Raw genomic sequence first — 56,340 nt, forward strand, 5'->3', positions numbered from 1 at the left:
CGCGTCCTGTGCGGCTCCCGAACCGGGTCCGGTCTGCTGGACGACGACGGCACGTCGGTGCGTCGGTGCGTCGGATTGCGGCCCGGCCGGGGCCCTCCGTCCTGCGCGGTCACCCGTCACCGTCATCGGGGACGGCTCACGTCAGGCGCTTGACCGCCGCGTCGATCCGTTCGTCGGTGGCCGTCAGCGCCACGCGTACGTGCCGGTCGCCCGCCGCGCCGTAGAAGTCGCCGGGCGCGACCAGGATGCCCAGACCGGCGAGGTGCGCCACGGTGTCCCAGCAGGGCTCGTCGCGCGTCGACCACAGGTAGAGGCTCGCCTCGCTGTGGTCGACGCGGAAGCCGCCCGCCTCCAGCGCCGCGCGCAGGGCGGTGCGCCGGGCCGCGTACCGCTCCCGCTGCTCGTGTACGTGCGTGTCGTCGCCGAGCGCGGCGACCGTGGCCGCCTGCACCGGCGCGGGCACCATCATCCCGCCGTGCTTGCGGATCTTCAGCAGCTCGCCCAGGACGGCCGCGTCGCCCGCGAGGAAGGCCGCGCGGTAGCCGGCCAGGTTGGAGCGCTTGGAGAGCGAGTGGACGGCGACGAGGCCCTCGTACGTACCGCCGCAGACGTCCGGGTGCAGGACGGAGACCGGCTCGGTCTCCCAGCCCAGCTCCAGGTAGCACTCGTCGCTGAACAGCAGCACGCCGTGCTCGCGCGCCCAGGCGACGATCCGGGTCAGCTCGTCCTTGGAGAGCACGCGCCCGGTGGGGTTGGACGGCGAGTTCAGCCAGAGGAGCTTCAGCCCGGCCGGGTCCAGCGCCGTGGGGTCCTCGTACGGCACGGGCTCGGCGCCGCAGAGCCGCGCGCCCACCTCGTACGTGGGGTACGCGAGCAGCGGGTACGCGACCCGGTCGCCGGCGCCCAGCCCGAGCTGCGTCGGCAGCCAGGCCACCAGTTCCTTGGAGCCGACCACCGGCAGCACGTTCGTGTGGCCCACCCCGCGCGCGCCGAGCCGCCGCTCCACCCAGCCGGTCAGCGCGTCCCGCAGCTCGGCCGTGCCCCACACCGTCGGGTATCCGGGGGAGTTCGCGGCGTCTATCAGGGCTTGCCGGACCAGCGCGGGAACCGGGTCGACGGGCGTGCCGACGGACAGGTCCACGATCCCGTCCGGATGGGCCGCCGCCGTCGCCTTGTAGGGCTCCAGCTTGTCCCAGGGAAAGACGGGAAGGCGCGAAGAGACTGCGGACACGTGGTCACTCACTCTTTCTCGGGTGCCAAACGCCCCGGTCCCGCACGGCGGGCAGCCGTACGGGACCGGGGAGCACGCTGTCAGCCGTTCTGGGGCGGCAGCGCGGCGATGAAGGGGTGGTCGCGCTCGATCAGGCCGAGCTTGGAAGCACCGCCGGGCGAACCGAGCTCGTCGAAGAACTCGACATTCGCCTTGTAGTAGTCCTTCCACTCATCCGGGGTGTCGTCCTCGTAGAAGATGGCCTCGACCGGGCAGACCGGTTCACAGGCTCCACAGTCGACGCATTCGTCCGGGTGGATGTACAAGGACCGGGAGCCCTCGTAGATGCAGTCGACCGGGCACTCCTCGATGCACGCCTTGTCCTTGACGTCGACACAAGGCTGCGCGATGACGTAGGTCACGCTGTCGTTCCTCCTCGATAGGGCGCGGCGGGCCGATCTGCGGCTCCGTCCACGGGCGCGCGGGAGCGCGGCGTCGTCGATGCCCGCATCTAGTATCTCCGTTCTTGAGCACGAACCGAACAGGAGGGGCGGACAGAGCTGTGGAATTCACTGCGGGCGGACGGCTTGAGGTCCGGGTGACCCCTTCTGACGTGGGAAAACGTGTATCGGTCAGACAACTGACTGAAGGCGGTAAGGGCCCGGAGAAGTTCACCGACACGGTGGGCGTTCTCACATCCTGGGACGGCGGTGTGCTGCTCATCACACGACGGACCGGCGAGACCGTGCGCGTCCCGGAATCCGCGCTGGTCGCGGGCAAGGTCGTACCGGCCGCCCCGGCACGCCGCCGGGGCCCCGCGGCGTCCTTCGAGGAGCTGGCACGGGTCTGCGCGCGCTCCTGGCGGCCGGTGGAGAGCGAGCCGCTGGGTGACTGGCTGCTGCGGGCCTCGTCCGGCTTCACGCGGCGGGCCAATTCCGTGCTGCCCCTCGGTGACCCGGGTATGCCGCTCGACGAGGCGTTGGCGCGGGTACGCCACTGGTACGCGGAGCGGGGGCTCCCCGCGTACATCCAGGCCGCGACCGGCGCCGAGGGCACGCAGGAGGTGCTCTGCGCGGAGCTGGAGCGGCGTGGCTGGCGCTCGGAGGTGACGGCGGAGGTACGGGTGGGCGCGCTCGCCGCGCTGGCCGACCGGGACGTCGGCCTCCCCACCGATGCGGGCCTCTCCACCGATGCGGGCCTCTCCGCCGTACGCCTCGACCGCGCCGTCGACGCGGCGTGGCTGCGGCGCTACCAGCGTTCCGCCGGGGAGCCGGGACCCGAGGTCCGCCAGGTCCTCGGCGGCGGTCAGGAGCCGGGCGGCGGCCCCTCGGTGTGGTTCGCGTCCGTTCCCGAGGAAGGCGCCTCCGCGGCGGACGGTCCCGAGGAGGGCTCCGCCGAGGGGGGCGGGGTGCCCGCGGCGATCGGCCGGTGTGCGGTCGACGGGCGGTGGGCCGGGTTCATGGCGGTGGAGGTCGGTCCCGAGTACCGCAGGCGCGGCCTGGCCACGGCCGTGATGACCGCGCTCGCCCGGCGCGCGCTGGAGGAGGGGGCGTCCGCCGCCTGGCTCCAGGTCGAGGCGGACAACGACGCCGCGCGCGCCCTGTACGACGGCATGGGTTTCGCCGTCCATCACCGCTACCACCACTTCCGATCACCCTGAGCGGGGATACGTCGCACATGCATCCGGAATCCACCGAACGGCGTCGGCGGTTCGCCGAGGAGGCCCGCGCGGACCGGCCCGATCTGGCGACGCTCTGTCTGCTCATCGGCGCGGAGGGCGAACCGGCCCTCACCGGGCCGGATCTCGACGCGGCCCAGGCCGAGCTCGACCGGCTCGCCGGGCTGCTGCCCTTCGGCGTCGGCGGGGCGCCCGCGTGGGCGGCGGCGCTCGCGGAGCTGCTCGGCGCGCGCTGCGGCTTCCACGGCTCCCTGGCCGACTACCAGCGGCTGGAGTCCTCCCTGCTGCCCGCGGTGCTGCGGCGGCGGCGCGGGCTGCCGATCCTGCTGTCGGTGGTCTGGATCGAGGTCGCCCGCCGGGCCGGGGCACCGGTGTACGGGGTGGCGCTGCCCGGCCACTTCGTGGTCGGTTTCGGTGACCCGGCCGAGCGGATCCTGGCCGATCCGTTCGCCGCGGGCCGCCTGCTGTCGGGTGACGACGCGGATCTGCTGGTCACGAGTGCGACGGGCGCGCCGCCCGACCCGGCCGCGTACCGCCCCGCCGACCCGCTCGACATCGTCCAGCGCGTCCTGAACAACATCCGCGCCTGGGCGGCGACCCGCCCCGAACGCACCGATGTCGCCCTCTGGGCCGTCGAACTCTCCCTCCTGCTCCCGGCCCACCCGGCGCGGCTGCGCTACGACCGGGCCCAGTTGCTGGTCCGGCGCGGGGAGTTCCTGAGCGGGGCGGCGGAGATGGAGGAGTACGCGCGGGTGGTGGCGGCGGTGGAGCCCGCGACGGCGGAGGCCATCCGGGGAAAGGCCCGCGCGGCGCGGGCCATGCTGAACTGACCGCCCCCACCACCACGACGCCCCCGGTGGCCGCGTGTCCGTAACGGCCGCGCGGCCACCGGGGGCCGAGCGCTCAGCGCCGTACGACCACGCGCCCGCCGGGGGCGGAGGGGTCAGCTCGGGTTGAGGTCGATCGTCTGCGTACGCTCCGCCGGGGTCTTGCCGCGCAGCGCCGTCTGCATCACCCGCGCCACGTCCGCCGCGGAGACGGGGTACTGCTTGCCGTCGCCCTTGGTGATCGTGATGCCGTCGAAGACGCCGTCGAGGAGCTGGTCGATGGCATCCCGGTCGTAGACCTCGACGAGCTTTCCGTCGACCGCCTTCATCGAGAGGATCTTCGGCAGCGACTTGGCGGGGCCGAACTGGATCTGCTTGCCGCCCGCCTGGATGGTGACCAGGTCGGACATGGCGGGCTCGGCGAACTCCTTCATCGCCCGGTCCAGCTCCGCCTGGTCGACGGTCGGCTCGCGGGTGACGACGGGCAGCTCGATGCTGTTCGCCTTGCCCGTCTGGACCTGGGCCCGGTAGGCGTCGCGGGTCGAGATGATCGAGTGGTTGACGTCGAGCGCCTTGCCGGCCTTGCCCGGTACGGCGACGGCCTTGCCCGGCTCGAACTTGATCGTGCCCTCCGAGGCCGAGCCGGAGGCGCCCGCCAGATCGGTCAGCGCGACGCTCAGCTTCTCCTCGTCGACGGGGATCACCGGCTCGGCGACGCGTGCGCCGCCGAAGAGCGAACCGATCACCGAGACGGGGTTGTAGTCGCTGCCCGCCGCGTTGCGCACCGTCGCCTGGCTGTCCAGGCTGAGGCCCGCCTTGTCGGGGGCGAGCTCCTCCGTCGTACCGCCGATGCTGAGCCGCAGCGGGGCGGAGGCGCGCTTGCCGAGGGCGTCGTCGAGCTTGTTGACCGCCTGGTCGCGGGTGCCGCCGCCGATGTCGACGCCGAGGACCGTGGTGCCCTTGGGGACATCGGAGTGGTTCATCAGCAGTCCGGCGCCGTAGAGACCGCCGGCCACCACCACGACGGCGACCCCGAGGAGCGCCACCTTGGAGCGGCCCTTCTTGGCGGGCGCGGCCGCTGCCTTCGGCGGCGGGGCGCCCTGCCCGGTGGTACGCGCGGCGGCCTGGCCCGCGGGCGGGGTGCCGGGCCCGGCACCGACCGGGCCGGGGAAGTCGGGCGCCGAGAAGTCGTGGTCCCGGCCGAACGCGCCGCCCCCGTCGCCGCCCGGGCCGCCGGGGCCCGCGTCGGTGCGCGGAGCGCCGCCCTGCGGTCCCGATCCGGGGAACGGTGAGCGGTGCTCCGGCGGCACCACCGGGATGCCGCTGGTGAGCGTGTCGCCCGAGACATGTCCGGCGGCGCCGGGCTCCGGGGCGGGCTGCTGCGGGGTGAGCACGGCGGTGTCGTCGGAGAGCCGGGGGGCGGCGATCCGGCCCGCCCCGGGCGGGGTGGACAGGGACGCCGGCGGGGTGCCGAGCGCCGTGCTGCCGGGGACCGGCCCCGTCGTCGGACCGGTGGGCCCTGCCGGACCGGAGGCCGCGCCCGGAGGACGCGTACCGAACGGCGGGGTGGTGGGACCGCCGCCCTTCGCGAGCCCTTCGGCGGCGAGATCGCTGAGCGAGGAGCCGCCCGCGCCGGGCAGCCGGTGGGACCCGGTGGAGTAGTCGGTGCCGTTGGAGTAGTCCGAGCCGTACGGCGACTCGGAGCGGCGCTCGCCGCCCGGGTCCGTCGGGAGCGGCGGGGCCGCCGCCGTCGCCGACGCCGCGCCCGCCACGGCCGCGGCGCCCGCGCTCATGCCCGCCGCCGTACCGGCGCCCGCCTTGCGCGGTGCGAACCAGTCGCTGGTCGGCTTGGAGCGGTCGTCGCCGCCCTCGCCGCCCTCGCCGCTCTTGTCGGCCTGGCCGCCCCTGGCCGCGGAGCGCTGCTCCCCGACGAGGTCGATCGGCCGCGTTTCGGACATGTCCGGGGCCGCCGTGACCTTCGGGGTGCCGCCGGTGCGCTCGCGGACCGGGACGCCCCGCCCCTCGGTGCTGTCGACGTCGCTCATGGGCGTACGCATCACGACGGGCGGGATCGGCCGCGAACCCGGGATGTTGATCCGGATCCGGGTGGTCAGCGTGGTCTCGGTTCTGGGCTCGTCCGGCTGTGCGGCGGGCGCGGTCTCTGTCTCCTCCGGAGCGTCCTGCTGGGGATGCAGCGACGGATACTGGCGGGATCCGTACGGCGGTGTCCCCGAGGGGTACGCGGCTCCGCCGCGCCCCTGCGGCCCGGAGGACGAACTGTCAGTTTCACGACTCAAAGCAGGTTCTCCCGGTTGGCTCCGCCGCCCGTTCTTACTGGTACTCAACTGTTCAGGTCCCCCACAGCCGGAGAGCCGGGGGGAAGGCCCGGAGCGCGCACCACCATACTGGCCTCCAACGACGGAGACCCGACGACCGTGAGAAGCGATGCTGCGCCGACCGTACGCGCATGGTCAACTCGGCGGCTGCCTGGCGCGTCACTTCCCAAGTCGGCCGGACTTCGTGCCCGGTTGCGGCAACCGCGACATCGTGGCACACATCACAGCCAGCACCATGCCGCCGAGCAGGTAGACAAGGGGCCCGGCACCTGCGGCGAAAGCGGCGTCGCCCTCCGCGCGGCCCATGCTCAGCCCGATCGTCGCGATCAGCCAGCCGGCCGCGGGCGCCCCCAGTCCGAGTTGCGTACCGGTCGCGTACAGCCCGCCGAGGAAGAGCCCGGCCGTGGCGAGCAGGCCGAGCACCAACCCGCCCGGGAACCAGCCGCCTTGAACGAGGGAACCCGCGATCCCGACGAGCCCGCCGAGCACCAGCAGCGCCAGATATGCAAGCAGTGCGCCCGGCTTACCTGTGGTCATGTGTCCGCTCATGTGTTCGCCTCGGCGCGCGGCCCGGCGTCCGCCCCGGCGTGCGGACCGGCGCCCGCTCCGGTGTGCGAACCGTCCTTCGGGCCGGCGACTCCCCCGGCACCCTCAGCACTCCCGGCGCTCTCGGCTCCCTCAACTCCGGCGATTCCGGCGATTCCGGCGAAGAGGTCACTCTCCCACTCGCCGGTGGGCGCTCCGGACGTGCCGTGCACCAACTCGTAGTACTCGGCGGCGAAGATCGGCTGACCGAGATCGTTGGAGAGCGCGAAGAAGGGGCCGTCCACGGCGATCTGGGTGGCGTGGGCGCGCATCGCGGCCGCCTTCTGCCGGGCGTAGGGCGCACCGTCGACCGCCGCGGTGATCTCCTCGTCGGTCACGACGCCCGGAATGTCCTCGATCTCCGCGATGCCCGGGAAGTCGGCGCCGGCCGCGCGCAACCGGGCGAAGCCCTCCTCGGCGACGGAGCGCGGCACCCGGTTCCAGTAGATCTTGTCGACGGCGTGCGCCGCGCCCAGCTCCGGACGGTAGGCGGGGTCGGCCGCCAGCTCGGCGGCGCGCATCGCGACGCGGTGGGCCTGGATGTGGTCCGGGTGTCCGTACCCGCCGTCGGGGTCGTACGTGACGAGCACCTGGGGGCGCACCTCCCTGACCACCTCGACGAGGTGCGGAGCCGCGTCGTCGACGCCGGTGCCCCAGAACGCGCCCTCGCGGTCGTTCTGCTCCAGGCCCATCATCCCGGAGTCCCGGAACCGGCCGGGGCCGCCGAGGAAGCGGTGGTCGGTGACGCCCAGCTCGCTCATCGCCTCGGCGAGTTCGCCGAGGCGGTGGAGACCGAGCCGGTCGTCCCGGCCGGCCGCCAGGTGGGCGAGTTCGGGCGGGATGACCTCACCCTCCTCGCCGAGGGTGCAGGTCACCAGCGTGACCAGGGCGCCCTCGGCCGCGTACCTGGCCATGGTGGCGCCGTTGTTGATCGACTCGTCGTCGGGGTGCGCGTGCACGAGCAGCAGACGACGGGCGGGGAGATCGGTCATGGGGACAAGCCTACGAGGCCGCGCCGACAGTCGGCGGGAGGCGTGTGCGGGCAGCGGTCGGCACCCCTCGGCCGGTGGGCGGTGACGGAACCGAGGGGTGGGACCGGATCGTTGAAGCGCTCAGCGAAGATTGGCCGATTGCGGACGGCCAGTGGCTAGAACTTGATGCCACCGATCATGCCGGCCACGTTCGTGGTCAGCTCGCTGATGGTGGGAGCGATGGAGGAACTGGCCATGTAGAACCCGAGCAGCATGCAGACCACCGCGTGTCCCGCCTTGAGTCCGGACTTCCGGACCAGCAGGAAGACGATGATCGCCAGCAGCACCACCACCGAAATCGAGAGTGCCACGGCGGTTCACCTCCATAGATATTCATTCGGGAAAACGCAGCGTGCATGTGCCCGGCTCATTCATACCCAGCTATCGCTACGGATCATAACTATCCGTTCGTACGCATCGATCGGTGCACGGCAGCACACGGGGGCGCACGGAACCCGGCCGCCGGGATCGCGACGCGCTAGGTTCGGGCTCATGACCATGAGGCAGCAGCACTCGTCCCCTCGTCTCTCGTCCCCTCCTCCCTCGTTCCCCCGTCAGCACGCCAGGACGCAGCGGTTCACGCTCGGAGCCCCCCGGTCGTTCACGGTCTCCCCCGACGGGACGCGGGTGGTCTTCCTGCGTTCCACCTCGGGGACGGACCGCGTGAACCGCCTCTGGGTGCTCGACCTGGACGACTCCGCGACGGCTCCGGGGGACGCCCGGATCGCCGCCGATCCGGGGGTACTGCTCGGCGGCGCCTCGGAGCGGCTCTCCGCGGAGGAACGGGCCCGGCGCGAACGCAGCCGAGAGGGCTCTGGAGGCATCGTGGGGTACGCGGTGGACGCGCAGGTCGAGCTCGCCGCGTTCGCCCTCTCAGGGCGCCTCTACGCGGCCGAGCTGCGCGCCGGGACGGCGCGCGAACTCCCCGTACGGGGGCCGGTGATCGACCCGCGCCCCTCGCCGGACGGCCGGCACATCGCCTATGTGGCCGGTGGGGCGCTGCGGGTCGTCGGGGCGGACGGGGAGGGTGACCGCGAACTCGCGGGCCGGGAGAGCGCGGAGCCCGCCGCGAACGCGGATGTCACCTACGGTCTCGCGGAGTTCATCGCGGCCGAGGAGATGAGCCGTACCCGCGGCTACTGGTGGTCGCCCGACTCCGACCGGCTGCTCGTCGCGCGCGTGGACACGGCCGGGGTACGGCGCTGGTGGATCTCCGACCCGGCCCACCCGGACCGGGAGCCCGCCCAGGTGCCCTATCCGGCGGCCGGTACCCCCAACGCCGACGTACGGCTCTTCCTGGTGCCGTTGGCGGACGGCGAGGAGACGGACGGCTCCGGTACGCCTCCCACGGAGGTGACCTGGGACCGGGGCACTCATCCGTACCTCGCCCGCGTCCACTGGTCCGCCGGGGGCTCCCCGCTGCTGCTCGTCCAGAGCCGGGACCAACGCAGCCACCTCTACCTCGCGGTGGACCCCGCGACGGGCGCCACCCGGACCGTGCACCGGGACGAGGACCCGGTGTGGCTCGAACTCTCCCCCGGGGTGCCCGCCTGGGCGCCGGACGGCCGGCTCGTACGGCTGGCCGACGAGGGCGGCGCACGCGTCCTGATGGTCGGCGACCGGCCGCTGACCGGGCCGCAGTTGCATGTGCGGTCGGTGCTGGACATCGGTGAGCACGACGTCCTGGTCTCGGCGTCGGCCGGCGCGGAGGCCGCGGATCCCGAGACCGGCGAGATCCACGTGTACCGCGTCAGCGGGCTGGGCACCGAGCGGTTCTCGGCGGGCGCCGGGGTCCACTCGGCCGTGCGCGCGGGCGAGGTGACCGTCCTCGTGTCGGCGCGCCCCGGGACCGCGGGGGCGTCCGTGGAGGTCTTCCGGGACGGCAAGCGGCTCGCCTCCGTCGCCTCGTACGCGGAGCCTCCGGCGCTCACGGCGCACGCACGGCTCACGGAGGGGGGCGCACGGCGAATTCCGTGCGCCGTTCTGCTCCCCACGGGCTACCAGGAGTCGGACGGTCCGCTCCCGGTGCTGCTCGACCCGTACGGAGGTCCGCACGGTCAGCGCGTGGTCGCCGCCCAGAACGCGTACCTCACCTCCCAGTGGTTCGCCGACCAGGGGTTCGCGGTGCTCGTCGCGGACGGCCGCGGCACCCCCGGCCGCTCCCCCGCGTGGGAGAAGTCCATCCACCGGAATCTGCTGCTCACCCTGGACGACCAGGTCGAGGCGCTGCACGATCTCGCCGGACGGTTCCCGTTCGACCTCGGCCGGGTCGCGATCCGCGGCTGGTCGTACGGCGGCTATCTCGCCGCGCTCGCGGCGCTGCGCCGCCCCGATGTCTTCCACGCGGCGGTCGTGGGCGCGCCGGTCACCGATCTGCGGCTCTACGACACCCACTACATGGAGCGCTACCTCGGCACCCCGCAGGAGGCGCCCGAGGTGTACGCCGCCAACTCGCTGGTGACGGACGACGGGCTCTCGTCCCCGGCGGAGCCCGCGCGGCCCATGATGATCATCCATGGCCTGGCCGACGACAATGTCGTCGTCGCCCACGCGCTCAGGCTCTCCGCGGCGCTGCTGGCGGCGGGCCGGCCCCATGAGGTGCTGCCGCTCACCGGAGTGACGCACATGACGCCGCAGGAAGAGGTCGCGGAGAACCTGCTGCTGCTCCAGGTCGACTTCCTCAAGCGGTCACTGAGCCTGCCGTAGCACGTCCACCGCACGGCAACCGGCCGGGACTCCTGGAAGTCCCGGCCGGTTTACGGCACCCGCACGGCCGTACGCTCCACAGACTGACGGGTCCGTATATCGGTACCGGGTCCGCCAAGTTGCCTTCGTGTTAACGAAATTGTTGTGCTTTATCAGCCTTTCTCCGTCCCGGAGCCCACAGAAACGATCTTTCGCTCCTCCGCGAAGTGGCAGGCCGAGGGGTGCGCGGCCGGCCCCGCCGCCGTCCGGAAGGCCTCCGGGACGGTGAGCGGCGGCACCTCCCGCACGCACCGGTCCTGCGCCTTCCAGCAGCGGGTGCGGAAGCGGCAGCCGGACGGCGGGTTGGCCGGGGAGGGGACGTCTCCGGAGAGGATGATCCGCTCGCGGCCCTCGCGGGCCTCCGGGTCGGGGACCGGGACCGCCGACAGCAGCGCCTGGGTGTAGGGGTGCGTGGGGTGGTCGTAGATCTGGGTGTCCGTACCGATCTCGGCCAGCCGCCCCAGATACATGACGCCCACCCGGTCGGAGATGTGCCGGACGATCGACAGGTCGTGCGCGATGAAGACGTACGAGAGGTTGTACTCGTTCTGGAGCTTCTCCATCAGGTTGATGACCTGCGCCTGCACGGAGACGTCCAGCGCCGAGACCGGCTCGTCGGCGACGATGACCTCCGGCCGGAGCGCGAGGCCGCGGGCGATGCCGATGCGCTGGCGCTGACCGCCCGAGAACTGGTGCGGGTAACGGTTGATGTACTCCGGGTTGAGCCCCACCACGTCCAGCAGTTCCTGGACCCGGCGCCGCCGGTCCCCCTTCGGCGCCGCCTCCGGGTGGATCTCGTACGGCTCCCCGATGATGTCGCCGACCGTCATCCGGGGGTTGAGCGAGGTGTACGGGTCCTGGAACACCATCTGGATGTTCCGCCGCACCGCCTTCAGCGCCCGCCCCGACAACTTCGTGATGTCCTCGCCCTTGTACCGGATCGCGCCGGACGTCGGCCGCTCCAGATGGACCAGGAGCTTCGCCACGGTCGACTTGCCGCAGCCGGACTCCCCCACGATGCCCAGGGTCTCGCCGGGCGCCAGGCCGAAGGAGACGCCGTCGACCGCCCGCACCGCACCGATCTGCCGCCGGAAGAGGATGCCCTGGGTCAGCGGGTAGTGCTTGACCAGATCCCGTACCTCCAGGAGGGGTTCAGCCATCGAGCGTCTCCTTCCAGAAGTGGCAGGCGCTTCGCCGCTCCCCGGCCGCGCCCTCGTCCTCGTCCTCGTCCTCCCGCACCTCGTACAGCGGCGGCACCTCCGCCCGGCACACGTCCCGGGCCCTCGGGCAGCGTGGATGGAAGGCACACCCGGGCGGGACGCGCAGCAGGCTGGGCGGCAGGCCCTTGATCGCGTACAGCTCCTGGCCCTTCTGGTCCAGGCGCGGAATCGAGTCCAGCAGACCCCGCGTGTACGGATGCGCCGGCCGCTGGTAGATCTCGTGCACCGGGGCCGTCTCCACGATCCGGCCCGCGTACATCACCGCGATCTTGTCCGCCACGTCGGCCACCACACCGAGGTCATGGGTGATCAGGATCAGACCCATGGTGAACTCGCGCTGCAACTCGGCCAGCAGATCCATCACCTGCGCCTGGACCGTCACGTCGAGCGCCGTCGTCGGCTCGTCCGCGATGATCAGATCCGGCTCCAGCGCCAGCGCCATCGCGATCATGATCCGCTGACGCATACCCCCGGAGAACTGGTGCGGGTAGTCGTTCACCCGGTCCTTCGCCGCCGGGATACGCACCCGCTCCATCAGCTCGACGGCCCGCACCCTCGCCTGCCTGCGGCCCGTTCCCCGGTGGACCTCGTACATCTCCCCGAGCTGGGCGCCCACGGTGAGCACGGGGTTGAGCGAGGAGAGCGCGTCCTGGAAGATCATCGCCATTCTGGCGCCGCGGATCCTGCGGCGCTGCTCCTCCTTGAGTTTCAGCAGGTCCTGCCCCTGGAAGAGCACCTCGCCGCCCGCGATCCGGCCGGGCGGCGTGTCGAGGATGCCCATGATCGCCTGCGCGGTCACGGACTTGCCCGAGCCCGACTCGCCCAGCACGGCGAGGGTTTCGCCCGCCGCCACCGCGTACGTGACGCCGTTGACGGCCCTGGCGACTCCTTCGCGGGTGTGGAACTCCACCTGCAGATCGCGTACTTCGAGCAACATCGGCAGGGGGCTCCTCAGCGCAGCTTGGGGTCGAGGGCGTCGCGTACCGCGTCGCCGAGCATGATGAACGCGAGCACGGTGACCGCCAGCGCGCCGGCCGGCCAGAGCAGCATGTGCGGGGCGTTGCGGATGTACGGGGAGGCGTCCGAGATGTCGATCCCCCAGGAGACCGTCGGCGGTTTGAGGCCCACCCCGAGGTACGAGAGGGTCGCCTCCAGCGCGATGAACGTACCGAGCGCGATGGTCGCCACGACGATCACCGGCGCGACCGCGTTGGGCAGGACGTGCCGCAGCATCATCCGCGGGCTGGAGGCACCGAGCGCCCGCGCCGCCTGGACGTAGTCGTTCTGTTTGACGGTGATGACGGAGCCGCGGGCGATCCGGGAGATCTGCGGCCAGCCGAGCAGCACCATGAAGCCGATCACCGGCCAGACGGTGGTGCTGGTGACCACGGACAGCAGCACGAGGCCGCCGAGGACGACGGGGATCCCGAAGAAGATGTCGGTGATCCGGGAGAGGACCGCGTCCCAGGAACCGCCGTAGAACCCGGCGAGCCCGCCGAGGACCGACCCGGCGACGGCGACCCCGAGGCTGGCGAGGACGCCGACGACGACGGAGGTCCTGGCGCCGTAGACGGTACGGGTGTAGACGTCGCAACCCTGTCCGTTGAAGCCGAAGGGGTGGCCGGGCCGGGAGCCGTCCTGCGCGTAGGCGAGGTCGCAGGAGAGCGGGTTGCCACTGGCGATCAGCGACGGCCAGATCGAGATGATCACCAGAAAGACGATGACCAGGCCGGAGAGGACGAAGACGGGGTTGCGGCGCAGATCCCGCCAGGCGTCGGACCAGAGGCTGCGCGCCCGGCCCACGGACCCGCCCACGGCCCCGCCCGCCACAGGACCGCCGGGACCGCCGGGACCGCCGCCCCGCGCACCGCCCTGCCCGCCGTCTTCCTCCAGGGTGAGCCCCTCGCTCGTGGCGAGGTCCATCGCGCCGCCCGCGCCGGTGGGGGCGATGGCTCCGGAGCCGGACGGGAGTTCTCCGGAGGCCGGATCGGGTGGGCCGCCGGGGCCGCCGGGGCTCGGGCGGCGGCGCTGGGCGCGCTGGGGGCGCTGGGGGCGCTGGGCGTCAGGCATACCGGATCCTCGGGTCGAGTACCGCGTACAACAGGTCGACCAGCAGGTTCGCCACCAGGAAGACGATGACGAGCACGGTCACGAAGCCGACGACGGTCTGGGTGTTCTGGCGCAGAATGCCCTGGTAGAGCTGGAATCCGACGCCGTGGATGTTGAAGATCCGCTCGGTGACGATGGCACCGCCCATGAGGGCGCCGATGTCCGTACCGATGAAGGTGACCACCGGGATCAGTGAATTGCGCAGCAGATGCCTGACGACCACCCGCCGCCGTGGCAGCCCCTTGGCGACGGCCGTACGGACGTAGTCGGAGCGGGCGTTCTCGGCGATCGACGTCCGGGTGAGCCGGGTGACGTATGCCAGGGAGACCGAGGCGAGCACCAGCCCCGGCAGGATCAGCTCGCCGAGCGGCGCCGTCGGGGAGACCGAGGGTTCGATGATCTTCCACCGGACGCCGAGGAGGAGCTGGGCCAGCAGTCCGGTGACGAAGGTCGGCACGGAGATGACGACGAGCGTCAGCAGCAGGACGGAGGTGTCGACGGGGCGGCCCCGGCGCAATCCGGTGACGACGCCGAAGACGATCCCGATCAGGATCTCGAAGAAGACGGCGACGAGCGTCAGCCTGATGGTGATCGGGAAGGCGGAGGCCATCAGGTCGATGACCTTCTGCCCGTTGAAGGCGGTGCCGAAGTCTCCGGAGAAGACATGGCCCATGTAGGTGAGGTACTGCTGCCAGACGGGCTTGTCGAGGCCGAACTCCTTGCGGAGCTGGGCCTCGGTGGCGGGGTCGCACTGCCGCTCGCCGCAGAGGCCCGCGATGGGGTCGCCCATCACATTGACCATCAGGAAGATCAGCAGCGTCGCGCCGAAGAAGACCGGGATCATCTGGAGCAGACGCCGGATCACATAACGTCCCATGCAGGGCTCCGGGGGAAGAGGCGAACGGTGGCCGCGGGGATCTGGGGATCCGTCCCTGCGTCAGTGGACGGTGATCTCGTTGTAGACCGGGACGCTGAACGGGTTGAGCGCCACGTCCGAGACCCGGTCCGAGTAGCCCGCGCTGCCGTTCTGGTACCAGAGCGGGATGGCCGCCATCCGGTCCCGTACGACTCCCTCGGCCTGCTGGAACTTCTCGATCGCCGGCTTCGGGTCGGCCTCGGCGTTGGCCTCGTCGATCAGCCGGTCGAACCGGGCGTTGCTCCACTTCCCGTCGTTGGACGAGGCGTTGGTGTAGTAGAGCGGCTGGAGAAAGTTCTGGATCAGCGGGTAGTCCATCTGCCAGCCCGCGCGGAAGGGCCCGGTGAGCTTCCGCTGCCCGATCTTGTTGCGGAAGTCCGCGAAGGTGCCGACGGCGCTGCCGACGCACGCCTTGTCGTTGCCGAGCGCGTTGTTGATGCTGTTGCAGACGGCGTCGACCCACTCCTTGTGGGAGCCGGTGTCCGCGTTGTACGTGATCGTGAGCCGGCCGCGGGGGATGCCACCGCCCTCCCGCACCAGCTTCCGCGCGGCGGCCGCGTCGTACACGCACGCCGCCCCGCAGAGCCCTGCCTTGTAGCCGCCGTCCGCGCCGAGCACCGGTGAGGTCCAGTCGGTGGCCGGGGTACGGGTCCCGCGGAAGATGGTCCCGGTGATCTGCTCCCGGTTGATCGCCCGGGAGAGCCCGGTACGGACCTTGACGGCCCCCGGGGTGTTCCACGCCTTGTCGTAGTAGGGGAACGCGAGGGTCTGGATGATGCCGGCGGGGGTGTTGAGGTAACGGCCGCTCAGATCGGACTTCACGTTCTTGAGCTGCGAGGCCGGGATGTCGTCGACGAGGTCGAGATTGCCCGCGACGAGGTCGGTGTAGGCGGTGTTGTTGTCCGTGTAGACCACGAGGTCCACGCCCCCGTTGCGCGCCTTGTCGGCGCCCGGGTACTCCTTCCAGGTGCGCAGCGACATCTGGGAGCCCTTGGTGTACCGCTCCACGGTGTAGGGGCCGTTGCCGATCGGCTTGGCGAGCCAGGCCGCGTGCTGGTCGTAAAAGGCGCGGGGCAGCGGTGCGAAGGCCGCGTACCCGAGGGTGTCGGGCCAGGTGGAGAAGCGTTGCGAGAGCGTGACGGCGAAGGTCCGCGGGCCGGTGACCTTCAGCCCGGAGAGGGTCGCGGCGGTCGGCGCCCCGGAGGCCGGGTGGACCTTGTCGTACCCGTCGATGTACTGGAAGAAGTAGGCGTTCTTCTGGTTGTTCCTGAGGTTGGCGCCGTAGTTCCAGGCGTCGACGAAGGACGCGGCGGTGACCTTCTCGCCGTTGCTGAAGGTCCAGCCGTCCTTGACGGTGACGGTGAAGTGCCGTGAGTCCGTGGTCTCGATCGTCTCGGCGAGTTCGTCCTCGGCCTTGCCGGTCCTCGGGTTGTACCGCTTGAGCCCGCGGAAGATCATGTCGAGGACCTTGCCGCCCTGGACCTCGTTGGTGTTCGCGGGTTCCAGCGGGTTCTGCGGGTCGCCCCAGGAGGAACGCACCACGCCCTCGGCGCCACTGCCCATGGTGCTGTCCCCGCCGCCGCAGGCCGTCGCCGCGAGGACGACGGCCACCGCGCACGCGGTCCACCCGGCTTGCGCGACTCGAACCGTGTGCGTAGCTCCTCGCATCGATGTGCCTCCTCGGGTGCTGGGCTCGACCGGGCCTCAATATCCACCCATAGGGCGCAATACGGCTATTCGACTCACCTGAACGGTCGGATCCGCCCTCCGGATGTACGCATGCCGGAGCCGGCCGCGGCCATGCGCGCGAAAGACGGACACCTCTCGCTCCGGTCATGACCGCAGCGCATTCGCACCAACGGTTGGCCATGCACGCACCAAGCCGCAAAAGAGGCATTCAAGGCCACGAAGAATTCATTGACTGTGCACATACCGATTGAAAAAGTCCGATTGGTCCGCGGGTCTGACCGCGGAGTTTTCGATCTCTTTCGGCCAGGAGCATCATGACCTCCGCGCCCTCTCCGGTCACCGCACCGTCCGGCACCGCTCCGTCCGGCACCGCTCCGCCCGGCGCCGGGGCGGCCGGCCGCTCCCCGGGACAGCTCGCCCGCCGCCGTTTCCGGCGCGACCGTACGGGCGTTGCCGCCGCCTGCGTCGTCGCCTTCTTCTTCGCCGTGGCCGTCTGTGCCCCGCTGATCGCCCGGCTCTACGGGAAGAACCCGTACGACACCTACGGCCAGGACACCCCCGGCCTCCTCGACGACTTCGGCTTCCCGGTCCGCCCCAACGGCGGTATCAGCGGCACGTACTGGTTCGGCGTCGAACCCGGGCTGGGCCGGGACGTCTTCACCTTCCTGCTGTACGGGATCCGCAACTCACTGCTGATCGCCACCGTGACCACGCTGCTCGTGGCGGTGTTCGGGGTCGCCATCGGTGTCACGGCCGGATACCTCGGCGGGCGCCCGGACTACCTCGTGGGCCGGGTCATCGACATCCTGCTGGCGTTCCCCTCGACGCTGTTCTTCATCGCCTTCTGGCCGGTGCTGATCTCGATCCTGGTCCCGCCGGAGGAGAACACCCCGGTCTGGCTCACCGTCACCAGCCTCATCTCCGTGATGACCGCCTTCGGCTGGGCGCCCATCGCCCGGCTGCTGCGCGGCGAGGTACTCGCCCTGCGCGAGCGGGAGTTCGTGGAGGCGGCGAAGGTGACCGGCGCGTCCCCTGCGCGGATCATCTTCAAGGAGCTGCTCCCCAACCTGTGGACGCCGATCCTCATCCAGGCGACCCTCGCGCTCCCCCTCTTCGTCACCACCGAGGCGGGCCTCGCCTTCCTGGGCGTAGGCCTCAGCTCACCGACCCCCGACTGGGGCGTGATGATCCAGCGCGGCGCGAACGTCTACCAGGACGACATCACCTTCCTGCTGTTCCCGGGGCTGGCGATGGTGATCTTCGTGATCGCCTTCAACCTCCTCGGCGACTCGGTACGCGACGCACTGGACCCGAGGACCGGGCGCTGACCCCCTCCTCGACACGACACGACCCGGCACGGCACGGCACCGCATCGACTCCACCTCGAACTCGACAGGGCAGGAAACAGCGGACATGTCCCTCTCACGCAGAAACCTCGTCATCACCACCTCCGTGGCGGCTGGCGGCTCCGCGCTCCTCGCCGCCTGCAGCAGCGGCAACTCCGGCGGCAGTGGCCCGGGCGAAGGGACCGGCGCCGCGGGCTCCACGAAGTACACCGGCAGTACGGTCGCCATCGGCACCGCCGCGGACTCCACCGGGCCCGCCCCCGCCGTCGCCGGGTCGCGCACGGGCGGCACGATCCGCGGCATCGGGCCCGACGACTTCTCCCATCTCGACCCACAGCGCATCTACTTCTCCTGGAACTCCACGGTCGGCAACCTGTACATCCGCTGCCTCACCGGCTACAAGATCGCGCCGGACGGCTCCATGAAGCTGGTGGGCGACCTCGCCACCGACGCGGGCACCCTGTCCGACGGCGGCAGGACCTGGACGTTCACGCTGAAGAGCGGCCTCCGGTGGGAGGACGGCAGCGAGCTGACCGTCGACGACGTACGCCACGGCATCGAACGCGGCTTCGCGAGCTTCACCACCGAGGGCGCCGGCTACCTCCAGACCGCGCTGACCGGCTCCACCGACTACCGGGCCGCGTACAAGGGCCCGTACGGCGGCAAGCACCTCGACTCCGTCGTCACCGACGCGCGGCGCGGGACCATCACCTTCCATCTGCAGCTGGCCCGCCCGGACCTCAACTTCACGCTGGCGATGCACTCGTACGGGGCCGTGCCGGTCAAGCTGGACACCAGGGAGAAGTACGACAGGGACCCGGTCTCGGCCGGACCGTACCGGCTCACGCAGCACGCGGTCGACAAGTCGATGACGCTCACCCGCAATCCGCACTGGGATCCCCGGACGGACGCGATCCGCACCGCCTATCCGGACCGTTTCGCCTTCGAGTTCGGGCCGCAGGCGCTCGCCGCCTCCGACCGGCTGATCGCCGACTCGGGCGACGACCGGTACGCGGTCATGGCGTACAGCGGAGTGCCGGCCGAGCGGATCCAGAAGGTGCTCACCGATCCCGCGCTGAAGAAGCGCACCGTCGACGGTCTGCTCACCGGCCTCTACTACTACGCCATCAACACCCGGCGCGTCCCCGATCTGAAGGTGCGCCAGGCCCTCATCCACGCCTGGCCGCTGGAGCAGATCCGGCAGATCTACGGCGGCCCGTCGGCGGGCGACATCGCGACGACGATCCTCAGCCCGGACATCCTGGGGCGCGAGAAGTTCGACGTCTACGGGAAGCTGAAGAAGCCTCAGGGCGACCCGGAGGCAGCGAAGAGGCTGCTCAAGGAGGCGGGGAAGACCGGCCAGAAGATCGTCTATGCCTTCCCCCAGGCCGACAACTACGACAAGACCAAGGTCGTCATCGAGAACGCGCTCAAGAAGGCGGGCTTCACCCCCGTCATCAAGCCGCTCGACTCCACCGGTTACTACGACCAGGTCCAGCAGATCGACAACCGGTTCGACGTGATGTGGTTCGGCTGGGCCCCGGACTGGCCCACCGGCTACACCCTGATCCAACCGCTCTTCGACAGCGGCACCATCGCCAACGGCGCCAACAACATCTCCCAGCTCAAGGTCGGCTGGGTGGACGCGGCGATCAGGAAGGACGTGGTGATCGCCGACCCCCGGCAGGCGGGCAGGGCGTGGGCCGCACTGGACCGGCGGATCATGACCGAGGAGGCGCCGATCATCCCGGAGACGTACCAGCGCCGCTTCTACCTGGCCGGGTCGAAGGTCGGCGGGGCACTCTACGACCCCCTGTTCTCGGCGGCCGTGCTCTACAAGCTGTACGCCAGGTCCTGAGGAAGCCGGAGGAGCCCAGGGAGGAGACGCCATGCTCCGCTTCCTCGTGCGCCGGGTGCTCGGCGCGGCGGTGATCCTGCTGATCATCAGCGCGTTCACCTTCGTCCTCTTCTACGTCGCGCCCCGCGATCCGGCCCGGGTGGCCTGCGGCAAGGTCTGCACCCCCGAGACGCTGGCGCTGGTACGGCGCAACCTGGGCATCGCGGATCCGCTGCCCGTGCAGTACTGGCACTGGCTCCAGGGGGTGTTCGCCGGCCGGGACTACGCGTCGTTCGGGCACTGCCCGGCGCCCTGCCTCGGCTACTCGTTCCACAACCGCGAACCGGTCCTCGGCACCATCCTCGACCGCTTCCCCACCACCCTGTCGCTCGCCCTCGGCAGCGCCGTCGTCTTCGTGGTGCTGGGCGTCGGGGCGGGCATGCTCGCGGCGGTCCGGCAGGGCAGGGCGCTGGACAAGGTCGCGTCGTCCGCCTCGCTGGTCGGCTCCTCGCTCCAGATCTACATCGTCGGGGTGGTCGCCATGTACTACCTCACCGACCAGTGGCACCTCCTCGGCCGCCCCCAGGACGTCCCGCTCACCCAGGACCCGGCGGGCTGGTTCCGGGGGCTGCTGCTGCCCTGGTTCGTCCTCGCGCTGATCTTCACCGCCAACTACACGCGGATGGCCCGCTCCCAGCTGATCGAGACGCTCGGCGAGGAGTACGTACGGACGGCACGCGCCAAGGGCCTCTCGCGCCGGACGGTCTTCTTCCGCTTCGCCTGGCGGGGCGCGATGGGGCCGATCGTCACCATCTTCGGGCTCGACATCGGGGCCCTGCTCGGCGGCGCCATCATCACCGAGCAGACGTTCGGCCTGCACGGCATCGGCGCGCTCTCCGTCAAGGCGGTCCAGGACAACGACCTGCCGCTGCTGCTCGGGGTGGTGCTCGTCGCGGCGGGGGCGATCGTCGTCTTCAACATCGTCGTCGACGCGGTGTACGCCGTCATCGACCCGCGTGTACGCCTCGCGTAGAAGGGCACCCCATGACCGCCTCCCCCTTCCTTTCCGTCCGCGACCTGCGCGTGCGCTTCGCCACGGAGGACGGCACCCTGCGCGCCGTCGACGGACTCTCCTTCGACGTCGCGCGCGGCAGGACCCTCGGGATCGTCGGCGAGTCGGGCTCCGGCAAGTCCGTCACCGGGCTGGCGGTCCTGGGTCTGCACGACCGTGACCGCGGCCGCACGGCGATCGAGGGGGAGATCCTGCTGGACGGACGCGACCTCCTCACCGCGGGCGAACGCGCACTCGAACGGCTGCGCGGGAACACGATGGCCATGATCTTCCAGGACGCGCTGGCCGCGCTCTCCCCGTACCACACGGTCGGCCGGCAGATCGCGGAGACGTACCGCAAGCACACCGGCGCCTCCCGGAAGGCCGCCCGCGCGCGGGCCGTCGAGATGCTGGGGCGGGTCGGGATCCCGCAGCCGGACGTACGGGCCGACGACTACCCGCACCAGTTCTCCGGCGGGATGCGCCAGCGGGCGATGATCGCGATGGCGCTGGTCTGCGACCCGGCGCTGCTGATCGCGGACGAGCCGACCACCGCGCTGGACGTCACCGTGCAGGCCCAGATCATGGACCTGCTGAAGGACCTCCAGCGGGAGACCGGCACCGCGATCATCTTCATCACCCACGACCTGGGCGTGATCGCCGACATCGCGGACGACGTCCTCGTGATGTACGGCGGCCGGTGCGTGGAGCGCGGCACGAAGCAGGCGGTCCTGCGCACCCCCCAACACCCGTACACCTGGGGCCTGCTCGGCTCCGTACCCAGCCTGGACACCCCCGTGGACGTCCCCCTCGCCCCCATCCCCGGCACCCCGCCCAGCCTCCTCGACCCGCCCGGCGGCTGCCGCTTCCACCCGCGCTGCGCCTTCACCGAACAGGTGGGCGCCACGCTCTGCGCGACCCGGCTGCCGCCGCTGGAACCGGACGCCGGGCACGGGGCGGCCTGTCACCTCACGCCCGCGCAACGGGTCGAGTTCTCCGCGGACTTCGCGGGAGCGGGCCCGGTATGAAACGACCTGCTGGAAAGGACTTCGAACATCCATGAGCGCCCCCACCCCCCTCCTGGAGATCTCCGGACTCGTCAAACACTTCCCGATCACGGGCGGCTTCCCCATCCGGCGTACGGTCGGCGCCGTCCAGGCGGTGGACGGACTCGACTTCACGGTCGCCGAGGGCGAGAGCCTGGGCCTGGTCGGCGAGTCCGGCTGCGGCAAGTCCACGACGGGCCGGCTCATCACCCGGCTCCTCGAACCGACCGGCGGCCGGATCACCTACCGCGGCCAGGACATCACGCACGCCCCGCGCAGGCGGCTGGCACCGGTGCGCCCCGAGATCCAGATGATCTTCCAGGACCCGTACGCCTCGCTCAATCCGCGGCAGACGGTCGGCAGGATCATCGCCGGGCCGATGGAGATCAACGGCATCGACCCGCCGGGCGGCCGGGAGAGACGCGTACGCGAACTCCTCGACACGGTCGGCCTCAACCCCGAGCACTTCAACCGCTTCCCGCACGAGTTCTCCGGCGGCCAGCGCCAGCGCATCGGGGTGGCCAGGGCACTCGCCCCACAGCCGAGGCTGATCGTGGCCGACGAGCCGGTCTCGGCGCTGGACGTCTCGATCCAGGCCCAGGTGGTCAACCTGCTCCAGCAGCTCCAGCGCGAACTGGGCATCGCCTTCGTCTTCATCGCCCACGACCTGGCCGTCGTACGCCACTTCTCGCAGCGCGTGGCGGTGATGTATCTGGGCCGGATCGTGGAGATCGCGGACCGGGACGAGCTGTACGGCGCCCCCCGTCACCCGTACACCAGGGCCCTGCTCTCGGCGGTCCCCGAGATGACGCTCCCGGACGACGACACCCCGCCCCGCACCCGCATCCGCCTGACGGGCGACGTCCCCTCCCCCGTCCAATCCCCATCCGGCTGCCGCTTCCGCACCCGCTGCTGGAAGGCAACGGACGCCTGCGCGACCCGCACACCCCCGCTGACCCGCCAGGACGGCAGCCGGCCCGGCCACCTGACGGCCTGCCACCACCCGGAACCACCGCCGCCCGCCGCCCCCGGGCCGGAGAAGAAGACCCCATAGCGCCCCTCCCCTCCCCCAGCGGGCGCCAGGAGCACCGGTGCTTCGGGACGGGCGTCCTTCAGGAAAGACCCTGGCGGTCGGCTCGCAGTGCGGCGATCAGCCATTCGAACGCGGGCACCTGCGAGGGGCTCGGCGGCCATCCGTTGAGCACGCCCAGCAGCAGCCAGTACCGGTCCACCTTCCTGTCGGTGAAGGTGGCCAGCCGATCGGCCAGCCGGACGCGTTCCGCCACGGACAGGCCGGGGCCGACGATCCGGTGCAGGATCTCCTCGCCCTCGGCCGATCCGGGGGCCACCTGCTCGCGGGCCGCCTGACCGGCGTGGACCGCGACCTTCGCCGGATCGGGCCCCTCCGGCTGCCGTTCCCCCCGGGCACCGGCCAGGGCCATCTCGCGTACCCGCTCCCGGAACGGCTCCTCACCGACCAGCTCGGCCAGCTCCACCCAGGCGTCCACCTGCTCGGGGGTCGGGTCGTCGGGCAGCTGCGCCGGCAGGGACCGCATCGCCTGGGCGATGTGGGCACCGGGCGCGCCGGCATCGACACCGTCGAAGGTCTCGCGGACAAAGTCGTCGATGATCCGCTGCCGCTCGTCGGCGGACATCCGGGCCAGCTCGTGCATCACTCTCATCTCCTTCGCCGTCGTACTGCCACGCCGAGCGACCCGGTCCAGCACCACGCGCCGCACCCGCAACGTACGGATCTCCGCGTCCAGCGCCCGGACATGCGCCCTCGCCACGTCACGCACCGTCGCCTGCCGGTCCAGCACCCGGCGCACCGTGTCCAGGTCCAGTCCCAGCTCCCGCAGGGTGTGGACCAGGACGACGCGGGCGGCGGCCTCGGCGTCGTACATCCTGAAGCCGCCCGCCGTGCGCCCGGACGGCTCCACGACGCCGCAGTCGGACCAGAAGCGGATCGTGCGCACGGAGAGCCCGGTACGCCGGGCGAGTTCGCCGATGGTCAGCATCTCGGTGGGATCGCTCACGAGCCCCACTCTCATCCCTCCAGCAGATGGAGAGTCAAGCTTCATTTTTTTCCGGACTACGCCCGGTCGAGCCCTGGAACAATGCGGGCATGGGTGAGAACGAAAGAGGCAAACGCCTGGCCGAAGCGATCGCACTGCGCGAGCAGGGCGCCCCCGACCAGGCCCGGGAACGGCTCCTGGCCCTGGCCGCCGCCCTTCCCGACGACGCGGAAGTGGCGTACCAGACGGCGTGGGTCCACGACGTCCTGGGCCTGGAGGCCGAAGCGGCCCCCTTCTACGAACGCGCCCTGAGCGACCGTACGACCCTGACGGAGCCGGACCGCCGCGGCGCACTGCTCGGCCTCGGCTCCACGTACCGCGTGCTCGGCCGGTACGCGCAGGCGGTCGACACCCTGCGTGCGGGCGTCGCGGAGTTCCCGGACGACGGCGCGCTGCGGACATTCCTGGCCATGGCCCTGTTCAACACGGAGGAACACCACGAGGCCATGACGCTCCTGCTGAACCTGCTGGCCACGACGAGCGGGGACCCGCACGTACAGCGGTACCGGCGGGCGATCGAGCACTACGCGCGCGACTTGCACGAAACGGTCTGAGGACGGGCCCGGCGAGTAGCAACCCCCGCCCGCACGCCTCGTCGTCCCGTGGCGCCCGCACACCGGGCCGTCCGGAGATGGGCGACCAGCGGTCCGCCCCCAGCTCCCGGACCTGATACGAGTAGTTGGGCTGTGTTGAGTGTCTGTGCTGCGACCGGGATGGTTCACCGTGATCGGAAGCCGGCTCGCGGGACGAGCGCACACGAAACGGCTGGTATTACTGGGGCATGCAGGAAGAGATTGCACGCTCCGCGATCGACACGTTCATCTCCGCGTTCAACGCCTCGGACGACAGCTATGTGACCGCCCTGCTCTCCCAGGCTCTGACCTCAGACGTGGTCTTCTGGGGGCCGTTGGGTCGCAGCGAAGGAATCGCGGCGGTCGAGCGGTTCGTGCTGGACATCCGGCGCCACCCGGCGGGTACCGGCACGATGGTGCGCTGCTCGGCGGTGGACATGCCTGACGAGTGGGCCCGGTACCAGTGGGTCTTCACCACGCCGGATGGAGGTCCCCGGCTGGCGGGAACGGACGTCGTCCATCTGCGGCGGAGCCTCATCGACCAGGTCATCGTCTTTGCGGGGGAGATCGAACCGTCCGCCTCCTGAGCCATCCTTCTGTCGCTGCCCGCGGTCAGCCGATGCGCTGCCGCACTTCGTCACGTATCTCGTGGACCTTCTGCGCCGTGGCGTCGAGGTCGACGGATTCAGGGTCTCGCGTGGCATCCTCGGAGCCGAAGAACGCGACGTAGGCAGCGGTGTTCTCGTCACCCCACGCACATACGGGGACAGTGGAGGTCGTGCCCTCGTCGTCGGAGAGCATGACCGTGCAGTGCAGATCGATGTCCGACCCTTCCGGCGTGATGATCTCCGGCGGGCTGGGCTCGCTCATCCCGTCCGCCTCCCTCATGCCACTCAACAGGCTCTCCCGCTCCTTCGACGGGTTCTTGAACTGCCCGTACGTTCCCGCGAGAACGAGCCCGCTCTGCGCATCCGTAGCGGTGCCCGTGTAGGAACCCAGGATTCCCTTCGTATAGCGTGAATCCGGCCCGTCGCCGTAACCTTCCTGCTCCAACTGGTCGTTCGTTTCGGCGGTTCCGTCCTCGACCAGCGTGTATCCGTCACTCAGGAGCGCCTTCGGAACGGTGAGCCGGTACGTGGCCGCCGGGAATGCGTCCGAGGAACGTCCTGAGGAAGCGCTACCCCGATTACCGAGGTAGGAGAGGACGAGGAGTCCCACGACCGACGCCCCGACGATGCCGAGGATCAGCCCGGGCCGGTTCTTGCGCGGGGGCGGCCCCGGCGGGAACTGCCCCCAGGGCGCCTGGCCGACGTACGGCGGAGGTGGCTGCTGGTACTGGTACTGCCCGGGCGGATACGGGTGAGAGGCGTACGGGTTGGGCTGCTGCGGGGGTCCGTACGGGCCCGGGGACTGGTGGGGCGGCGGTGGCATGGTCATGATCGCGAATCCTACGCACGCGGCAGATGCACGCCGTGCCACCCGCTCCACCCGAGTCAGCCGATCACGTCGATATCCGCGTGCGCGCGATGCGTTCGCCCACGGCCGCCGGCAGCGGATACTCACGCTCTTCTGGCAGCAGGGCAGCCACTTCCGCCTGGTCCCCCGCACGAACCGCCCGGTGAATGTCGCCGACCATGCCGGTGATGTCGGTCATGCCGACGATCCAGTCGTCCAGATACCTCTCGACCGCTTCCCCCGACAGGCCGACCTGAATGGCGCGCCGGGACAGCGGATTCAGCCCGGTATCGCGGTCCGGGTCCCACTGCACCCGGACCGGACTCGACTCCAACTCCGCCCGCCACTCGACCTCGTCACGAAACCGGGTCCGGTCGAAATGACTGAGGCACGCATGGGAAAGAGCCCACTCGAAGCCTTCCCTCGTGATCTGGATGGACAGGACCCGCTCCTGATCCGGCTTCATGGCCCAGCCCGAGCGATACATCATCCAGAGAAACGAGGGCTTGATCCACGTCATCCGGGTGCGCTTGAACGGATCCACAAATGTTCCGGCGGCCACTGCGGGATCGGCAATCCTCGCCGGGTAGGCCTGATACACGGTGATGGTGTCGTCCGTGAAAACCGCGCGAACTTTCTCATTCATACGGATACCTCTTCCGCCCAAGTCTCCGGACGCCTGATGATCGGCCCCTCAACCTCACGTGCACCGCACATGTACAGGAGCCACCGCAATTCCTCCCACGCGAAGAATGATTCACCCCACGCGTCAACCCACAGCCTCAGCCGACCATCCGACAGGGATGTCAGATCCCACCACGCCCACCCCCGCACCTCCGCTTCCGGATGAAATCGGTACAGCCAGTCCCGCAAACCCCAGGGCCGCTCTCCGATCTTCTCCGAGTAGCGCAAGGCGCCCACCCGGGCGAAAACCTCGACGTGACCATTACCTCCGAGAGACACAGCCCTGAACCAGGCCGGTATCGTATCGACGGGGAAGTCATCGTCCTCGAACTCCTCCGACATCGCTAGCGCCAAGACCGCACCCAGGACAGCCCGAAGCCGGGTCGCATACTCGATAGCAGGCACCTCGATCACCACATCGATGTGCGAGAGGACCGGGGGAGCTGACGAAAATTCTGGACGTTCGAATACACGAGACCTCTCCGACTGGAGATCTTCAATTTCGTGCAGCACTTTCACCATCATCCGATCGGGCCTTCAGCCGTCGAGCCAACTCAAAGGATCCTCTTCCTGGGTATCAGTGAGCGTCGTAACCGAAACAGGAATCGCCAGGGATGCCAGCCTACCGATCACCCAGGACGAAAGAATCAATTGCGATCCAGTTCTCACCGATCCCGTAATGGCCACCTGAACCGCATGGCCAGCTTCGAGAAGGCTCTCCACCCCGCTCAAGCGAGGCTTGAATTGGGCCACCATCGCGATGACTTTAGACTCCAAGTCGTCGCTGAAATTTTCGCCGTAAGTGTACGCCCACCAATCCGGCCCCGAAGTAACGACAACACCACGCTCCGACGGAACAACATCAACGCCCAGAAAATCACAGACAGCGGAGACATCAATGGATTTTTTCATCACAGCAAGTGAGACATTCACCGAGCCCCAGGCATCGACCACAGCCACGACACGCCCTTACCGAGCCAACTATCGCTCATTAATATTAGGAATGATTTTCACCGCCGTTTGCAGGCGGGAAATCCTCGCCATTTCGTCTCCGGAGAAGACAATCTGGGAATCATTTCCAGCAAACCCCGACACGATGATAGTCGTTTCGCAGCCTTCAGCTCTCAACATTTCCAGAACCCGGGCACACCCCTCAGCCGCCCGAAGAATCACATCAAGCTGCTCCGAGAAGATTCTGGTCGTACGCTCGTCGCACTGCAGACGCCACTGCCCATCGGCGTCCCCTCCGGGATCCCAACGATCAACCCCGGGCAGTCGCACGGCCGAGGGCTGCAGCCCCAGGCGCGCCGTGACCGAATCAGGATCAAGATCATCCTTCTTGACGACAAGAGTTACGTCCGTCAACGTCCACGACTCCCCCAACTGCCGAGCACCATTCATTAAAACTCCACCCGGTCCCCTCTTCCGTTTACCGCACTACTGCTTGAACTCGCGACAGGCCGCCCAATGCACGTTCCCCATGTCAGATTCCAGGAGATCGGAAAGCATAGTCCGTTTGGGAACCGTTGTAGAATTCTCGTAAACGGTGAACCCGCCCGGCCCCTTCGCCTCGGGAGGAGCCAGAGTGTAGTTCGGTATTCTATCCCCTGAGGCAAATCTCTCCACCGCCTGCCCCGGATAGGACCCTCCTTCCACCGCAACCCCGTTGAGTCCGGGAATCCTTTCACCATGCGAAACATAGAATGAGATGCTTGTGCCTGGAGGAACAACCACCTCGCCCGCTCCGACTTCAATGTAACCATGACCGGCCAATACGGTCTCACCATCCGGCCGCCCACCTTTGAGAACTCGACTTGCATAGTAATGCCCGTCGCTATCGGCCCACGTTCTCGGCGACACCTCCGGCGAACTCTCGACGACTGCACGCTTCACATCCTCGAACGCCGGTAATTCCGCACCCGACCCTCTGCTCGCCAGATTATCGAACGGGCTTCCAGCGCTGCCTGTCGGGCCATTCTTGAGACCATCTCTCATACCCTCGCCAGCCGCGCTCCTGATGCCGCCGGCCCCCCGCCCCGCGCCCTTCGTGCCGATCAGCTCGGGCACGAGCCGGCCGAGGAACTCGCTGGGGTCCTTCTTCGCCGAGACCCAGGCGTCCTTCAGCGCCTGGTCGGGGTCGGCGCCCACCGCGACCAGGCCCGCCAGCGTCATGTTGACGCCCTTGTAGTACTCGGCCGGGTGCGTGATGTTGTACGCGTCCATCGGGTTGACCGAGCGGACGAAGTTGGTGATACCGACCGTGCCCTTGACGATGCCGCCGCCGAAGTGGCTCATCTCCGTCGACTGGCTCACGGAGAAGTCGACCAGACCGAGCTTCGCCCGCTCCGTCGCCGAAGGCATCGCCGGCGCGTGGGCCAGCGCCGCCGCGATCGCCTTCCGTGCCGTTTCGGCCGCTTCGTCGCGCTGACGGCGGGCCTCGGTCAGGATCTCCCGCGCCCGTACCCGCCGCGCCTCACCCGGATCGGTGAACTCGCCCGGATCCGGGAGCGGATCGGGGCCGTTCCTGGCGGCGTTGTAGGCGTCGACCTTCTTGTTGTACGCGGCCACCGCCGCCTTCGAGGCCGCCTCGCCCTCCTCGTAACGGGCGATCGCCTCCGTGGCCTGGGCCTGCGCCCAGGTGACCGTCGTCGCGTATGTCTTCAGCGCCCCCGCCGCGTCCCCGAAGGAGTCCGCGGCGCGCAGCCAGTCCCCGCCGAGCGGTGCGAACTTCTCGCGGAACGCGTCGGCCGCCGCGCCCTTCCAGTGGCTGGAGTCCAGGTTCTTCATGCCCCGGCCCACGAGCTCGAACGCGTCCTGGAAGTCCGTGAGGTTCCGCGCGCTCGCGTTGATCCTGGCCGTGCTGCCGTGGATCAGCTCGTCGGCCTCCTCGCTCTGGCCGAGCTGCCGCTCCCCCACCCTCGCGCCCAGCGAGGACGCGGCGCTGTCGCCCCAGTCCTCGACCTGGTCCGCCAGGCCCTCGGCGCCCGCGTACTCCAGACCGGCGCCGGCCTGGTCCGTCGCCCAGTCGACGCCCTCGCCGAGCTTACGCTTGCCGGCCTCCCAGCCGGCCTCCAGCTTTCCGAGACCCTTGTCCGCCAGCTCGCCCCAGTCGGTCACCGGCCGTCCCCTCCGTCAGCAGAGCCGCTGTTCGGCCCGTACCGCTCCTCCGCCTGCTGGAGGGCCGCCTCCGAGGGGCTGAAGGTGTCGCGGAACCTCTCCTCCATGGGCTCGTTCAGTTCCGGGCTCACGAGGCCCTTCTCCTGGAGGTCCTTCAGCGCCCCGCGCTCCGCCACGTACAGGGTGTCGCCCCAGGTCTGCTTCACCTCGCCGTGCGCCTGCTCGAACGACTCGGCGCTGTAGTCCGCGCCGTCGTACGCCGACTGTGAGCGGATCTCGTCCCAGCTCTTGCCCTGGACCTCTTCCTCACTGAGGTGCGGGTTCCCGTTCACCGCGTTCACCGCGATCTTGAACGTGCCCTTGACGTACTGCTCCTGCTCGTGGAACGCCCCGGCCGACAGCCCCACGCCGGAGGCGAAGTTGTTCCCCCGCCACATCAGCGCCCGTACGCCCCACTCCCAGCGCTCGCAGAACGTGTCGAACTGCGCGGCCAGCCCCTCGTGTCCCAGCTCCAGCCCGGTCAGGGCGAGTTCCGCGAAGCCGCGGCCCGCGGTCGCCTCGCCGATCGCGCCGAGGTCCTTCAGTTCGCCGTGCGCCTTGTCGATGCCCTGCGCTATCAGGGCCAGCGCCTCGTCCGGGGCGTCGAGGTCCGGGGCGTCCCCGCCGCTCACCGTGTTCCCCCCGCCGCCGCTCCCCTGGCGTCCGGATCCACGACCGCCGTCTCCGGGACCACCCCGGCCACCGGCGGAAAGAGCGTCCCGTCGGGGCTGCCCGCGTCCAGGGCCACGCCCGCCGGTACGCCGAGCAGCGGCACCATCACGTCCAGCAGGCGCGCGCCCAGCACCGTACGGTACGGCCACTCCCGCGCCGCGTCCCCGCGCGCGAGTGCGAACCGGGCCAGCGCGGCCTCGTCCGAGAAGGCGCAGATCCACCGGACGCCGCCCTGCTCCGCCGTCCAGAGGCCGCCCCGGCCGTCGTCGGGGACGAGCACCGCCGTACGCCGGAATTCCCCCAGCAACGCCGCGAACTCCGCTCTCGCCGCCTCGATCCGGTCGGCCGGGGACGCCGCGGGGGGCGGCGGAGGGACCGGTCCCGGGCGGCTTCCGCCCGGCTCGGAGCGGGCCAGATCCGCCAGGCGCAGGGGGCGTTCCCGCCCTGGTGAACCGTTCCCGCTCGTGGTCATGAGCCGGATTCTGTCGTGATCGTATTACCTAACGCAACGCCGAAAGAGCGGACCGCGAACGCGGCAGGGCCCGGAACCGTCCGTACGGTTCCGGGCCCTGCTCACCAGAGGCACGCGTCAGGCCGCGTGGACCACGTCCTTCTCCTCCGCGAAGTGGCACGCCGACTCGTGCGCGGCCTCGGCGTCCGAGTCCTTGAAGCGCTCCGGGACGGCGAGCAGCGGCACCTCCTCCGCGCACCGGTCCTGCGCCTTCCAGCAGCGGGTGCGGAAGCGGCAGCCGGACGGCGGGTTGGCCGGGGAGGGGACGTCTCCGGAGAGGATGATCCGCTCGCGGCCCTCGCGGGCCTCCGGGTCGGGGACCGGGACCGCCGACAGCAGCGCCTGGGTGTAGGGGTGCGTGGGGTGGTCGTAGATCTGCGTGTCCGTACCGATCTCGGCCATCTTGCCGAGGTACATGACGCCCACCCGGTCGGAGATGTGCCGGACGATCGACAGGTCGTGCGCGATGAAGATGTACGAGAGGTTGAACTCGTTCTGGAGCTTCTCCATCAGGTTGATGACCTGCGCCTGCACGGAGACGTCCAGCGCCGAGACCGGCTCGTCGCAGATGATGACCTCGGGGTTGAGCGCGAGGCCGCGGGCGATGCCGATGCGCTGGCGCTGACCGCCCGAGAACTGGTGCGGGTAACGGTTGATGTACTCCGGGTTGAGCCCCACCACATCCAGCAGTTCCTGGACCCGGCGCCGCCGGTCGCCCTTCGGTGCCACCTCGGGGTGGATGTCGAACGGCTCCCCGATGATGTCGCCGACCGTCATACGGGGGTTGAGCGAGGTGTACGGGTCCTGGAACACCATCTGGATGTTCCGCCGCACCGCCTTCAGCGCCCGCCCCGACAGCTTCGTGATGTCCTGGCCCTTGAAGAAGACCTCGCCCGCGGTGGCCGTCTCCAGCATCATCAGCAGCTTGGCGACGGTGGACTTGCCACAGCCGGACTCGCCGACGATGCCCAGCGTCTCGCCCTGGTACAGGTCGAACGAGATGCCGTCGACGGCCTTGACCGCGCCGACCTGCCGCTTGAAGAGGATGCCCTGGGTCAGCGGGAAGTGCTTGACGAGGTTGCGGACCTGGAGGATCGGCTCGCCGCGCTCGACGGGCGCCTCGATCGCGGCGACGGAGGCCGACTCGCTCGCCGCGTCGACCACGTCCACCTCGGTGACGTTCGGGGTGGTGTCCACCGCGTCCACGGCCTCGTCTCGTTTCGCCGGCTCAGCCATGGATCGTCTCCTTCCAGAAGTGGCACGCACTGCCGCGGCCCGGCAGCTCGCCGCCGTCCCGCTCGGTCACCCGCACCAGCGGCGGGACCTCCGTACGGCAGATGTCCTGCGCCGAGGGGCAGCGCGGGTTGAAGGCGCAACCGCCGGGGATCTTCAGCAGGTTGGGGGGCAGGCCCTTGATCGCGTACAGCTCCTGGCCCTTCTGGTCCAGGCGCGGGATCGAGTCCAGCAGACCCCTGGTGTACGGATGCGCCGGACGCTGGTAGATCTCGTGCACCGGGGCCGTCTCCACGATCCGGCCCGCGTACATCACCGCGATCTTGTCCGCCACGTCGGCGACGACGCCGAGGTCGTGGGTGATCAGGATCAGGCCCATGTTGAACTCGCGCTGCAACTCGGCCAGCAGATCCATCACCTGCGCCTGGACCGTCACGTCGAGCGCCGTCGTCGGCTCGTCCGCGATGATCAGATCCGGCTCCAGCGCCAGCGCCATCGCGATCATGATCCGCTGACGCATACCCCCGGAGAACTGGTGCGGGTAGTCGTTCACCCGGTCCTTCGCCGCCGGGATACGCACCCGGTCCATCAGCTCGATGGACTTGGCCTTGGCCTCCTTCTTGGAGAGGCCCTGGTGCACCCGGAACATCTCGCCGAGCTGGTAGCCGACGGAGAGCACGGGGTTGAGCGACGAGAGCGCGTCCTGGAAGATCATCGCGATCTTCCGGCCGCGGATCTTGCGCCGCTCGTCGTTGCTCATCTTGAGCATGTCCTGGCCCCGGAAGAGGATCTCTCCCTTGGGGATGCGGCCCGGAGGCATGTCGAGGATGCCCATGATCGCCTGCGCGGTCACGGACTTGCCCGAGCCCGACTCGCCCAGCACGGCGAGGGTCTCCCCGGCGGCGACGCTGTAGTTGACCCCGTTGACCGCCTTGGCCACGCCGTCCCGGGTGTGGAACTCCACATGCAGGTCACGGACTTCCAGCAGCATGCCGCCGTCGCCGCCGGAGGCATCCGGAGCGGACCGGTCCGCTGTCTTCTCGATGATGGTCATGTACGCCTCCCTCAGCGCAGCTTGGGGTCGAGGGCGTTGCGTACCGCATCGCCGAGCATGATGAACGCCAGAACGGTGATCGAGACCATGACCGACGGGATGATCAGGACGAACGCGGCGTTACGGAGCTGTTCCTGGCCCGAGGAGATGTCGACACCCCACGAGACGGTCGGCTCGGCGAGGCCGATACCCAGGAAGGACAGGGTGGCCTCGGCGGAGATGTAGCCGCCGAGCGCGATGGTGGCGACGACGATCACCGGGGCGATCGCGTTGGGCAGGATGTGCCGCAGCAGGATCCGGGTGGTCGAGGCGCCGAGCGCCTTGGCCGCCATCACGTAGTCCGCCTGCTTGACGGTGAGCACCGAGCCGCGGGCGACACGGGCGATCTGGGTCCAGCCGAGGAAGGCGAGGGCCAGGATCACGACGTACACGTGACGCTCCTCGAACGAGGTCAGGACGACCATCGCGCCGAGGATGAAGGGCACGCCGAAGAAGATGTCGGTGACCCGGGAGAGCAGCGTGTCGATCCAGCCGCCGAAGTACCCGGCGAGCATGCCGACGACCGTGCCGAGCACGGTGACGAGCGCGGTGACGGCGAGGGCGACGGTGATGGAGGCGCGGGCCCCGTAGATCACGCGTGCGTAGACCGAGCGGCCCTGGATGTCGTAACCGAACCAGTCCTCCTTGAAGAAGTGGCTCCAGTTCGGCTTCTGCAGGTAGTGGTTGGCGAGATCCGCGTACCGCGGGTCCGCCCCGGTGAACAGCCCGGGGAAGATCGCCATCACCAGCAGCACCACGATCAGCACGGCGGAGATGAGGAAGAGCGGGTTGCGCCGCAGGTCGTTCCAGGCGTCCGACCACAGGCTGCGGGGCTTGCCCAGCGAGCCGTCGGCGGGCGCCGCCGGGCCCTCGGCCAGCGCCTCGGCCGGTTTCACCCCACCGGTGTCCTTGGTGGTGTCCTTGAGTGCCTCAGGCATAACGGATCCTCGGGTCCAGGACCGCGTAAAGCAGGTCGACGAGCAGGCTGGCGACGAGATACACGACCACGATCAGGGTCACGATGCCCACGACCGTGGCGCCCTCCCGGTGCCTGAGCGCGTCGAAGATGGCGTTCCCGACACCCTTGACGTTGAAGATGCCCTCGGTCACGACCGCGCCGCCCAGCAGGGAGCCCAGGTCGGTCCCGAGGAAGGTGACCACCGGGATCATGGAGTTGCGCATCAGGTGCACGACGACGATACGACGGCGCGGCAGCCCCTTGGCGACCGCGGTGCGCATGTAGTCGGAGCGGAGGTTCTCCGCGATCGAGGTACGGGTGAGCCGTGCCACGTACGCCAGGGAGAGCGAGGCGAGTACCACGGCGGGCAGGAACAGTTCGTCCCAGCTCGCTTCCCCGCTCACGTTCGGGTCCACCCAGCCGAGCTGGAAGGCGAAGAAGTACTGGCCGAGGAAGCCGAGAACGAAGGACGGAACGGAGATGAGCAGAAGGGTCAGGATGAGCAGCCCGCGGTCCCGGAGGGTGTCGGCCTTCAGACCGGCGAAGACCCCCATCGAGATACCGACGAGAACGGTGAAGGCGAAGGCGAACAGGGCCAAGCGGACCGTGATCGGGAACGCCTCGGAGATGATGTCGGCGACCGGTCGCCCGCTGGCGATCTGCGTGCCGAAGTCACCCTGGAACAGGCCGGTCAGATAGTTCCAGTACTGGTGCCAGAGCGGCAGATCGAGCCCGAGATCCTTCTTCATCGCAGCGATCTGCGAGGGATCGGAGGTCTGCTCACCGGCGAGCGCGCGCACGGGGTCACCGGGCAGCGCGAACATCATGGAGAAGACCAGCAGGGTTGACCCGATGAACACCGGGATCATCTGGAGCAGTCGCCGCGCGACGTAACGCCCCATGTTTGCCTCCGAATGAAATAACTTCAGCCCCGAAGGCCGCTCCCCGTGCGATGAAGGGGAGCGGCCTCGGGACCACCGCCGTCGGGGCGGCTTCTGGCCGAGTGGGGGGGATGGCCCTCGGGCCGTGGCGCGACCTACTTGGTGGTGACCTCGGTGAGCTCGTAGTCACCGTGGAAGTCGACGTTCACGTTGTCCACGGACTTGGAGTAGCCGCCGTTGGCCTTGTACTCCCACAGCGGGATCGCCGGCATCTTCTCCAGGACCAGCTTCTCGGCGTCCTGGTAGGCCGCGAGCGACTCCTCCAGGGTCTTCGCGTTGTCGCCCTTCTTGAAGGCCTCGTCGACGGCCTTGTCCGAGAACCGGCCGTTGTTCGCCTCGGCGGTGGTGCCGTACAGCTCCCGCATGAAGTTGACGTTCAGCGGGTAGTCGGCGACCCAGCCACCGCGGTAGGCGGACTTGACCTGGTTGTTGTCGCGCGCCTCCAGGTCGGTCTGGAAGTCCGGCTTGGCGTCCGGGACGCAGTCCACACCGGTGGAGTTACGGATCGACTCGCAGACCGCGGTCACCCACTCCTTGTGGCCACCGTCGGCGTTGTACTGGATCCACATCTTGTTGCCCGGCACGCCGCCGCCCTCGGTGACCAGCTTCTTGGCCTCCGCGGGGTTGAACTTGAAGACGTCGGTGCCCAGGTCCTGGTTACCGGCGACACCCGGCGGGGTGAAGCTGGTGGCCGGCTTGCGGGTGCCGTTGAGGACCGTCTTGGTGATCGTGTCGCGGTCGATGCCCATCGACAGACCCTGGATGACCTTGGGGTCGATGCCCTTGAAGGTCTTGGAGTAGAACGCCGGCACGATGGACTGCATGGCCGCGTACGGCTGGTCGACCGCGCGGTCGCCGAGGTCCTGCTTGTACTTCGGCAGGTCCTTCGGGCCGACCTGCTTGACCAGGTCCAGGTTGCCGGAGAGCAGGTCCTGGTACGCGGCCTCGACGGTCGCGTAGTTCTTGAAGAGGATGCCCTTGTTCTTGGCCTTGTTCGGACCCTTGTAGTCCGGGTTGGCCTTGACCTGGATGAGCTTCTTGTGGTCCCACTTCTCGAAGATGTAGGGACCGTTGCCCACCGGGGCCTGGCCGAACGCCTTGGTGTCCTTGTAGAAGACCTCGGGCAGCGGCGCGAAGGTCGCGTAACCGAGCTTGTACTCGAAGTACGGCACCGGCTTCGAGAGCTCGATGGTGAAGGTGGTGTCGTCGACGACCTTCAGGCCCGACATCGTGTCGGACTTCGGGTCACCCTTCTCCGGGTGGACGTCCGCGTAACCGGCGACGTCCTCCCACCAGAAGGCGTTCTGCTGGTTGTTCTTGATGTTGGCGTACCAGTTCCACGCCTTGACGTACGACTCGGCGGTGACCGGCGTGCCGTCGTGGAACTTCCAGTCGGGCTTGAGCTTGACCGTCCACGTCTTGGAGTCGGTCGTCTTGATCGACTCGGCGTTCGTGTAGACGATCTGACCCTTGGAGTCGAAGTCGACCAGCTGGGTGAAGACGGACTGGATGACGTAGCTGCCGACGGACTCGTTGGTGTCTGCCGGGATCAGCGGCTTCTGCGGCTCGCCGTTGTCGATGGAGATGTAGCCCGCGGGCTTGCCCTTCTCCTTCGAAGCAGAGTCGTTGCTGTCGTCGCTTCCGCCGCCGCAAGCCGTCGCCGACAGGGCGACGACAATCGCGCCCACTACCCACTTGGCGCTCTTGGCACCGCGCATGGGTTCCTCCTCATGAGTCCACTAGTCACTACGAGAAGGGCACTGTCTACGCGCGCTGACACCCCTGACAGCGGGCTTGTCGGCAGTACCCCAAGTGTGCTCGTGAGTCGGCGCTCCCCATCGCGCATGACCCATTGACCCGAGCTCAACGGAGCCAACTATTGAGTACGACTGACCTGTAAACCACACTTAAAGGGTCTCGTTTTGACAACATCGACCGACCCCGGTGGCCCGAAATCCGGACAAACAAGAACAGACAGACAGGCCCGAAACGGACCGTTAACACATGTTCCGGAGAGGGCGCTCCGATATCCGGACGTTTTGGTCGAGCCGAAAAGTGCCCCCGGGGCGGAAATCGAATTGACGAACGGCCCGCCCCACCGCGCTTCCGCGGGGGGCGGGCCGTCGTCCTGCGTACGGGCTCTGGTCCTGATGACGTACCGGATCAGGACCGCGCGTACCGGATCAGGACCGCGCGTCAGCCGTAGGTCGTGCTTGAGGTCGTGCTTGTCGGCCGTCGGTGGTGCTCACCGGCTGCCGGCTCGGCCGTATTCGCCTGCCGCCGGCCGTCAGCCGCCGTCAGCCGTGCTTGGCGCGCGAGGCGGTACGGCCGCGCTGCTTCTGGTCCAGGACGACCTTGCGGATACGGACCGTCTCCGGGGTCACCTCGATGCACTCGTCGTCGCGGCAGAACTCCAGGGACTGCTCCAGCGACAGCTTCCGCGCCGGCACCACGTTCTCCGTGGTGTCCGCGGAGGCGGCACGCATGTTGGTGAGCTTCTTCTCCTTGGTGATGTTCACGTCCATGTCGTCGGCGCGCGAGTTCTCGCCGATGATCATGCCCTCGTACACCTCGGTGCCGGCCTCCGTGAAGATGACACCGCGCTCCTGGAGGTTGACCATCGCGAACGGCGTCACCGAGCCCGAGCGGTCGGCGACCAGCGAGCCGTTGTGCCGGGTGCGCAGCTCGCCGAACCACGGCTCGTGGCCCTCGAAGATGGAGTGGGCGATGCCGGTGCCGCGGGTCTGGGTGAGGAACTCCGTACGGAAGCCGATGAGCCCGCGGGAGGGCACGATCCACTCCATGCGGATCCACCCCGAGCCGTGGTTCGTCATCGTCTCCATACGGCCCTTGCGGGTCGCCATGAGCTGGGTGATGGCGCCGAGGTGCTCCTCGGGGGAGTCGATCGTCATCCGCTCGATCGGCTCGTGCGTCTTGCCGTCGACCTGCTTGGTGACGACCTCCGGCTTGCCGACGGTCAGCTCGAAGCCCTCGCGGCGCATCTGCTCGACGAGGATGGCCAGCGCCAGTTCACCGCGGCCCTGCACCTCCCAGGCGTCGGGGCGCTCGGTGTCCAGCACGCGCAGCGAGACGTTACCGATCAGCTCGCGGTCCAGCCGGTCCTTGACCTGGCGGGCCGTGACCTTGTGGCCCTTGCCGCCCTTGCCGACCAGCGGCGAGGTGTTGGTGCCGATGGTCATCGAGATCGCGGGCTCGTCGACCGTGATCAGCGGCAGCGCGATCGGGTTCTCGGGGTCGGCCAGGGTCTCGCCGATCATGATGTCCGGGATACCGGCGATGGCGCAGATGTCGCCGGGGCCCGCCTTCTCGGCGGGCTTGCGGGTCAGCGCCTCCGTCATCAGCAGCTCGGTGATGCGAACGTTGGACATCGTGCCGTCACGCTTGATCCACGTGACGGTCTGGCCCTTCTTCAGCTCACCCTGCTCGACGCGGCAGAGCGCGATACGGCCAAGGAAGTTGTCGGCGTCCAGGTTGGTGACATGGGCCTGGAGCGGCGCGGCCTCGTCGTACTCGGGGGCCGGGACATGGGCGAGGATCGTGGAGAAGAACGGCTCCAGGTTCTCGCTGTCGGCCGGGACCGTACCGTCCTCGGGCTTGGTCAGCGAGGCGACGCCGTCCCGCGCGCAGGCGTAGACGATCGGGAACTCGATCTGCTCCTCGGTCGCGTCCAGGTCCAGGAAGAGGTCGTACGTCTCGTCGACGACCTCGGCGATCCGGGAGTCCGGGCGGTCCGTCTTGTTGATGCAGAGGATGACGGGCATCTTCGCCTGGAGGGCCTTGCGGAGCACGAAGCGCGTCTGCGGGAGCGGGCCCTCCGACGCGTCGACGAGCAGCACGACGGCGTCGACCATCGACAGACCACGCTCGACCTCGCCACCGAAGTCGGCGTGGCCGGGGGTGTCGATGATGTTGATCGTGATGGGGTCGCCACCCGACTTCGGGTGGTACTTCACCGCCGTGTTCTTGGCGAGGATCGTGATGCCCTTCTCACGCTCCAGGTCGTTCGAGTCCATCATCCGGTCGTCGAGGTGCTCGGCGGCGTGCGCGGCGAAGGCGCCGGCCTGCTTCAGCATGGCGTCGACCAGAGTGGTCTTGCCATGGTCGACGTGGGCGACGATGGCGACGTTACGGATGTCGTGGCGCGTGGGCATGCTGGCTGGCGCTTCTCTCGATCGTGGGTGCGGCGTTGTTTTCCTCGTACGCCCGCCGGGCGGACACGCCACGGCTCTTCCATCGTACGGGGCCAAGGCGTATGGGGCTTCCCGGCCCGATCGGAGAGGCCTGAATCACGGTGGTGCGGGATGTTGAGCGGGGTCTGCGGGGGTGTGAGCGGGGCCCCCGCGGGGGTGCTCGCGAGGTCTGCGCAGGGGATACGGAGGGGTGGGGCGGAGCTACGGAGGGTGGAGAAGCCCGGGTCGGGGACGGGAACGAGCTTGCCCGCCGGGGTGGCCGGCGGGCAAGTGAATTGATGGGTTTCTGAGCTTACGAAACGGCGCTGACCTGGTGCTTCTCCGCTGTTTGGGCGCCGCCTGCCGTTACCTTTCACCGGATTCCGGGCCGGGTCCCGCGGCGGATCCCGCGCCGGGTCCCACGCCGGCTTCCGGGCCGGGTCCCGCGCCGCCTTCCGGCGGGACCTACTTCTTCTTGCCGCCGTCCGGTCCGGAGGCCCCGGGCTCCTCCCACCCGACGTCCTCGTAGCGCGGGGCGGCGAAGCCGAAGGCGCCGGCGTTCACCAGCCCCGGCTTGACGGCCACGAGCTGGGGGCGCTGGTAGAGGGGGATGGAGCCGGCCGCTGCCCAGATCCGGGCGTCGGCCTGCCGTACGAGATCACGGGACTTGTCCTCGTCCAGCTCCGCGGCGGCGCGGTTGAAGAGCTGGTCGATGTGGTCCGTGCCGACCCGGGTGTAGTTCTGCTCCACCAGCAGCGATCCGTCACTGGCGGGCACGGGCTTGGCGTAGATCGGCCGGCCGTCGGTGGCCGGGTAGGGGCTGGCGGGCCAGGAGTAGAGCGCCAGGTCGTAGTCGCCGGAGGCGATGTGGTCCTTGAAGTAGCTGTCGTCGGCGACCTTGGTGATCTCCGTGCTGATCCCGACGCGGTCGAGCATCCGCGCGATCCGCTCGCCGACGGCGCGCAGCGACTCGGTGCCCTCGCCCGCGGGAAGGACGAAGCGGAGAGTGAGGGGCTTGCCGTCCTTGCCGAGCGGGCCGCCCATCGGGACGGGGGAGGCGGAGGGGGAGGCGGAGGCCGCGGGGGCCGCCGTGCCGCGCGGGGCGTAGGCGCCCGCCATGCCGCCCGGCCGGTCCTGGCTGTCCTGGGCGGCCTGCACCGCCTGCCGCGCGGTGCCGGTGTCGTCGACGGCCGCGGCCTGGAGCAGCAGCACCGTGCCCTGGAAGGCGGCGGCGGGCGCGGGCGCGAGGATGTGGGTGGCGGACTCGGGGCGGGGCGCCCGGTGCCCCGGCTTCCCGTGTCCCGGCTTCCCGTCGTCGCCGACGATGTACGTGCCCTCGTCGGTGGCGGCGTCGTCGGCCGCCTCGCGCTTCCTCTTCTCGGCCGCCGCCTCGGCTTCCTGGTCGCCTTCCTGATCACTTTCCCGGCCGGCCTCGGGTCCGGCGCCCTGGGCCGCGCCCTGCTCGGCGCGCTGCTCGGAGCGCTTCTCGTCGGTCGTCGACTCGTCGGACGTGCCCGAGGACTCGCCGTCCTCGTCGTTCTCGCCCGCGGACTTCTTCCGCTGGCCCGCGCTGCCCGCCTTCGTACCGTCCGGCTTCTTCACGGCGCCGGCGGGCGTCCATCCCGCGTCGGCCAGCAGGGCCAGCGCCTCGTGCGTGTCCTGCTTGCCGAGCGCGCGGCTGCCGTCCGCGTACGCCTGCTGCCCGGCCAGTGCGAGATGGCTGCCCGGCGGCTCGGCCGGCAGGTCGAGCGGTTTGAGTACGGTCTGGGCCAGCTCCTTGCGGTCGAGCGCGCGGGCGACGGCGCGCCGTACCCGGTCGTCCGCGAGCGGTCCCGACTCACCGTTCAGGGCGAGCTGTGTGTAGGCGGGCTCCAGCGACTTGCGGACGACGATCCCGCTCAGCCCGCGCTGTTCCTCCGCGTACCGGCGGACGGCCTCCGCGTTCTCCTTCCTGGCCTCCCGCGCCAGCTCCGCCTTCTCGTCGTCGGAGCCGTGGGCCAGCGCCCAGGAGCGGAGTGCGGAGGCCGGGGTGATCTCGGCCCCGGGGCCGTGGGTGAGCGGCTCGCTGCCGGCCGCCTTCTCCTTGATCGCCAGGGCGATACGATTCGCCTGGCCGCTGTCGATCTCCGCGAGATCGAGCTTCCCCGCGGCGAGTTCGGCGGCCCGCTTGTCGCGCGGCACGGCGCTCAGCACGAGCGAGTCGAGCATGGCGGGCTGCCCCCACCAGCGCGGGTCGCGGACGAGGGTGATGTCCTTGGCCTTGCGGTCCACCTTCTTGACGGTGAAGGGGCCGGCCGTCTTCTTCAGTGCGGCCCTGGCGCCGTCGTTGAACGCGTTGGGCTTGCCCGTCACCTCTTTGGGATAGAGCGGGGTGAACAGGGACTTCCAGTCGGCGTACGGCTTGTTGAAGGTGACCCGCACTTCCAGGTTGTTCGCCCCGCGCTCGATCTTCTCGATCCGCTCGTAACCGGCGTTGCGCGCCGTCCAGTAGGAGGAGTCCTTGCCGCGCAGCGCGCGCCACTGCGCCACGAAGTCCGGTGCCCCGATCTCCCGGCCGTCGCTCCACACCGCCTGCTGGTTGAGCTTGTAGAGCACGACCTGCTTGGGCTCGCGCTCGACGATCTTGGCGGATTCCAGATAGTCGGGGTTGCGCTGCGGCCGGCCTCCCTTGTCCATCCGGAAGAGCGAGGGAAGTACGGCGTCGGCGACCCGGCCGGTGGCCGCGTCCGCGTCGGCCTGGAAGGCGTTGAGGGTGGCGGGCATGGTGTCGATCGCCCAGCGCACGGAGCCGCCGTGCTTCATCCGGTCCCGCTTGGTGGGGGCGATGTCCGGGGCGGCGGCGGCCGAGGGCTCGCTCCCGTCCTTCTCCGAGGTGCATGCGGACAGGGTGGGCAGGGCGAGCACACCGGTGGTCAGAAGCGCGACGGAGCGGAGCGTTCGGGAGCATGTCCTCCCGCGTGGGGCACCGACGTGGGACATGACTTGTACCTCTTCGTCCTGTTTGTGGAATTTAGAGATGATCACACCTATTGCCCACTCACTGAAGTGGACGGGGCGGGGGCGGGGGCGCAGACACGTCGGCGCCCGCCGCGAATCCCACCCGCACGGCGCAACGCGCCCCGCGCGGGCCCGGCGCACCGGGCGCCGGGCCGCGGGCCGGGACCGGGCGCCGCGCACGCCGGGAGCGCGGGCCACGGGCCCCGATCCCGAAAAGGCCCGCCGACGCCTTCACAAGCGGGTGTGTGACGCGCGACACTCGCAGCCGCACACAGAGAGCGTCCGAGGGGTCACACCCCAAGGACCCCCGCATGCCACCGGCGATCGTGGAAGTGAGGGCAACTCATGTCCCTGCAGGACGAGATGGCGGCGGTCAGACGCCGCCTCGACGATCTGGTCTCCACGGTCGAGCGGCTGGAACGCGAACTGGCCCACGCCCGCGAGCACGGGCCGCCTCCCGAGTCGGCCGACCGCGTCAGCGATCTGGTGACCATCCCCGACACCCCGTACAACACCGCGCTGTGGACGGACTCGGACGACGAGGGCCTGGGCGTACGCGACCGACGCGCCCCCTGAGCACCACGCGCCCCGGCGCACGGACGTACCGCACCCGCCTCAACCGCGCCACGCCACGCCACAAGGCACCGCACCGCCCAGCCTCCGCCCCGTCACCCGCCCTCCCACCGGCCCCAGTAACGCGAGGAGACCTCGTTGGCCACCGGTACTCAGCCCCCGGCCTCCGGCACGGACGCACCGCGCGGTGTGCGCGGCGCCTCGCGCGCCGCCATCGCGGCCCGCCATCTGCGGACCGACCGCTGGTGGCTCTCGCCCGCGCTGACCGCCGCCGGGCTCTTCGCCTTCATCGTCTACTCGACCTGGCGCGCGTTCGCGAACAGCGACTATTACGCGGCGCCGTACGTCTCGCCGTTCTACTCCCCGTGTCTCGCGGAGAGCTGTGTCCCGATGCGGAACGGCCCCAACTGGGAGCTGTTCGGCAGCTGGTGGGGGCTCTCGCCCGCGCTGCTGATCCTGATCTTCCCGCTCGGCTTCCGGCTGACCTGCTACTACTACCGCAAGGCGTACTACCGGGGCTTCTGGGCCTCGCCGCCCGCCTGCGCCGTCGCCGAACCGCACACGAAGTACACCGGGGAGACCCGCTTCCCGCTGATCCTCCAGAACATGCACCGGTACTTCTTCTACGCGGCGGTGCCGGTCGCCGGGATCCTCTCGTACGACACGGTCCTCACGTTCCGCGACGAGCACTACGCCTGGGGCCACATGGGCCTCGGCACGCTGCTCTTCCTCGTCAACATCGGGCTGATCTGGGCGTACACCCTCTCCTGCCACTCCTGCCGGCACATCATCGGCGGCCGGCTGCGGCACTTCTCCAAGCATCCCGTGCGCTACCGGCTCTGGAGCTGGGCCGGGAAGCTGAACCACCGCCACATGCAGCTCGCGTGGGCCTCGTTGATCAGCGTCGCGCTCTGCGACTTCTACGTCTATCTGCTGGCCAGCGGCGCCTTCGACGATCCGCGCTTCTTCTAGTCACTCCGCACCGTCACTCCGAACAGTCACTCCGAACAGTCACTCCGAGGTGAGCATTCACACATGACGCAACTGGAACGCCGGCCCTGGGACGTCGTCGTGGTGGGTGCGGGCGGGGCGGGACTGCGCGCCGCCGTCGAGGCGCGCGAGCGCGGCGCCCGTACCGCCGTCATCTGCAAGTCCCTCTTCGGCAAGGCCCATACGGTGATGGCCGAGGGCGGGATTGCCGCCTCCATGGGCAACGTCAACGCGGGCGACAACTGGCAGGTGCACTTCCGCGACACCCTGCGCGGCGGGAAGTTCCTCAACCAGTGGCGGATGGCCGAGCTGCACGCCCGGGAGGCGCCCGACCGGGTCTGGGAGCTGGAGACCTGGGGCGCGCTGTTCGACCGTACGCCCGACGGCAGGATCTCCCAGCGCAACTTCGGCGGCCACGAGTATCCCCGGCTCGCCCATGTCGGCGACCGCACCGGCCTCGAACTGATCCGTACCCTCCAGCAGAAGATCGTCTCGCTCCAGCAGGAGGACTTCCAGGAGTACGGCGACTACGAGGCGCGCCTGAAGGTCTACCAGGAGTGCACGGTCACGCGGATCCTCAAGGACGAGGACGGGCGGGTCGCCGGAACCTTCTGCTACGAGCGGGAGTCCGGCCGCTTCTTCGTGCTGGAGGCCCCGTCCGTCGTGCTCGCGACGGGCGGCATCGGCAAGTCCTTCAAGGTGACCTCGAACTCCTGGGAGTACACGGGCGACGGCCACGCGCTGGCGCTGCTCGCCGGGGCGCCCCTGCTGAACATGGAGTTCGTCCAGTTCCACCCGACGGGGATGGTCTGGCCGCCCTCCGTGAAGGGCATCCTCGTCACGGAGTCGGTACGCGGCGACGGCGGGGTGCTGCGCAACTCCGAGGGCAAGCGGTTCATGTTCGACTACATCCCCGACGTCTTCAAGGAGAAGTACGCGGAGTCCGAGGAGGAGGGCGACCGCTGGTACGAGGACCCGGACCACAACCGCCGCCCGCCCGAACTCCTCCCCCGCGACGAGGTGGCCCGCGCCATCAACTCCGAGGTCAAAGCGGGCCGCGGGTCGCCGCACGGCGGGGTCTTCCTCGATGTCTCGACACGGATGCCCGCCGAGGTCGTACGGCGGCGGCTGCCGTCGATGTACCACCAGTTCAAGGAGCTGGCGGACGTCGACATCACGGCCGAGCCGATGGAGGTCGGCCCGACCTGCCACTACGTGATGGGCGGGATCGCCGTCGACTCGGAGACCGCGGCCGCGGCCGGGGTGCCGGGGCTCTACGCGGCGGGCGAGGTGGCCGGAGGCATGCACGGCTCCAACCGGCTCGGCGGGAACTCCCTCTCCGACCTGCTGGTCTTCGGCCGGCGGGCGGGACTGTACGCCGCGGAACACGCCACCGGGGCCGCCCCGCGCCCGGTCGTCGACGAGGCGCAGATCGAGGCGGCGGCGGCCGAGGCACTGCGCCCCTTCCACGCGGAAGGAGCCGAGGGCGAGCCGGGGCCGGCCGAGAACCCGTACACCCTGCACCAGGAACTCCAGCAGACGATGAACGACCTGGTCGGCATCATCCGGCGGGAGACCGAGATGGCGCAGGCTCTGGAGAAACTCGCCGAGCTGCGCGAACGGGCCCGCCGCGCCGGGGTGGAGGGGCACCGGCAGTTCAACCCCGGCTGGCACCTCGCGCTCGACCTGCGGAACATGCTGCTGGTCAGCGAGTGCGTGGCACGGGCGGCCCTGGAGCGCACGGAGAGCCGGGGAGGCCACACCCGGGAGGACTGGCCGGGCATGGTGCTCGACTGGCGCCGGATCAATCTGTACTGCCGCCTCGCGGACGGGGGTATCGCCCTCGACCGGCGGACGACCGAGCCGATCCGGCCGGACCTGCTGGCGCTGTTCGACAAGGAAGAGCTGGTCAAGTACCTCGCCGAAGAGGAGCTTCACGAGTGAGTACAGAGACGGGCGCGGGTACGGGAACGGACGGGGCCGCCGCGTCGTACGAGGCGAGGTTCCGCCTCTGGCGCGGCGACGCGGACGGCGGGGAACTGACGGACTTCGCCGTCGAGGTGAACGAGGGGGAGGTCGTCCTCGACATCATCCACCGCATCCAGGCGACCCAGGCCCCGGACCTCGCGGTGCGCTGGAACTGCAAGGCGGGCAAGTGCGGTTCGTGCAGCGCGGAGATCAACGGCAGACCGCGGCTGATGTGCATGACCCGGATGTCCGTCTTCGCACGGGAGGAGACCCTCACGGTCACCCCGCTGCGCGCCTTCCCGGTGATCCGGGACCTGGTGACGGATGTGTCCTTCAACTACGCGAAGGCGCGGGAGGTCCCGGCGTTCGTCCCGCCGCCGGGGGTGGCCGCGGGCGCGTACCGGATGCAGCAGATCGATGTGGAGCGCTCGCAGGAGTTCCGCAAGTGCATCGAGTGCTTCCTGTGCCAGGACACCTGCCACGTGGTGCGGGACCACGAGGAGAACAAGACGGCGTTCGCCGGGCCGCGCTTCCTGATGCGGGTGGCCGAACTGGACATGCATCCGCTGGACGCGGCCGGGGAGTCGGGTCTCGACCGCAAACGGACGGCGCAGGACGAACACGGGCTGGGGTACTGCAACATCACCAAGTGCTGTACGGAGGTCTGCCCCGAGAACATCAGGATCACCGACAACGCCCTGATCCCTCTGAAGGAACGCGCGGCGGACCGGAAGTACGACCCGCTGGTGTGGCTGGGCAACAAAATCCGCCGCCGGGGCGCGTAGGACCCGCGTAACCGCCGGACCCCGGTCCAGCTCCGCCGAGGAGCCCGGGGTCAGCCGCGGCGTGCCAGCCCGGCACCCTCCCCGGCATCTCCGGCCTCACCGGCCTGAAGGGCGGTTTGGAAGGTGCGCCAGGCGGCAGGGGTCAGACTGAGGACGGGGCCGGACCCAGTCTTGGAGTCCCGGACGGCGACGGTGCCGGGTATGTTGTCGGCGACCTCGACGCACTCGCCGTTCAGCTGGCTGTAGCTGGACTTCACGAAGACAAAATCACTCACGTGTGCATCCCCTTGCAGATGATGTCGATCAAGCTCACCGAGTCCTTCGGAACATAGGCTCAGCCGAGCTGTGCGGTCGAGGAACGTGCTGTACACGGCATCCAGTTCTGCCGAGGAGCCCGGGGTCAGCCGCGGCGTGCCAGCCCGGCACCGTCCCCGGCACCTCCAGCCCGAAGGGCGGTGTGGAAGGTGCGCCAGGCGGTAGGGGTGAGGCGGAGAACAGGGCCCGCCCCCGCCTTGGAGTCCCGGACGGCGACGGTGCCGGGTATGTTGTCGGCGACCTCGACGCATTCGCCGCTCGGTTCGCTGTAGCTGGACTTCCGGAAGTTGAACAAGCCACTCACTCGCTTTCCTTGCCGATGCTCTCGATCAACTGTGCGGAATCGTAGGGCGCGAGACTTACAGCGCAGAGACGTCCGAAGAGTGCTGTGTAAACGGCGCTCTCATCCAGGCCTTCTACCCAGGTGGTGGAGCTGAGTCCGTCCATGTGCACGACGTCGACAGCGCCCTCCTCGGCAAAGGAGAGGATGTTGAAAGGTCCTCCGTTGACAGGGTAGTCACCTGCCCGGAAGGGCAGTACTTGGATCTGCACGTTGGGAAGGTCGGCCAGTTCACGCAGATGGGCAAGCTGCCGCTTCATCACTTGACGGCTGCCTCTTTGCTGGCGGAGCGCTGCTTCCGAGATGACCGCGTGTACCTGTAGCGGATGCTCGCCGTGCAGTCGCGCCTGACGCCTCCGTCGCACCTCGACGATCCGCTCAATATGGTCGACGTCGTCCGGCAGGACGGCGGAAACGGCCACAGCACGGGTGTACTCCGCCGTTTGGAACAGTCCCGGAATCAGCACAATCTGCCAGCAGCGCATCTTGAGCGCCACGTCCTCCATCGCGATGTACTCACGCAAGTTGCCCTGGTCGAGAGCGTTCCACCAGCCCTTTGCCCTGCGCCGTTCACGGTCGAGCTTGGCGAGCCGAAGCAGACTTGTGACAACCGCGTCGTCCTCGACCCCGTACAGCTTGCACAGCGCGATGATGTCCGGGTCCCGGAAGGGCACCCAGCCTTGCTCCATCTTGCCGACCTTCGCTGTCTGCGCGCTCAAAGCCTCCGCCGCGCGAGTCTGGTTGAGACCGACCGCGTCCCTGAAGGCCAGTAGCTGGCCGCCCAACTGACGAGCCAGCACCGTCGTTACACGGTTTCCCCTGTTCGCGCGACGCTGCGTCACCGCTCATCACCTCCTGGTGTGGGGACAGTCTGCAACAGGCACGAGGCAGCTCACAATCACACTCCCGGGGATAATTAACTCCGGGAGGTTGTATGGGCGCGACCAAATCGCTACGTTCGGTACGCAACCGCTCGCACAGCGGAGCCATTTGGTGGAAGTGCACCGCGCTGCCCTGCCCTGCGCCGAAGCGCAGTGGGTACGGCGCGGCATCGCCACTGCCATGCGCACCCCGTGCGAGCAGCCCCCGACCGCACATGGAGGTGCGCGTCCATGACCTCAACCCTTGAAGACTCCGAGCCCGAGCCTGTGTTGCAGGAGGACCGGCTGAACTACCCGCCTGCCGCCGGCAGCGTGACGCTGGCGCGGCGCCGGGCGTCGCGGCTGATCGTCGAGTGGGGGCACCCTGAACTCGCCTGGGCCACGGGCCTGGTGGTCAGCGAACTCGGTACCAACGCCCTGCTCCACGGGTGTCTCCGTGACCGGCTCTTCCAGGTCGCCGTCGTGCTGCGGTCCAGCGTCTTCCGTATCGAGGTCAGCGACCCGCGCGGAGAGCGGCTGCCCGCGCTGCGGACCGCCGGTGAGAGTGAGTGCTTCGGGCGGGGGCTGCCGCTGGTCGTGCAGGTCACCGACCGGTGGGGGACCGAGCCCCGTACCGTCGGCAAGACCGTCTACGCCGAGATCGACCTGAAGCCCACGCGGGCCGACGCGACGCCCCGGTGGTGACCGCCGCCATGGCCGACGAGACGTTCTGGGGAGTTGTCGCGCTCTCCATCAGCTTCACCGCGCTGGTGTTCGGCCTTCTCTACGCTGCCGGTGGGCGGCCGGGAGCGGAGGACGGTGCCTCGTCTCCCCCGTTCGCCGAGACGGAGGAGACGTACTCGTACACCTGCCACTGCCACCGCGACCCCGTACACATCACCATCCGCGCCCGCCAGATCCCCCGCCTGCTCGGACGCGGACGCTGGCTGCTCTGACGGCGGCGGGTGCGGGTTCAGGCCGAGAGGCAACGAGGGTGGGCCGGTGGCGTATTGGTCAATAAGATCTCGGATCTGTCGGGCGGGCGACCTACGCTGAGCCCGTCCGCACTATCGGGGAGCAGCATGACAAGCAGGTTCACCGAGTTGACCGTTGACTGCCGCGATCCGGAGAGACTCGCCGCCTTCTGGTGCGAGGTCCTGGACTTCGAGGTGATCGACCGGAGCGAGGGCAAGGTCGAGATCGGCTCCTGGGTGCCGACCGTCGAGGATGTCCGGGCCCGCCAGATGCCGCCCACCCTGGTCTTCATCCGCGTGCCCGAGGGCAAGACCGTCAAGAACCGGCTTCACCTCGACGTCAGCCCGATCGACGGCAGCACCGACGACGAGGTGACCAGACTGCTCGGTCTCGGCGCGGTCAGGGTGGACGTGGGCCAGGGCGCAGACCGGAACTGGGTGGTCATGGCTGACCCCGAGGGCAACGAGTTCGACGTCCTACGCACTTTGGCACCGTAGAACCAGGCCGTGTTTCAGGTAGCGGGTGAGTCCTGGACGGATAGTTCCAGGGCCAGTTCCATACAGCGCAGGCGTGCTGGGGAGAAGTCGTAGGGCATCTTGCCGGCGGTTTCGATCGCGCTCATGGAGCCGTCCTTGCGCCTGCCGGAGCCGAGGTCGTTCTCGTCCTCGCCGTCATCGGCGGTGGGGGGGTGCAGAGTGTCCCAGGCGTCGAAGAGGGCGTCTTCGTCCTTGTCCAGGCCGGACTCCTCGATGACGGCATGCAGGGCGCTTTCGAAGGCGTGCCGCTCGGCGGCCACGTGAGCCACCCGTGGATCGTCGACGGCGACGCTGTCATCGAGTGCCTCCTCGGCGTCATCGATGCGGTCGGATTCCTCCCGCAGAGTGGGATGCGTGGCCAGGACGATGAAGCGGGTGGCCTGGACGGCCGCGCCGAGCGGGCTGAAGATCCGCTCGGTGACCAGCAGAGTGTCCAGGTCCGCCTGGCGCAGGGAGCCCTCGGGCAGGCTCTTGAGGCGTTCGGTGACGAAGTCGGAGAGCAGGCCCATCCGGCTGCCTTCGGTGCGCATCCGCTGCACGGCGGTCCGTTGCCGCCGCAATTCCGCCTCCTGCTCGGCGAGGGTTTCCTCCAGCCGCTCCAGGGTGCCCGCGATACCTTCCCCGCTGTCCGCACCGGCGGAGGCCATGCCGGTGGTGAAGGCGTCACGGATGTCGTCCAGGGCGATCCCGGCGTCGGCCATCTTGCGGATCCACAGCAGGCGGATCATGTCCTCGTACCCGTAGCGGCGGCGGCCATCGCCGCCCCGCTCAGGCTCGGGGAGCAGGCCGATCTCGTGGTAGTGGCGAATCGCCCGTGGCGTGCTGCCGGCGAAGGCCGCCGCGTCACCGATCTTGACCTGGCGGGGTGGCACGAAAGACAGAGGCATGAGCAGGGACCTTTCCTCAGGCATCGGGACGTGAGTCCACCGGACCACATGCCGCTACGGAAGGTGCAACCCAATACACACCGCCCCGCGCCAATGCCAAGAAGAACGGCGGACGGCCACCGCCATGTCCGCGGCACCTGCGGTTGCGGACCTGATCGACCGATTCAGGAATCGTGCGCCTGATGCCACGTCCGCGCAGGTAACCCCTAGGCGTCCTTCAGCCGCTCCGCGAAGAAGCGCCGGTCCGCCGCGGCCAGTTCCGCCGCCTCCCGGTCGCCCTCCGCGTACTCGAAGTGGCCGGCCGACAGGACGTGCAGCTCGCTCGGGCCCGCCAGCGCGTTGTACACCGCGAACTGTCCCGGCGGGGGCACCGCCGGGTCGAAGAGCGCCGCCGCGACCAGCACCGGGACGTGGATCCGGCTCGCGGCGGTGGCGGCGTCGAAGTAGGGCAGGACCTTCATGACCTCGGGGTGTTCGCGGCGGTAGTTCCGTACGGCCTCTCCGCTGCCCACGCCGGGGAGCGTGAGCCGGAGCGGCTGGTCGCCGAAGGTCGGGACCGTGAGCCGGCCGCACGCGAAGCGCTCGTCCCACGGCAGCGCGAGCGCGCCGAGACCGCCGCCGAGGCTCTCGCCCACGTAACCGAGCCCAGCACCGGGCACGGTCAGGTCCGGTACGAGTTCCAGCAGCGCCGACGCCGCGCACCACAGGTCCGCCACACAGTCGCCGATGACGTAGGTGTCGCGGGACCCGATGCCGTGGAGCACATGCTGATCCGCCTCGCCCGGGATGCCGGGGCGGCGGCTGCGCGCGCCCAGCCCCCGGACGCACGGCAGGATCGCCGCCGAGCGCGGCAGCGGGAGCGGTACGGCGTCCGCGGTGTCCTGGCGTCCGCCGTACCCGTGCCCGACGACGAAGCCGTGCTCCACGGGCCCGTCGGCGGGGAGCGCCAGCCAGCCGCCGAGCCGCAACCCGCCTACGGAGGCGAAGGAGACACCAAAGATCCGGAACCCGTCGCGCTCGTCCTCCTGCGGTCCCACCGCGGGCGTGGTCGACACCCGGCGCGCCGCCTCGTACCGGGCCTGCCAGAACGCGTCGAAGTCCGCCGGCCCGGCGGGCGCGGGGAGGGCGAGGAGCTGATCGAGGGTCCGGCCGTACGCCGGATCGAAGGGGAAGCCATGCTCGAACACGGACATGATCGCGACATTAGCGGACACCCGACCCGCCGGGCATGACGTGCGGGACGGCGGGCGGCGGCCCTTCGGCGGTCCGGTCGCGGGCACCTCCTTACGGACATAACCTCCGAATTGTGATGCCCTTCGTGAGCCGCGCCCGGCCCCGCGCCACCGGCCGCATACTCCTGGTCGTGCTGGTCGTGCTGGTCACGGGGATCTGGCTGATTCCGCCCGGGGCCCGGGACGCCCGCGCCGAGGACCCGGTCACGCTCTCCCGGCAGGGGCAGATCACCGACAAGGTGGGGGCCCTCGACGGGCTCAGGAACGAGGTCACCGCGGCGCTGAACCACCTGTACGACACCAACCGCGTCCAGCTCTTCGTCGTGTACGTACGGGACTTCTCCGGCCGGGCCGCGCAGAGCTGGACCGACGCCACGGCCACCCGCAACGGCCTCGGCCGGGACGACATCCTGCTCGCCGTCGCCACCCATGACCGGCAGTACGCCTACTCCGCGGACACCGGCTCCGACCTCACCGCCGCGCAGCTCGCCGATGTCGCCAGGACCGCCATCGAGCCGGCGCTGCGACAGAACGACTGGGCGGGCGCGGCGATCGGCGCCGCCGCCGGGTACGGCGCCGTGCTGACGGGCCGCCCCGTGCCCACCCCGGCCCTCACGCCCGGCGAGGCCGATCCGGGCGGCGCCGCGGCCGACGGGGGCGCGGCGACCAATCTGGTGCTGCCGGCCGTCGTCGTGGTCGGCGCGGCCGCGGTGGCCGCGTACACCTTCGCCAAGCGCAGCCGGCGGGCCAGGGCCCGTACGACACCCGGCGGGGGCGCCACGGGCGGGCGGTGGGGGCACGGCCCCCAGGGCCCCCCGGAGACCCCGCTGCCCGAGCTGGACGCCACGGCGAAGCGGCGGCTCGTCGAGACGGACGACGCCCTGCGCACCAGCCAGGAGGAACTCGGCTTCGCGACCGCGCAGTTCGGGGAGGAGGCGGCGGCGCCGTTCACCGACGCGGTGGCGTACGCGAAGGGCGAGCTGACCGTGGCGTTCCGGCTGCGCCAGGAGCTGGACGACGCGTATCCGGAGGACGACGCGACCCGGCGCCGGATGCTCGACGAGATCATCGCCCGCTGCACGGAGGCCGACAACCGGCTGGACGCGGAGTCCGAGGCGTTCGACCGGCTGCGGGCCATGGAGCGGAACGCGCCCGGTGCCCTCGCCGCGGCCCGTGCCGCGTTCCGCGAGCTGAGCGGGCGGGTCGGCATGGCGCGCGCCACTCTCGCGGAGCTGCGCGAGCGGTACGCCGCCTCGGCGTCCGCGCCGGTCGCGGACTGCCCCGCGCAGGCGGCGGACCGGCTGGTCTTCGCGTCGGACAGCCTGGACACGGCGGGCGGTTTCGTGGAGTCGGGCGACAACGGGCGGGCCGCCGTCCACGTACGGGCCGCCGAGGGCGCCGTCGGGCAGGCGGCGACGCTGGTCGAGGCGGTCGAGCGGCGCGCGCGGGAGCTCACGGAGGCGGCCGGGAAGCTGCCTGGCGCGCTCACCGGGACCGAGACGGATCTCGCGGACGCCCGGGGTCTGCTGAGGGGCACTCCGGCCGGTGTGCCGACCGCCGACCTCCAGGGCCGGATCGGTCGCGCGGAGGCGGTGACGGCCGAGGTGCGGCGGGCGGTGAACGCGGGGCCGTACGACCCGATCGACGCCCTGCGCCGGGTCGAGGAGGCGGACGCGGTGCTGGACGAGGCGCTGACCGGGGCGCGGCGGCGGGAGGAGGGCGAGCGGCGGGCCGGCTCGCTCCTCGACCAGGCGATGCTGACGGCGCGTTCGGCGATCGGCGCCGCCGCCGACTATGTCACCACGCACCGCGGCGCGGTCGGCAGCCAGGCGCGGACCCGGCTGACGGAGGCCCAGCGGCGGCTGGAGTGGGCCCAGGCCCAGGCGGGCTCCGGCGCGACGCAGGCGGCGCTGGCGGAGGCGCAGCGGGCGGACGCGCTGGCCCGGCAGGCGCAGGACCTCGCGGAGCGGGACGTGCTGTCGTACGGGAGCCACTACGGCGTGGGCGGCGTACGGGGCGCGGGCGGCGGCGTCGGCGGGGCCATGCTCGGCGGCATCATCCTCGGCGGCCTGTTCGGCGGCGGGCGCGGGATGGGGGGTGGCGGATTCGGCGGGGGTTTCGGCGGAGGGTACCGCGGCGGCGGTCCCGGCAGCTTCGGCGGCGGCGGGACGCGCGGCCGGATGGGCGGCGGTGGCCGGTTCTGACCTTCCCAACGTCCTGTGCGCACGACTTTCTCCGCGTACTACCTTTCCCACCCTTCCCAGCTTTCCTACCTTTCCCACAGGGAGCGGAACCATGACGAAGCAGACCATTCTCGGGCGGGTCACCCAGCTCGCGAAGGCCAACATCAACGCGCTGCTGGACCAGGCGGAGGATCCGCAGAAGCTGCTGGACCAGCTCATCCGGGACTACACCAACAACATCGCCGACGCGGAGGAGGCGGTGGCCGGCACCATCGGTCATCTCCGTCTGCTGGAGCAGGACCACCTGGAGGACACGGCGGCGGCCCGGGAGTGGGGCGAGAAGGCGCTCGCGGCGAGCAGGAAGGCCGACCTGCTGCGCGCGGCCGGCCAGGGCGCGGAGGCCGACACCTTCGACCGGCTCGCCAAGGTGGCGCTGGGGCGGCAGCTCCAGTCGGAGAAGGAGGCGAGGACCGCGGAGCCGACCATCGCGGCGCAGACGGAGGTCGTGGAGACGCTCAAGGCGGGCCTGGAGAAGATGCGGGGCAAACTGACCGAGCTGCGCTCCAAGCGGGACGAGCTGGTGGCGCGGGCGAAGTCCGCGCGGGCGCAGAACCAGATGATGGACGCGGTGAAGAACGTCGACGTACTCGACCCGACGAGCGAACTGGGCCGGTTCGAGGACAAGGTACGGCGCGAGGAGGCACGGGCGACGGGCAAGCAGGAACTGGCCGCGTCGTCGCTGGACGCGCAGTTCGAGCAGCTGGACAGCGCCGGCGACAGTGCGGAGATCGAGGCCCGGCTGGCCGCGCTGAAGGCGGCGTGACGCGAACGGCCTGACGCGGGCGGCGGGCCCGCGGGGCGCGGCCCCCTGTCCGCGTGACGCGGGCGGCGGGCCCTCGGGGCGCGGGCGCCCGGGGCGGCGAGCCCCGGGCGGCCTGACACGAGCTGCGGGCCCCGGGCCGGTGTTCAGAACATGCTCAGCAGTTGCTCCACCGTCGGTTCCTTCACCGAGTCCCCGTCCGGCAGCGCGAGTTCGAACCAGACCGTCTTGCCGCGCGGCGTACGGCGCGACCCCCACGCCGCGCTCATCAGCCCGACCAGTTGCAGTCCCCGGCCGCCCTCGTCGGTGTCGCGGGCCCGTCGTCGCCTCGGCTGGACGAGGCCCGCGTCCCAGACCTCGCAGACGAGCGTACGGTCACGCAGCAGCCGCAGCCTGATCTCGCCCTCGCCGTACCGCAGGGCGTTGGTGACCAGTTCGCTGACGAGCAGTTCGACGGTGTCCACGAGCGGTTCGAGGTCCCAGGCCAGGAGCTGCGTGCGGGCCAGATCCCTGGCGCGGCCCACCGAGCGCGGCTCGCGCGGCAGGCTCCAGTCGCCGACGGCCTCCGTCGACAGCCCCTGTATCCGCGCCATCAGCAGGGCGATGTCGTCCTCGCCGTGCCGGGTGTCGAGCGTGGTGAGCACGTGGTCGCAGACGTCCTCCAGGGGGCGCGCCGCGTCGTTGAGGGCCGAGCGGAACGCGCTCAGTCCCTCGTCGAGCGGCTGGTCCCTGGACTCGACCAGGCCGTCGGTGTAGAGGGCGAGCAGCGCGCCCTCCGCCACGTCGACGTCCACCTGTTCGAAGGGCTCCCCGCCGACGCCGAGCGGCATGCCGGGTGGCACGTCGAGCAGCAGCGCCTCCTCGCCCGGTTCGACCAGGACCGGCGGCAGATGACCGGCGTTGGCGAAGGTGCAGCGCCGGGTGACCGGGTCGTAGACGGCGTACACGCAGGTGGCGAGGTAGACCTCGGAGAGCTCCGCGTCCCGCGACTTGTGGGCGACCCGCGACGCCTGCTGCGCTCCGCTGGGCGTGCCGAGGCCGCGGGCGATCTCGTCGAGCGCGGAGAGCACTTCGGCGGGTTCCAGGTCGAGCAGCGCCAGCGTCCGTACGGCCGTACGGAGCTCGCCCATCGCGACCGCCGCCCGCAGGCCGCGCCCCATGACGTCGCCGACGACCAGCGCGGTGCGGTGGCCGGGGAGTTCGATGACGTCGAACCAGTCGCCGCCGACCTCGGTCGCGGTGTTGCCCGGCAGATAGCGGCAGGCGATGTCGAGACCGGCGGCCTCGGGGTCGCCCGGCGGCAGCAGGCTGCGCTGGAGGATCAGCGCCCGTTCGTGCTCCCTGCGGTAGAGACGGGCGTTGTCGATACAGACGGCGGCGCGCGCGGCGAGTTCGACGGCGAGTGCCCGGTCCTGGTCGCCGAAGGGCTCGCTGCCCTTCGTACGGGAGAACTGGGCGAGGCCGATGACCGTGTCGTGGGCGACCATCGGGACGGCGAGCGTCGACCGTACGAGGCTGCCGGGATCGCCGGGGATCGACTGCACCCGGGCGGTGCGCAGCGCGCCCGCGCTCTGCGAGCTGAACGGGAAGCGGTGGACGGCGCCGACGTCCGGTGACACGTACCCGTCCCCGCCGCCGGAGGTGCCGAGCGGTCCGTCGGAGACGGCACTGGCGAAGGCGACCCGGCGCAGCCTGGCGCTGCCGCCGCCGGAG

The 56,340-nt window shown here is 70.0% G+C and carries 52 protein-coding genes and 1 pseudogene (1 of these 53 only partly in view); 19 read left to right on the plus strand and 34 right to left on the minus strand.

Translation table 11 applies throughout. The features are described from left to right. Positions 1-136 precede the first annotated feature (136 nt). Together dapC and fdxA are read right to left on the minus strand one after the other, a co-directional pair. Positions 137-1,231: a succinyldiaminopimelate transaminase gene (gene dapC, locus AB0P17_RS29805; RefSeq protein WP_365815539.1), complete on the minus strand. Its 1,095-nt coding sequence runs from the start codon at positions 1,229-1,231 to the stop codon at positions 137-139. Between the two features lie 80 nt (positions 1,232-1,311). Beyond that, a complete protein-coding gene (fdxA, locus tag AB0P17_RS29810) occupies positions 1,312-1,632 on the minus strand; it encodes a ferredoxin (protein WP_018845645.1) in 321 nt (106 codons plus the stop codon). 140 nt (positions 1,633-1,772) lie between these two features. Between fdxA and AB0P17_RS29815 the strand changes: the two genes are divergently transcribed. Continuing rightward, positions 1,773-2,870 (plus strand): GNAT family N-acetyltransferase, encoded by a 1,098-nt coding sequence (locus AB0P17_RS29815; protein ID WP_365815541.1) that lies wholly within the window; start codon positions 1,773-1,775, stop codon positions 2,868-2,870. A 17-nt stretch (positions 2,871-2,887) separates the two neighbouring features. Then, complete coding sequence (locus tag AB0P17_RS29820) at positions 2,888-3,718, plus strand: transglutaminase-like domain-containing protein (protein WP_365815544.1); 831 nt, start codon at positions 2,888-2,890, stop codon at positions 3,716-3,718. A gap of 113 nt (positions 3,719-3,831) precedes the next feature. Here the strand turns inward: AB0P17_RS29820 and AB0P17_RS29825 are convergent, their stop codons facing one another. From AB0P17_RS29825 to AB0P17_RS29840, 4 genes are all read right to left on the minus strand, one after another. Next, on the minus strand, positions 3,832-6,012 hold the full coding sequence (locus tag AB0P17_RS29825; RefSeq protein ID WP_365815546.1) for a hypothetical protein: 2,181 nt from the start codon (positions 6,010-6,012) through the stop codon (positions 3,832-3,834). 198 nt (positions 6,013-6,210) lie between these two features. Continuing rightward, on the minus strand, positions 6,211-6,588 hold the full coding sequence (locus AB0P17_RS29830; RefSeq protein WP_365815548.1) for a DUF6113 family protein: 378 nt from the start codon (positions 6,586-6,588) through the stop codon (positions 6,211-6,213). Between the two features lie 8 nt (positions 6,589-6,596). Then, positions 6,597-7,628, minus strand: a complete 1,032-nt coding sequence (mshB, locus tag AB0P17_RS29835; protein WP_365815550.1) for an N-acetyl-1-D-myo-inositol-2-amino-2-deoxy-alpha-D-glucopyranoside deacetylase — start codon at positions 7,626-7,628, stop codon at positions 6,597-6,599. A 155-nt stretch (positions 7,629-7,783) separates the two neighbouring features. After that, positions 7,784-7,978: a hypothetical protein gene (locus tag AB0P17_RS29840; protein WP_365815552.1), complete on the minus strand. Its 195-nt coding sequence runs from the start codon at positions 7,976-7,978 to the stop codon at positions 7,784-7,786. Positions 7,979-8,159: 181 nt separating this feature from the next. Here AB0P17_RS29840 and AB0P17_RS29845 point away from each other — a divergent pair, with 181 nt between their 5' ends. Then, positions 8,160-10,373, plus strand: coding sequence for a prolyl oligopeptidase family serine peptidase (locus AB0P17_RS29845; RefSeq protein ID WP_365815554.1), 2,214 nt, complete (start codon positions 8,160-8,162; stop codon positions 10,371-10,373). Positions 10,374-10,525: 152 nt separating this feature from the next. Here the strand turns inward: AB0P17_RS29845 and AB0P17_RS29850 are convergent, their stop codons facing one another. The 5 genes from AB0P17_RS29850 to AB0P17_RS29870 form a co-directional block, all read right to left on the minus strand. Then, positions 10,526-11,572, minus strand: coding sequence for a dipeptide ABC transporter ATP-binding protein (locus AB0P17_RS29850; RefSeq protein WP_365815556.1), 1,047 nt, complete (start codon positions 11,570-11,572; stop codon positions 10,526-10,528). Next, on the minus strand, positions 11,565-12,569 hold the full coding sequence (locus AB0P17_RS29855; RefSeq protein WP_365815558.1) for an ABC transporter ATP-binding protein: 1,005 nt from the start codon (positions 12,567-12,569) through the stop codon (positions 11,565-11,567). The genes AB0P17_RS29850 and AB0P17_RS29855 overlap by 8 nt, the downstream gene beginning before the upstream one ends. A gap of 14 nt (positions 12,570-12,583) precedes the next feature. Continuing rightward, the gene (locus AB0P17_RS29860; protein WP_365815681.1) at positions 12,584-13,555 is read right to left on the minus strand and encodes an ABC transporter permease; all 972 of its coding nucleotides are present in this window, start codon (positions 13,553-13,555) and stop codon (positions 12,584-12,586) included. A gap of 139 nt (positions 13,556-13,694) precedes the next feature. Continuing rightward, positions 13,695-14,618, minus strand: coding sequence for an ABC transporter permease (locus tag AB0P17_RS29865; RefSeq protein ID WP_365815560.1), 924 nt, complete (start codon positions 14,616-14,618; stop codon positions 13,695-13,697). A gap of 60 nt (positions 14,619-14,678) precedes the next feature. After that, positions 14,679-16,325, minus strand: coding sequence for an ABC transporter substrate-binding protein (locus tag AB0P17_RS29870; RefSeq protein ID WP_365815562.1), 1,647 nt, complete (start codon positions 16,323-16,325; stop codon positions 14,679-14,681). A gap of 335 nt (positions 16,326-16,660) precedes the next feature. On the opposite strand from AB0P17_RS29870, the gene AB0P17_RS29875 reads away from it, so the two are divergent. From AB0P17_RS29875 to AB0P17_RS29895, 5 genes are all read left to right on the plus strand, one after another. After that, entirely contained in the window at positions 16,661-17,674 is a 1,014-nt protein-coding gene (locus tag AB0P17_RS29875; protein WP_365815564.1) for an ABC transporter permease, read from the plus strand. Positions 17,675-17,759: 85 nt separating this feature from the next. After that, positions 17,760-19,550, plus strand: a complete 1,791-nt coding sequence (locus AB0P17_RS29880) for an ABC transporter substrate-binding protein (RefSeq protein ID WP_365815566.1) — start codon at positions 17,760-17,762, stop codon at positions 19,548-19,550. 31 nt (positions 19,551-19,581) lie between these two features. Further along, positions 19,582-20,562 (plus strand): ABC transporter permease, encoded by a 981-nt coding sequence (locus AB0P17_RS29885; protein ID WP_365815568.1) that lies wholly within the window; start codon positions 19,582-19,584, stop codon positions 20,560-20,562. 11 nt (positions 20,563-20,573) lie between these two features. Continuing rightward, positions 20,574-21,608, plus strand: a complete 1,035-nt coding sequence (locus AB0P17_RS29890; RefSeq protein ID WP_365815570.1) for an ABC transporter ATP-binding protein — start codon at positions 20,574-20,576, stop codon at positions 21,606-21,608. Positions 21,609-21,639: 31 nt separating this feature from the next. Then, complete coding sequence (locus AB0P17_RS29895; RefSeq protein ID WP_365815572.1) at positions 21,640-22,680, plus strand: oligopeptide/dipeptide ABC transporter ATP-binding protein; 1,041 nt, start codon at positions 21,640-21,642, stop codon at positions 22,678-22,680. Positions 22,681-22,738: 58 nt separating this feature from the next. Here the strand turns inward: AB0P17_RS29895 and AB0P17_RS29900 are convergent, their stop codons facing one another. Further along, positions 22,739-23,662: a MerR family transcriptional regulator gene (locus AB0P17_RS29900; protein WP_365815574.1), complete on the minus strand. Its 924-nt coding sequence runs from the start codon at positions 23,660-23,662 to the stop codon at positions 22,739-22,741. Between the two features lie 89 nt (positions 23,663-23,751). Here AB0P17_RS29900 and AB0P17_RS29905 point away from each other — a divergent pair, with 89 nt between their 5' ends. Then, positions 23,752-24,255: a tetratricopeptide repeat protein gene (locus AB0P17_RS29905; RefSeq protein WP_365815576.1), complete on the plus strand. Its 504-nt coding sequence runs from the start codon at positions 23,752-23,754 to the stop codon at positions 24,253-24,255. A 227-nt stretch (positions 24,256-24,482) separates the two neighbouring features. After that, entirely contained in the window at positions 24,483-24,860 is a 378-nt protein-coding gene (locus tag AB0P17_RS29910; RefSeq protein ID WP_030825962.1) for a hypothetical protein, read from the plus strand. A 25-nt stretch (positions 24,861-24,885) separates the two neighbouring features. On the opposite strand, the gene AB0P17_RS29915 is transcribed toward AB0P17_RS29910, so the two are convergent. From AB0P17_RS29915 to AB0P17_RS29985, 15 genes are all read right to left on the minus strand, one after another. Continuing rightward, on the minus strand, positions 24,886-25,710 hold the full coding sequence (locus tag AB0P17_RS29915; protein ID WP_365815578.1) for a hypothetical protein: 825 nt from the start codon (positions 25,708-25,710) through the stop codon (positions 24,886-24,888). A 64-nt stretch (positions 25,711-25,774) separates the two neighbouring features. Then, positions 25,775-26,374: a DUF4291 domain-containing protein gene (locus AB0P17_RS29920; protein ID WP_365815580.1), complete on the minus strand. Its 600-nt coding sequence runs from the start codon at positions 26,372-26,374 to the stop codon at positions 25,775-25,777. Then, positions 26,371-26,925 (minus strand): hypothetical protein, encoded by a 555-nt coding sequence (locus AB0P17_RS29925; RefSeq protein ID WP_365815582.1) that lies wholly within the window; start codon positions 26,923-26,925, stop codon positions 26,371-26,373. The genes AB0P17_RS29920 and AB0P17_RS29925 overlap by 4 nt, the downstream gene beginning before the upstream one ends. 24 nt (positions 26,926-26,949) lie before the next feature. Then, entirely contained in the window at positions 26,950-27,372 is a 423-nt protein-coding gene (locus AB0P17_RS29930; protein ID WP_365815584.1) for a hypothetical protein, read from the minus strand. Between the two features lie 21 nt (positions 27,373-27,393). Then, complete coding sequence (locus AB0P17_RS29935) at positions 27,394-27,777, minus strand: DUF4279 domain-containing protein (protein ID WP_365815586.1); 384 nt, start codon at positions 27,775-27,777, stop codon at positions 27,394-27,396. A 72-nt stretch (positions 27,778-27,849) separates the two neighbouring features. Next, positions 27,850-29,529 (minus strand): putative T7SS-secreted protein, encoded by a 1,680-nt coding sequence (locus tag AB0P17_RS29940; RefSeq protein WP_365815588.1) that lies wholly within the window; start codon positions 29,527-29,529, stop codon positions 27,850-27,852. Continuing rightward, positions 29,526-30,200 carry a hypothetical protein gene (locus tag AB0P17_RS29945; protein ID WP_365815590.1) on the minus strand — a complete coding sequence of 225 codons (675 nt, stop codon included), beginning with the start codon at positions 30,198-30,200 and terminating at the stop codon, positions 29,526-29,528. The genes AB0P17_RS29940 and AB0P17_RS29945 overlap by 4 nt, the downstream gene beginning before the upstream one ends. Then, on the minus strand, positions 30,197-30,712 hold the full coding sequence (locus AB0P17_RS29950; RefSeq protein WP_365815592.1) for an SseB family protein: 516 nt from the start codon (positions 30,710-30,712) through the stop codon (positions 30,197-30,199). The genes AB0P17_RS29945 and AB0P17_RS29950 overlap by 4 nt, the downstream gene beginning before the upstream one ends. A 117-nt stretch (positions 30,713-30,829) precedes the next feature. Continuing rightward, positions 30,830-31,987 (minus strand): dipeptide ABC transporter ATP-binding protein, encoded by a 1,158-nt coding sequence (locus tag AB0P17_RS29955; RefSeq protein WP_365815594.1) that lies wholly within the window; start codon positions 31,985-31,987, stop codon positions 30,830-30,832. Continuing rightward, complete coding sequence (locus AB0P17_RS29960) at positions 31,980-33,038, minus strand: ABC transporter ATP-binding protein (protein WP_365815596.1); 1,059 nt, start codon at positions 33,036-33,038, stop codon at positions 31,980-31,982. Before AB0P17_RS29960 ends, AB0P17_RS29955 begins: the two co-directional genes overlap by 8 nt. 11 nt (positions 33,039-33,049) lie before the next feature. Next, positions 33,050-34,015: an ABC transporter permease gene (locus tag AB0P17_RS29965; RefSeq protein ID WP_365815598.1), complete on the minus strand. Its 966-nt coding sequence runs from the start codon at positions 34,013-34,015 to the stop codon at positions 33,050-33,052. After that, positions 34,008-34,937, minus strand: a complete 930-nt coding sequence (locus AB0P17_RS29970) for an ABC transporter permease (protein ID WP_365815600.1) — start codon at positions 34,935-34,937, stop codon at positions 34,008-34,010. Before AB0P17_RS29970 ends, AB0P17_RS29965 begins: the two co-directional genes overlap by 8 nt. Positions 34,938-35,071: 134 nt before the next feature. Further along, positions 35,072-36,694 (minus strand): ABC transporter substrate-binding protein, encoded by a 1,623-nt coding sequence (locus tag AB0P17_RS29975; protein WP_365815602.1) that lies wholly within the window; start codon positions 36,692-36,694, stop codon positions 35,072-35,074. A 579-nt stretch (positions 36,695-37,273) separates the two neighbouring features. Then, complete coding sequence (gene typA / locus AB0P17_RS29980) at positions 37,274-39,148, minus strand: translational GTPase TypA (RefSeq protein ID WP_365815604.1); 1,875 nt, start codon at positions 39,146-39,148, stop codon at positions 37,274-37,276. 483 nt (positions 39,149-39,631) lie between these two features. Next, positions 39,632-42,145, minus strand: coding sequence for an ABC transporter substrate-binding protein (locus tag AB0P17_RS29985; protein WP_365815606.1), 2,514 nt, complete (start codon positions 42,143-42,145; stop codon positions 39,632-39,634). Between the two features lie 363 nt (positions 42,146-42,508). Here AB0P17_RS29985 and AB0P17_RS29990 point away from each other — a divergent pair, with 363 nt between their 5' ends. The 4 genes from AB0P17_RS29990 (at position 42,509) to AB0P17_RS30005 (ending at position 46,479) form a co-directional block, all read left to right on the plus strand. Next, complete coding sequence (locus AB0P17_RS29990) at positions 42,509-42,739, plus strand: hypothetical protein (RefSeq protein ID WP_365815608.1); 231 nt, start codon at positions 42,509-42,511, stop codon at positions 42,737-42,739. 135 nt (positions 42,740-42,874) lie between these two features. Then, the gene (locus AB0P17_RS29995; RefSeq protein WP_365815610.1) at positions 42,875-43,708 is read left to right on the plus strand and encodes a hypothetical protein; all 834 of its coding nucleotides are present in this window, start codon (positions 42,875-42,877) and stop codon (positions 43,706-43,708) included. Positions 43,709-43,771: 63 nt separating this feature from the next. Beyond that, complete coding sequence (locus AB0P17_RS30000; protein WP_365815612.1) at positions 43,772-45,670, plus strand: fumarate reductase/succinate dehydrogenase flavoprotein subunit; 1,899 nt, start codon at positions 43,772-43,774, stop codon at positions 45,668-45,670. Continuing rightward, complete coding sequence (locus AB0P17_RS30005; protein ID WP_365815614.1) at positions 45,667-46,479, plus strand: succinate dehydrogenase/fumarate reductase iron-sulfur subunit; 813 nt, start codon at positions 45,667-45,669, stop codon at positions 46,477-46,479. Before AB0P17_RS30000 ends, AB0P17_RS30005 begins: the two co-directional genes overlap by 4 nt. 50 nt (positions 46,480-46,529) lie before the next feature. Here AB0P17_RS30005 and AB0P17_RS30010 read toward each other — a convergent pair whose 3' ends face one another. The 3 genes from AB0P17_RS30010 to AB0P17_RS30020 form a co-directional block, all read right to left on the minus strand. Then, on the minus strand, positions 46,530-46,754 hold the full coding sequence (locus AB0P17_RS30010; RefSeq protein WP_365815616.1) for a DUF397 domain-containing protein: 225 nt from the start codon (positions 46,752-46,754) through the stop codon (positions 46,530-46,532). A 125-nt stretch (positions 46,755-46,879) separates the two neighbouring features. Then, complete coding sequence (locus AB0P17_RS30015; protein ID WP_365815618.1) at positions 46,880-47,098, minus strand: DUF397 domain-containing protein; 219 nt, start codon at positions 47,096-47,098, stop codon at positions 46,880-46,882. Beyond that, positions 47,095-47,976 (minus strand): helix-turn-helix transcriptional regulator, encoded by an 882-nt coding sequence (locus AB0P17_RS30020; RefSeq protein WP_365815620.1) that lies wholly within the window; start codon positions 47,974-47,976, stop codon positions 47,095-47,097. Before AB0P17_RS30020 ends, AB0P17_RS30015 begins: the two co-directional genes overlap by 4 nt. Positions 47,977-48,246: 270 nt before the next feature. On the opposite strand from AB0P17_RS30020, the gene AB0P17_RS30025 reads away from it, so the two are divergent. The 3 genes from AB0P17_RS30025 (at position 48,247) to AB0P17_RS30035 (ending at position 49,466) form a co-directional block, all read left to right on the plus strand. Continuing rightward, a complete protein-coding gene (locus AB0P17_RS30025) occupies positions 48,247-48,699 on the plus strand; it encodes an ATP-binding protein (protein ID WP_365815622.1) in 453 nt (150 codons plus the stop codon). Further along, positions 48,696-48,950 carry a hypothetical protein gene (locus tag AB0P17_RS30030; protein ID WP_365815624.1) on the plus strand — a complete coding sequence of 85 codons (255 nt, stop codon included), beginning with the start codon at positions 48,696-48,698 and terminating at the stop codon, positions 48,948-48,950. Before AB0P17_RS30025 ends, AB0P17_RS30030 begins: the two co-directional genes overlap by 4 nt. 126 nt (positions 48,951-49,076) lie before the next feature. Further along, positions 49,077-49,466 (plus strand): VOC family protein, encoded by a 390-nt coding sequence (locus tag AB0P17_RS30035; protein ID WP_365815626.1) that lies wholly within the window; start codon positions 49,077-49,079, stop codon positions 49,464-49,466. A 14-nt stretch (positions 49,467-49,480) separates the two neighbouring features. Here AB0P17_RS30035 and AB0P17_RS30040 read toward each other — a convergent pair whose 3' ends face one another. The 3 genes and pseudogenes from AB0P17_RS30040 to AB0P17_RS30050 all read right to left on the minus strand — a co-directional run bounded on the left by AB0P17_RS30040 (position 49,481) and on the right by AB0P17_RS30050 (position 51,585). Then, the gene (locus AB0P17_RS30040; RefSeq protein ID WP_365815628.1) at positions 49,481-50,392 is read right to left on the minus strand and encodes a MerR family transcriptional regulator; all 912 of its coding nucleotides are present in this window, start codon (positions 50,390-50,392) and stop codon (positions 49,481-49,483) included. A gap of 100 nt (positions 50,393-50,492) precedes the next feature. Continuing rightward, a pseudogene (locus AB0P17_RS30045) lies at positions 50,493-50,591 on the minus strand (IS5/IS1182 family transposase); the annotation flags it as partial. 7 nt (positions 50,592-50,598) lie between these two features. Beyond that, positions 50,599-51,585, minus strand: coding sequence for an acetylxylan esterase (locus tag AB0P17_RS30050; RefSeq protein ID WP_365815630.1), 987 nt, complete (start codon positions 51,583-51,585; stop codon positions 50,599-50,601). A gap of 116 nt (positions 51,586-51,701) precedes the next feature. Here AB0P17_RS30050 and AB0P17_RS30055 point away from each other — a divergent pair, with 116 nt between their 5' ends. Together AB0P17_RS30055 and AB0P17_RS30060 are read left to right on the plus strand one after the other, a co-directional pair. Next, positions 51,702-53,828 (plus strand): TPM domain-containing protein, encoded by a 2,127-nt coding sequence (locus AB0P17_RS30055; protein WP_365815632.1) that lies wholly within the window; start codon positions 51,702-51,704, stop codon positions 53,826-53,828. Positions 53,829-53,919: 91 nt separating this feature from the next. Next, the gene (locus AB0P17_RS30060; RefSeq protein ID WP_365815634.1) at positions 53,920-54,630 is read left to right on the plus strand and encodes a PspA/IM30 family protein; all 711 of its coding nucleotides are present in this window, start codon (positions 53,920-53,922) and stop codon (positions 54,628-54,630) included. A gap of 143 nt (positions 54,631-54,773) precedes the next feature. On the opposite strand, the gene AB0P17_RS30065 is transcribed toward AB0P17_RS30060, so the two are convergent. Next, on the minus strand, positions 54,774-56,340 hold the 3' portion of the coding sequence (locus AB0P17_RS30065; protein WP_365815636.1) for a SpoIIE family protein phosphatase. It continues 986 nt past the right edge of the window; 1,567 of the gene's 2,553 nt are visible here — the last part of the coding sequence; the start codon falls outside the window, past its right edge; its stop codon occupies positions 54,774-54,776.

Origin of the sequence: Streptomyces sp. NPDC088124 (assembly GCF_040685895.1) — a bacterium.
Lineage (GTDB): Bacteria > Actinomycetota > Actinomycetes > Streptomycetales > Streptomycetaceae > Streptomyces.

What these genes read in the sequence shown, in the direction of transcription:
- AB0P17_RS30025 (WP_365815622.1), top strand. Translation starts at nt 48,247, where the DNA reads ATGACCTCAACCCTTGAAGACTCCGAGCCCGAGCCTGTGTTGCAGGAG.
- AB0P17_RS29880 (WP_365815566.1), top strand. Translation starts at nt 17,760, where the DNA reads ATGTCCCTCTCACGCAGAAACCTCGTCATCACCACCTCCGTGGCGGCT.
- AB0P17_RS29855 (WP_365815558.1), bottom strand. Translation starts at nt 12,569, where the DNA reads ATGTTGCTCGAAGTACGCGATCTGCAGGTGGAGTTCCACACCCGCGAA.
- AB0P17_RS29985 (WP_365815606.1), bottom strand. Translation starts at nt 42,145, where the DNA reads ATGTCCCACGTCGGTGCCCCACGCGGGAGGACATGCTCCCGAACGCTC.
- AB0P17_RS29890 (WP_365815570.1), top strand. Translation starts at nt 20,574, where the DNA reads ATGACCGCCTCCCCCTTCCTTTCCGTCCGCGACCTGCGCGTGCGCTTC.
- AB0P17_RS29970 (WP_365815600.1), bottom strand. Translation starts at nt 34,937, where the DNA reads ATGGGGCGTTACGTCGCGCGGCGACTGCTCCAGATGATCCCGGTGTTC.
- AB0P17_RS29975 (WP_365815602.1), bottom strand. Translation starts at nt 36,694, where the DNA reads ATGCGCGGTGCCAAGAGCGCCAAGTGGGTAGTGGGCGCGATTGTCGTC.
- typA (WP_365815604.1), bottom strand. Translation starts at nt 39,148, where the DNA reads ATGCCCACGCGCCACGACATCCGTAACGTCGCCATCGTCGCCCACGTC.
- AB0P17_RS30060 (WP_365815634.1), top strand. Translation starts at nt 53,920, where the DNA reads ATGACGAAGCAGACCATTCTCGGGCGGGTCACCCAGCTCGCGAAGGCC.
- AB0P17_RS30000 (WP_365815612.1), top strand. Translation starts at nt 43,772, where the DNA reads ATGACGCAACTGGAACGCCGGCCCTGGGACGTCGTCGTGGTGGGTGCG.
- AB0P17_RS30040 (WP_365815628.1), bottom strand. Translation starts at nt 50,392, where the DNA reads ATGCCTCTGTCTTTCGTGCCACCCCGCCAGGTCAAGATCGGTGACGCG.
- AB0P17_RS29820 (WP_365815544.1), top strand. Translation starts at nt 2,888, where the DNA reads ATGCATCCGGAATCCACCGAACGGCGTCGGCGGTTCGCCGAGGAGGCC.
- AB0P17_RS29850 (WP_365815556.1), bottom strand. Translation starts at nt 11,572, where the DNA reads ATGGCTGAACCCCTCCTGGAGGTACGGGATCTGGTCAAGCACTACCCG.
- AB0P17_RS29905 (WP_365815576.1), top strand. Translation starts at nt 23,752, where the DNA reads ATGGGTGAGAACGAAAGAGGCAAACGCCTGGCCGAAGCGATCGCACTG.
- AB0P17_RS29990 (WP_365815608.1), top strand. Translation starts at nt 42,509, where the DNA reads ATGTCCCTGCAGGACGAGATGGCGGCGGTCAGACGCCGCCTCGACGAT.
- AB0P17_RS29870 (WP_365815562.1), bottom strand. Translation starts at nt 16,325, where the DNA reads ATGCGAGGAGCTACGCACACGGTTCGAGTCGCGCAAGCCGGGTGGACC.
- AB0P17_RS29915 (WP_365815578.1), bottom strand. Translation starts at nt 25,710, where the DNA reads ATGACCATGCCACCGCCGCCCCACCAGTCCCCGGGCCCGTACGGACCC.
- AB0P17_RS29950 (WP_365815592.1), bottom strand. Translation starts at nt 30,712, where the DNA reads ATGACCACGAGCGGGAACGGTTCACCAGGGCGGGAACGCCCCCTGCGC.
- AB0P17_RS29875 (WP_365815564.1), top strand. Translation starts at nt 16,661, where the DNA reads ATGACCTCCGCGCCCTCTCCGGTCACCGCACCGTCCGGCACCGCTCCG.
- AB0P17_RS29895 (WP_365815572.1), top strand. Translation starts at nt 21,640, where the DNA reads ATGAGCGCCCCCACCCCCCTCCTGGAGATCTCCGGACTCGTCAAACAC.
- AB0P17_RS29955 (WP_365815594.1), bottom strand. Translation starts at nt 31,987, where the DNA reads ATGGCTGAGCCGGCGAAACGAGACGAGGCCGTGGACGCGGTGGACACC.
- AB0P17_RS29960 (WP_365815596.1), bottom strand. Translation starts at nt 33,038, where the DNA reads ATGACCATCATCGAGAAGACAGCGGACCGGTCCGCTCCGGATGCCTCC.
- AB0P17_RS29920 (WP_365815580.1), bottom strand. Translation starts at nt 26,374, where the DNA reads ATGAATGAGAAAGTTCGCGCGGTTTTCACGGACGACACCATCACCGTG.
- AB0P17_RS29860 (WP_365815681.1), bottom strand. Translation starts at nt 13,555, where the DNA reads ATGGACCTCGCCACGAGCGAGGGGCTCACCCTGGAGGAAGACGGCGGG.
- mshB (WP_365815550.1), bottom strand. Translation starts at nt 7,628, where the DNA reads ATGACCGATCTCCCCGCCCGTCGTCTGCTGCTCGTGCACGCGCACCCC.
- AB0P17_RS29845 (WP_365815554.1), top strand. Translation starts at nt 8,160, where the DNA reads ATGACCATGAGGCAGCAGCACTCGTCCCCTCGTCTCTCGTCCCCTCCT.
- AB0P17_RS30050 (WP_365815630.1), bottom strand. Translation starts at nt 51,585, where the DNA reads ATGTCCGTGTTCGAGCATGGCTTCCCCTTCGATCCGGCGTACGGCCGG.
- AB0P17_RS30055 (WP_365815632.1), top strand. Translation starts at nt 51,702, where the DNA reads ATGCCCTTCGTGAGCCGCGCCCGGCCCCGCGCCACCGGCCGCATACTC.
- AB0P17_RS29885 (WP_365815568.1), top strand. Translation starts at nt 19,582, where the DNA reads ATGCTCCGCTTCCTCGTGCGCCGGGTGCTCGGCGCGGCGGTGATCCTG.
- AB0P17_RS29910 (WP_030825962.1), top strand. Translation starts at nt 24,483, where the DNA reads ATGCAGGAAGAGATTGCACGCTCCGCGATCGACACGTTCATCTCCGCG.
- AB0P17_RS29965 (WP_365815598.1), bottom strand. Translation starts at nt 34,015, where the DNA reads ATGCCTGAGGCACTCAAGGACACCACCAAGGACACCGGTGGGGTGAAA.
- AB0P17_RS29865 (WP_365815560.1), bottom strand. Translation starts at nt 14,618, where the DNA reads ATGGGACGTTATGTGATCCGGCGTCTGCTCCAGATGATCCCGGTCTTC.
- AB0P17_RS30035 (WP_365815626.1), top strand. Translation starts at nt 49,077, where the DNA reads ATGACAAGCAGGTTCACCGAGTTGACCGTTGACTGCCGCGATCCGGAG.
- AB0P17_RS29830 (WP_365815548.1), bottom strand. Translation starts at nt 6,588, where the DNA reads ATGACCACAGGTAAGCCGGGCGCACTGCTTGCATATCTGGCGCTGCTG.